Genomic DNA, 55,823 nt, shown 5'->3' on the forward strand with positions numbered 1-55,823 from the left:
AACTGGTCTTCGCGCAGCGCCAATGCGCCTTCGCCGTCGCGAGCGCCGCGAATCGCCGCTTCGAGCGCGACTGCACGAGGCAGCACCTGGGTCGCGTAGCTGTGCGCGGTCGCGATCTTCGCGTCATAGAAAGCCGGATCTTCATCGCGTTTGTCGGCCGCGAGCACGAGCGAGCGTGCGACTTGCCAACCCGCGAGCACGATGCCCGCGAGCATCAGATAGGAGACACTGCCCGCGAACACCGCGTTCGGGTCGCTTTTGACGTGCTCGATGACGTAGCGCACCGCGCTGTTCAATGACTCGCGGCCGGCGGACAGATGCCGGTGCATCGCCTGAAAGGCGGCGCTCGAACGGTACGAGGCATGCGCTTGCAGCCCCGCCAATGTCATGTCGATCTGCCCGAGCAGCATCCCGGCCACCTCGCCGTTGTCGCGCATGGTCTTGCGGCCGACCAGGTCGTTCGCCTGGATCGCCGTCGTGCCTTCGTAGATCGGCAGAATGCGCGCGTCGCGGTAGTACTGCGCGGCGCCGGTTTCCTCGATGAAGCCCATGCCGCCGTGCACCTGCACACCCAGGCTCGTCACCTCCAGCGACATCTCCGTGCTCCAGCCCTTCACGATCGGCACCAGGTATTCGTAGATCGCCTGATGCTTCGCCCGCGTCGCGTCGTCCGGATGACGATGCGCGAGATCGCAATGCGACGCCGCCACGTAGGCCAGCGCGCGTGCGCCTTCGGTCAGCGCGCGCATGGTCGCGAGCATGCGCCGCACGTCGGGATGCTGGATGATCGCGACCGGCTGCTTCGCCGATCCATCGACGGGACGGCTCTGCACGCGCTCCTTCGCATACGCGACGGCCTGCTGGTACGCGCGATCCGAGATGGCCACACCCTGTACCCCCACGGCAAAGCGCGCAGCATTCATCATGATGAACATGTACTCCAGACCGCGGTTCTCCTCACCGACGAGCTGCCCGATCGCGCCGCCGTGATCGCCGAACTGCAGCACCGCAGTCGGGCTCGCCTTGATACCGAGCTTGTGTTCGATCGATACGCAGTGCACGTCGTTGCGCTCGCCGAGCGAACCGTCTTCATTGACGAGGAACTTCGGCACGGTGAACAGCGAAATGCCTTTCACGCCTTCGGGCGCGTTGGATGTGCGCGCGAGCACCAGATGCACGATGTTCTCGGTCATGTCGTGCTCGCCCCAGGTAATGAAAATCTTCGTGCCGAAGATCCGGTACGAGCCGTCGGCTTGCGGCTCGGCGCGGGTGCGCACGAGCGCGAGATCGGAGCCGGCTTGCGGCTCGGTCAGATTCATCGTGCCGGTCCACTCGCCGGAGATCAGCTTCGGCACGTAGCGTTGCTTCTGCTCTTCGCTACCCGCCGTCAGCAGCGCTTCGATCGCGCCGTCGGTCAACAGCGGACACAGTCCCAGCGACAGGTTGGCGGCGTTGAGCATTTCGATGCAGGGCGTCGACAGCAGCTTGGGCAGGTCCTGACCGCCGTATTCAGACGGATGTTGCAAACCCTGCCAGCCGCCTTCGGTGAACTGGCGGAACGCGTCCTTGAAACCGGACGTGGCGCTCACCGCGCCGTCCTTCCAGGTGCTCGGGCTGCGGTCGCCGTCGAAGTTCAGCGGCGCAAGCACGCCCTCGTGCAGCCGCGCGGCCTCTTCGAGCACGGCCCGCGCGGTGTCGGCGGTCGCGTCCTCGCAGCCGGGCAAGCCCGACAGTTGGTCGATGCCGGCCAGTTCCGTAATTGCAAACAACATGTCCTTGAGAGGCGCGACGTAGCTCATTGCCATTCTTCCGATCAGATAGTACGTAGGGGATGTCACCCGTCTTGCGGCGCTGCGGCCGGGGTAACGTATGGCTGAATCGTAGCGCCGGACAGGCCCTACCCGGTTGTCCAAACCGGACGATCTATTGACATCCCTGGCCACGCCGGCGGGGGTGGGCGGCGCGTCGGAGCCGCGTCGGCACGTATCGCCGACGCATTGATGTGACGAGATCAGCCACCCCGGCGATAGGCCGCCGGCGTGCTGCCCGTCCAGTGACGGAACGCTCTGTGAAAGGCGGTCGGGTCGCCGAAGCCGATGTCGCCCGCAATGATGGCGATGGGCTCGCGCGTGCCTGTCAGGCGCAGGATCGCGATGTCGCGGCGCAGTTCGTCCTTGAGCACCTGAAACGCGGTGCCCTCGGCGGCGAGCCGACGGCACAGCGTTCTGACCGAACAGTGCAGGCCTTCGGCCGCCTCTTCGATGGTCGGGACGTCGGGTAGCCGGGACGCCAGATATTCCCGCACGCGATGACTGAAAAGCTGCTCGTTGAACGACACGAAGATCCAGTCTTCGGGCGCGCGAGCGAGAAATCTGCGCAGGTTCGCCTTGCGCTGGCGCACGGGCATGTCGAAATAGGCACTGCTGAACTGCATCGAGGTCTGAGGGCAGTCGAACTTCGCCGGTCCGGGAAACAGATACAGATACTCGAGCGCGTGAGGCGGACGGGGAAAGGCGAATTGCACCTGCAACAACGCGATCCGCTGGCCGATGAGCCACGACGCAATCCCATGGGCCAATTTCAGCATCAATTCCTGGCCCAGTACGCCGGGTTGCGCGCCCGTGCTTCCCGGATGCAGCGTCAGACTCGCGACGAGTTCGCCCCGGCGCGACTCGAAGCGGAAGTCGTCGAGCACGAGATGAAAGAACTGGCCGAACCGGTGCATCGCGGTTTCGAGATTGGGCGCGTCCAGCAGGCTCAGGCACAGAAACTTGAGCGCGCCGCTGCGCAGCGGCCGCGAGAAAACGCCGGGCATTTCATCGTCGAGTTCGATCGCGAGCGCGCGATAGAGCGTCGAGAACTGTTCCTCGGTGACGCGCGCCCCAGGCTGGTCCAGAAGCGCACGCGGGATGTTCGCGGCCGACAGATGCCGGTCGACGATATCCGGCCGAGTCCCGACGCTGCCGAGGAAACCATTGACGAGCGAGATCGGCACGGTTGCGCCAGGAGCGTGCATGAGGTGGTTCCGCGAGGCGAAGACGCATCAGCATAGCGCCTCCCGTCGCATTCTGGCGATGCTTCAGCGAGTCGTTACGCGAGTGCCGGCGATTGGGTCGCCGCGGTACCGGTAGCCTGGCGCCTACTGCGCCGACGCGTGCGAGCGAAGGTACGGCACGTATCCGTTCTGAGTCTTCAGGATCTTGTCGGCGCACTCGTCGTAGTCCGAGCCCTTCTCGCTGTCGGGCCCGTACATGCCGCGGCACTGCGCGAACAGCGACAGCGTCGCGCCGCCCGTGCTCTTGTCCGCGCGGGTCGCTGAGAAAGCGGCTTTGCCCGAATCGTCGGGCACGTCGGTATCGATCGCGATCGCATCCGCGCGGATCACGTGCGTGTCGGAATGCTGCTCGATATAGCGCTTCGTCGCCGCCCAGGCGGCATCGCAATTGGCCGGCGTGCAATCGATCACCGCGTTGCGTTGCGCGGCGGCGAGATTCGGTTCGCTGTGAAGGATGTCCTGTTGGACGCGCTGCGCCTGCTTTTCCGGGGACGAGCAGGCAGCAAGTGCACAGGCGACGAGTGCGAAGGCAGCGATCTTTTTCATGAGTAGACTTCCCTGGGCAGATTCGAGCGCGATTATAGCCGCGTGGGGGAAGCGATTGCGCATTCAAGACTCAGCCGCCGGATCACACACCGCACCAGCCCCTAAGGAAACGCTGATTTATTCGGCTCGGCGGTCATCGCCGGCGTAGCTGAGGACGTTATAGAAGACAGCTCACGGAACAGACTCACGATGATGAAGAGGCAAATTGGCTTCGCGGAAGCGGAAATTGCAGGCAAGAGGCGAGTGACGAGGCGCCAACGCTTCCTCGCCGAGATGGAGAAGGTTGTTCCGTGGCAGCGATTGCTGTCGGCAATCGAGCCGTACTATCCGAAGGGCACGCGAGGCCGCCCGCCGATTGGCCTGGAGCGAATGCTGCGGATCTACTTTCTGCAACAGTGGTACGGGCTGTCGGACGAGGGACTGGAAGACGCGCTGTATGACAGCATCGCGCTGCGAGCCTTCGCTGGCATCGATCTGGCAGTCGAGAACGTGCCTGATGCAACCACACTGTTGAAGTTCCGGCGCCTGCTGATCGAACACGAACTGACACGAAAGTTGTTCGACGAGATTGGCATCTCGCTGTGCGAGCGTGGGCTGATGATGAAGGAAGGTACGCTGGTTGACGCGACGATCATTGAAGCGCCGCCGTCGACCAAGAACGCCGGGAAGAGTCGTGACCCGGAAATGCACCAAACGAAGAAGGGAAATGAATGGCACTTTGGGATGAAAGCCCACATTGGCGTCGACGCCGATTCGGGCCTGATTCACAGTGTGGTTGGCACGGCGGCCAACGTGTCGGATGTATCACAAGCGCATGCCCTGTTGCACGGACATGAGGAGCAGGCGTTCGCCGATGCGGGCTACATTGGCGTAGACAAGCGCGAGGAAATGGCGGGTAAGACCGTGAAGTGGAACGTCGCTGCCAAGCGGGGAAAGGTCAGGGCGATGCAGGAGGGAGCGCTGAAGGAATTGATGATCGCGGTCGAGCGAACCAAAGCGCAGATCCGTTCGCGAGTTGAGCATCCGTTCCATATCGTCAAGAACCTCTTTCACCATCGCAAGACCCGATACAAGGGCTTGGCCAAGAACACCGCGCAACTGTTCAGCCTGTTCGCTCTGGCGAATCTGGTGATTGCGCGAAATCTGATGCGATCGGTCCATGGGAGCAATCCGTCAGGCGCATGAAAAATGCGAGCAGCGAGGCTCGTTTGCGCGTCCAATTCAGCGAATTGAGCGTCGAATCGCTTTGTCATCCGGAAAATTCGACGCCGTCTCGACTGCAATTTGGGCAGTTGGGCCATTGATCAGCGTTTCCCTAAGTGTTCGCCACCAGCAATTCCTCCGCATTGGCCGGCGGACGCAGGCCATCCGTGCGACCCGCGAAATAGCGCTGCGTCAGATCGGCCGCGGACACATGCCGCGCCTCGTCAAAGCCGACTTCGTGCGCCATTGCGATGATCTGCTGCGGCGTGAAGAAGCTGATGAACGGCGTCCCACTCGCACGCGCGCCCTTCTCCGCCATTTCGAGTCCGGGGCGCACGTCCGGGTCCGCCATCTCCAGCGGCAGCAGAAACGTCATCGCGAACGTCGAGCCACGCGCGAGCCCGGCCACTTCACGCAGCGTCGCCGCGTTCGCCTCCTTCGTCAGATACATGCTGACGCCGGTCGACACCACGACGGCTGGCCTGCTTTCGTCGAACCCTTCGGCGACGAGACGCTGCCGCCAGCTATCGCCCGCTTCGAAGTCGACCGGCACGAACCGCAGCCAGTCCGGCAACCCGAAACCAAGCTCGCTCAGCCGCTGACGCTTCCACGCTTGCGGTCCCGGCGGGTCGACCTCGAACACGGTGAGCCGCGACGCGATGTCGGGCCGGCGTTGCGCGAAGCTGTCGAGACCGGCGCCGAGAATCACGTATTGACCCACGCCGCGCCGGGCCTGCTCGACGACCAGATCCTCGATAAAGCGTGCGCGCGCGACGATCGACGCGCGAAACGGCCGCGTGAACCGCGGGTCCATGTCGCCGCGGCTGCGCCAGTCTTCGGCGGGTGCCAGCAACTGCAAGCCGACTTCGTCTTCGAGCACGTGCGGCGGCGCGTCGGCCTGCACGTGCAGCGCACGCCATAACGCGACGCGCGCGGCGGTGCTGTCGGGTGCGGGGTGTCGTTGATCGCTCATGACTGTGTCAATCCTGTCGGTTCATTGGCGCCCGGTTACTTCAGGAACTGGAAATCGCAGCCCTCATCGGCCTGCAGAATTTCCTGCTCATACAACTTCGCGTAGCCGCGCTTCGCCGGCGTCTGCGTTCGCGCCGGCAACGCGGCGCGGCGTCGCTCGAGCTCGTCATCCGGCACGAGCAATTCGAGCGAGCGATTCGCGACGCTCAAGCGAATGCGATCGCCGTTGCGCACGAGCCCTAGCGGGCCGCCCGACGCCGCATCGGGCGTGATGTGCAGCACGATTGTGCCGTACGCGGTACCGCTCATGCGCGCGTCCGACATCCGCACCATGTCCTTCACGCCGGCGCGCGCGAGCTTTGCCGGAATCGGCAGATAACCGGCTTCGGGCATCGCCGATGCACTGGTGGGACCGGCATTTTGCAGCACCAGAAAATCGTCGGCGCTGACGTCGAGCTCGTCGCTATCGACGCGGTTGGCCAAGTCTTCGAGCGATTCGAACACGACCGCGCGACCTTCCTTCTCGAACAGTTTCGGATCGGCCGCCGAACGCTTCAGGATCGCGCCGCGCGGCGCGAGGTTGCCGAACAGCGCGACGAGGCCGCCATTGTCGCGCACCGGCTGCGCGTATGGCCGCACCACCGTGTGATCGACCCAGCTCACATCGTGCAGCCGGTCGCCGAGGGTTTCACCGGTCACCGTGCGGCAGTCGAGATGCAGCAGATGCTTGATCTCCCGCAGGATCGCCGGCACGCCGCCCGCCGCGTACAGGTCTTCCATATAGTGATCGCCGGTCGGCTTCAGGTTGACGAGCACCGGTGTGGTGTCGCTCAGTTGGTTCAGCCGCTGCAGATCGACCTTCACGCCGACACGGCCCGCGATCGCCGTCAGATGAATCATCGCGTTCGTCGAGCCGCCGATCGCGAGCAGCACGCGCAGCGCATTCTCGACGGACTGCGCGGTGATGATCTCGCTCGGCAGGATCGGTTTCGCGATCAGATCGAACGCGACGCGCCCGGTTTGTTCCGCGATGCGCAGACGGTCCGCATCGACGGCGGGACACGCGGCGCTATTTGCGGGCATCATGCCGAGCGTTTCGGCGATGATCGTCATCGTGCTTGCGGTGCCCATTACCGCGCAGGTGCCCGCGGTAGACGCGAGCCGTCGTTCGACGATGCCGATTTCCTGCGCGTCGATTTCGGTCGCGCGGAATCCGGCCCAGAAACGCCGGCAATCGGTGCAGGCGCCGAGCCGCTCGCCGCGATGCCGGCTCGTCGACATCGGCCCGGCGACCAGTTGCACCGCGGGCAGATTCGCGGACGCCGCGCCCATTAGCTGCGCGGGCACGGTCTTGTCGCAACCGCCGAGCAGCACGACCGAATCCATCGGCTGCGCGCGCGTCATTTCCTCGACGTCCATCGACATCAGGTTGCGAAACTTCAGGCTCGTCGGCGTCAGGAACGTCTCGCCGAGCGAGATGGTCGGAAACTCGATCGGCAGACCACCGGCCGCGAGCACGCCGCGCTTGACCGCCTCGATCATCTCGGGAAAATGCCGGTGACAGTTGTTGAAGCCGCTCGCCGAATGTGCGATGCCGACGATCGGCCGGTCCAGCATCTCGCGGCTATAGCCCATCGAACTCGCGAACGTGCGGCGCAAATACACGCTGAACTCGCGGTCGCCGTAGTTGGTCAGGCCTTTGGCGAAGCCGACCGGCTTGTTGCTGGGTTGATCGCTCATGGTATGTGCTTGCTCGGGTTGATCCGCCAATGCCACCGCGCTCAATGAAAAAACGGCAGCGTGAGAAACAGCTTGATGATGATCGCGTTGACGATGTCCATGAAAAACGCGCCAGTCATCGGCACGATCAGGAACGCGATATGGGAATGGCCGAAGCGGTTCGTGATCGCCTGCATGTTCGCGATCGCGGTCGGCGTGGCGCCAAGGCCGAGCCCGCATTGTGCCGCGCACAATACGACCGCGTCGTAGTTGCGGCCCATCACCGGAAACGTGATGAACACCGCGTAGAGCGCCATCAGCACGGTCTGCGCGATGAGGATTGCGACGATCGGCACGGCGAGCGCGGCAAGCTCCCAAAGATTGAGACGCATCAGCGCCATGGCGAGAAAGAGCGCGAGCGCCACGTTGCCGATGAGCGCGACTGCGTGCTGGTCGATGCGCACACGCGCCAGCGCGAGCGCGTTGTTCAGGATCACGCCGGTAAACAACACGCAAACGAAGGTCGGCAACTCGAACACGGTGCCCGCGATCCGGTCGGCCAACACTTCGCCGCCCGCGAGGCAGATCGAGATCAGCGCGAGCGTCGTGATGATTGCGGCGGGCGTGGTGGCCTGCTGAGCTTTCGGCTCCTCGAAGACCAGCGTTTCTTCATCGCGCTGCCCGACGCTCAGCAGTTCGTCGGCGCTGATTCGCCGCATCAGCAGCCGCGCGAGCGGACCGCCGAGCACGCCACCTATCACGAGCCCGAACGTCGCGCAGCCGATCGCGATCTCGGTCGCCGACTCCAGTCCGTGACGCTCGGTGAAGACCTGGCTCCATGCGGCACCGGTGCCGTGGCCGCCCGACAGCGTGACCGAGCCGCCGAGAATGCCGAGCAGCGGATCGACGCCGAGCGCGAACGCGAGCAGCAGGCCGACCACGTTCTGCAGGATCAGCAGCCCGCTGACCAGCGCGAGAAAGCGGATCAACACCGGTCCGCCCGCCTTCAGGCTCGACAGATGCGCATTCAGACCGATCGTCGAGAAAAACGCGAGCATCAACGGCACCTGCATCGTCGAATCGAACTTGATCTCGACGTGCGTGGTGATGCGCGTAATCAGCACGCAGATCGCGACGATGAGCCCGCCTGCCACTGGCGCCGGAATCGAATAGGCCCGTAGCACGCCGATCCATTGCACGAGCTTTTCGCCGAGGAGCAGCACGAGCGACGTCGCGACCAGCGTCGCATACACGCCGATAGTCATGAATGGCCTCCGAGTGGGAGCGTGACCACGTTTTCTGTTTTGCCGGCGCGACCCCGCGAATCAAGCTTCGGAAGCGCGCGCAACCCAGCGACATCTTAGCCAATCCGGCATACGCGTAGACCGACGCTACGAAATTCTTGACCAACGGACCCCTGACCCGCTTCCTGCTTTTGGAACGGGTGCCGGAGATCGTTGACTCCGGGAGTCCTGGCCGATCTTCGATATCAACAGCACCTGCGACTATGCTGCAAGTTCGACGTATCCCATTCCAAACGCGACATTTTTCCCGAGCCGATCAGTGTCGATTTTCTCATCACGGAGACGGGCAACGAAGGGTACCGATCCTGAGATCGCCCACACCTTTGCCAGGCTTTTCATGGACCATGATCAGAACAACCTCGTTCTCAACGAATTGGTCGAATTCGCACGCGAAAATCTACGGGTTCGCCCAGACACCGCGCTCGACCTCTTCCGTATTGCGCGTGGTCACGTCTCATTCCCATCTCACTGACAGGACGGATCGCAAAAAAACCGTCGTGTGATTTTGCGCGCCGTCAATAATGCCTGACTTTCAACCCAGCCCGACCTCGAAACTACGCCCCGGAATGGCTTTGTGCGTGACCCAGGAACGGACACACCCACTTTCTGCGCCTGACTCATGTGTTCGACGAGTGTGTTTACGCGATGTGGGTCGGAGAGCCCGACTGGGCCGGCCCCCGCGAAAACGATCCGACCGCACAGGCGCTCGGATACAAGATGGACGCGTCGAAGGTCGACAAGACGAAATTCCCTCGGTACCAGGCAGGGCAGACCTGTGCCAATTGCCAACTGTATCAAGGCAAACCCGGTTCCACGAATGGGCCGTGTCCGACCTACGGGGGCAAACTGGTCGACGCAAAAGGGTGGTGTAACGCCTACGTGAAAAAGGCGTAATTTACACGCCGTCGTTGTCATTGGCGTGGCAGCGATTTGCTGCGGCGACCAGCGCCAGTAGACCAGGTGATCGTGCACACGCCGATAAAGCGCGCTGCCTTCGGTCAATATGCGCGGTCGCGCGAGAGTTCGTATGCTGCCACCCTTCCGATGTTCGATCATGATCGCCGCGCGTTCTTCCGCACTCAGATGCTTGTAGTTCTTCTTCATCGCAACACCCTATCTCATTCAAGGTGTTGCACTTGGAACTAGAGACTAAGCAGTTCGGCCGGCATTCGGGCACGCCGATGCGCTTGCCCTTCAGGTCTTCAGGCTTGTCAATATCGCGATCCGCTCGCACATAGATCGAACCAAAACGAAACTCCCGCGACGGAAAGATCGTCACCGCGATGTGCAGCACCGGCCGCCGCTTGCCGTTGCGCGCCCCTTTCGCGCCGGTGTAGTCACCGAAAAAATTGCCCTCCGTTTCCTGTTTCGACGGATTCACCCCAGCATGCTTCCCGAGATCGATGACGACAACGTAGCCGTCCCCGCCGAAGCGCATCACACCACGCGCAGCCAGCGCCTCACAAATCAGATCCATCGGCGATGAATCTCGCCTATCTATATTAGGGATCGAATATCCCTGATCCTGCGGCACTTCCGACCATACGTACTTTCCCGGATGCCTCCAAAGGTTCTTGCCAATTTAACTAGATCTCTAATATAGTTGAGCAACACCTGTTGATGAAGGCGACCTGTCGCCGGGAGACATTCCATGCTGACCCACCAAGAAAATGAATTGCTGTGCCGCGTTGAAGGCGATGCCCCGATGGGCCAACTGATGCGCCGGCACTGGACGCCGGTTTGCCTCATCGAAGAAGTCAGCGAGCCGGATGGTGCGCCGGTCAAAGCGCGCGTATTTGGCGAAGACCTCGTCGTATTCCGGGACTCGGAAGGCAGCGTTGGTGTGCTGGACGAGTACTGCCCGCACCGTCGCGCATCGCTCGTCTACGGCCGCAATGAAGACTCCGGCCTGCGCTGCCTGTATCACGGCTGGAAGTTCGACGTCTCGGGCAACGTGCTTGAAATGGTGTCCGAGCCGGCCGCGAGCTGCATGACCGACAAGGTCAAGCACAAGGCCTACCCGGTGCAGGAATGGGGCGGCATGGTGTGGGCGTATATGGGCCCGCAAGACGTCATCCCCGAATTCGTGCCGCCGGCCTGGGCGCCGACTGCCGACACCCGCGCGAGCATCGCCAAGGCGCTGCTGCCGTGCAATTGGGCGCAAATCCTCGAAGGCGCGATCGACTCCGCGCACAGCTCCAGCCTGCATTCGTCCGACTTCGTGCCGGCACGCGTCGGCGGCGCCGAAGCGACCGGGAAGAACTGGTTGCGCCCGTCCACCGACAAGGCCCCGCGCCTGCAGGTCGAGCGCACCGACTACGGCTTCCGTTACGCTGCGCTGCGCCGCCCGATCTTCAACGCCAACACGCACGACTACGTGCGCTCCACGGTGTTCGTGGCGCCGGGAACGGTGCTGATTCCGCCGAACAATCTCTACAACGTTGCGAACATCAACGTGCCGATGGACGACACGAACACGGCGTTCTACTTCATCGCCTGGGGCGATCCGGAGACGACGCCGGAAAACGAAACGTGGCGCAAGTTCCTGCGTCAGCAGGTCGGTGTTGATCTGGACCAGTACTATCGTCCGCTGCGCAATCACGACAACCGCTTCTGGCAGGACCGCCAGGCGATGAAAGCTGGCAATTTCACGGGTATTTCGGGCTTCCCGAACCAGGACATCGCGATGTGGGTCACGATGGGCCCGATTGCGAACCGCTCGGACGAGCGCCTCGGCGCGAGCGATCTCGCCATCGTCGAATTCCGTCGCCGCATGATCGATGCGATCGCCGAATTCGAGAATGATGGCGAAGCAATTGGCACCGGTGCAAAGGCGATTTCCCGGGAAGTGTGTTCGTACCAGGCTGTCGTGCCGAAGGAAATCGACTGGCGCACGTATGCCGCGCGCTACGTCAGCAAAAAGAATCCGGAACCGGCCGACCAGCCGTCCGCGCTTGCAACGGACTATCAGGTCAAGCAATAACAGGAGGCACACGGCCATGGAGCAGCGCCGTTTGCGCATCGGGGTCGCAGGACTGGGACGGGCATTCTCGCTGATGCTGCCGACCTTCCTGCGCGACCCCAGAGTCCAACTCGTCGCTGCGTGCGATCCGCGTGACGAAGCGCGGCGGCAGTTCGCCGCCGACTTCGCTGCGCCCACCTATGCGGACGTGGCGGAGTTGGCGGATGACCCCAACGTCGAGATCATCTACGTTGCGAGTCCGCACCAGTTCCACGCGCAGCACACTGAAATTGCCGCGGCAAAAGGCAAACACGTGCTGGTCGAAAAGCCGATGGCGCTCGCCGCTGCGGACTGCGATCGCATGATCGCTGCATGCCGCGCAGCGCACGTGCATCTGATCGTCGGCCATTGCCACAGTTTCGACACGCCGTACCTGTGTACGCGCGAATTGATCAGTCGCGGCGATTTCGGCGCGGTGAAAATGATCCAGGCCGTGAACTACACCGACTACCTGTACCGCCCGCGCCGGCCCGAGGAGCTGGCCACGGCTGAAGGTGGCGGCGCCGTCTTCAGCCAGGCGGCTCACCAGGTCGATATCGTGCGAATGCTCGCCGGCTCGCGCGCGACGCGGCTGCGCGCGAGTGTGGGACGGTGGGATCCGTCACGCCCGACCGAAGGCGCCTATTCGGCGCTGATCTGGTTCGAGAGCGGTGCCTATGCCTCGCTCTCGTACAACGGCTACGGCTACTTCAACACCGAAGAGTGGAGCGGCTGGATCGGCGAAATGGGCGATCGTACAAGCCCCGACACGTACGGCAGCGCCCGCCGCCGTCTGGAGACGCTCGCGTCCTCGGGCGACGAAGCCAGACTCAAGGCGGCCGGCACCTACGGCGGATCGGCATACAAGCCGCCGACGGCCGCCGCGGACGAGCCGCCGCGCTTTCATCAGCATTTCGGTCCGATCATCGTCTCGTGCGAACGCGCGGACCTGCGCCCGCTGCCCGATTCAATCGTCGTCTACGGCGACGAGCAGCGCCAAACGCTGCCACTGCCTGCACCCGTCGTGCCGCGCGCCGAAGTCATCGACGAGTTGTATGGCGCGGTCGTCGACGGACACTCGCCCCTTCACGATGGCGAATGGGCAAAGGGCACGCTGGAAATCTGTATCGCGATTCTGAAGTCGAGCGAAACGGGCGCAGATATAACGCTTTGATAGTTCGAGGTAAGCGCAAAAGCCCTCACTGCCCTCGTTTGAACTGAGCCTGGTACAGTTAAAACGAGGGATTTTTTTGCCAGTGCTTCCTTCTACGGGGCGCACACATGCGCCCCGATCTCGTTACCCCTCGAACGCCGCGAAGCGCAGCGAAAAATCAATCGCCCTGACGTTCTTCGTCAGCTTACCTAACGAAATACGGTCCACGCCGGTCTCGGCAATGGTTCGCAGCGTCTGCTCGGTCACACCGCCCGAGACTTCCAGCTCGGCGCGCCCTGCGGTGACACGCACAGCCTCGCGCATCGTCTCGATCGAGAAATTGTCGAGCAGAATCGCCGTGGCGCCCCCAGCCAACGCTTCCTTTAACTCATCGAGCGTCTCCACCTCGACCTGCACGGGCACACCCGCACCCAATGCTCGAGTGGCGCGAAGCGTCGACGCAATGCCGCCGCCCGCCGCGATGTGGTTTTCCTTGATCAGAATGCCGTCGTACAGCCCCCGACGATGGTTTTCGCCGCCGCCAACACGAACTGCATATTTTTGCGCGAGGCGCAATCCCGGAAGCGTTTTTCGCGTGTCGAGAATTCGCGCAGACGTGCCTTCGACAATCCGCGTCATCACGCTTGTCTCGGTGGCCACGCCAGAAAGCAACTGAATAAAGTTGAGCGCGGTGCGCTCGGCGGTGAGCATACCGCGCGCCGGGCCAGCGATCCGGCAGACGGCCTGCCCTTCGTGCATCCGTTCGCCTTCGCCGACAAACCATTCAATCGTGATGCGCGGGTCGACCTGTTGGAGTGTTTCATCGAACCACGGTCTGCCGCACAACAGGGCGGGTTCGCGTACGGTCAAGACGGCGTCGGCTGAAGCGTCGGGGTCGATCAGTAGCGACGTCCAGTCGGCCTCGCCGACATCTTCCGCGAGCGCATCGCGGACATTGCGCGTCATCGCCGCGCGGGTCATTCCATCCATTCCAGATCCGTATTTTTTGAGCGAGAGAACAGCATGCCGTGTGCTGCCGTCGTGCCTGTCGTGGACATGGCACGCCCGTCCATATTATTAGATCTATAATGAATATGCTACTCGGGAAGGACCTGAAGCGCCGAGCTGCGCCTCAATCCTGATCGATTTCTTCGCCGCGTGCCGCGATCAGATTGCCCACTTCCCGCGTCGACGGAATACGCAGCGCCGGGTTGTCCGACTCGGATTCGTCGCGTGCCATGTTCTCGATGATCGTCAGCAGAACCTTCCGCGCGACGTTGATCTCGGTGGTTTTCAGGCCCTTGACGCTAATTTCGTTGACTTCTTCCGCGAGCGGGACGAGCTTGTTTTTCAGGCTCCGGCCGCGCGGCGTGAGATAGACGTGCGTGTTCTTGCGATTGCCGGGCTCATAGCGGCGTTCGACATACCCGAGCTTTTCCATTGCCGACACCGCACTGAACGTGGTGGGCGTGGTGGTGCCGGTCTCGTCGCTGAGCTCCTTCTGCGTAAGCCCGTCGGTGACCCATAGCACACGCAGATAAGCCCAGTGGCCGAACGAGACTTCATGCTGCGCCAGGCGCATTTGCAGACCGCGAATCATGGCGCGGCCTGCATCTTTCACCAGGTGAGCAAGACGATCATCCGGAACCGCCTCGCGCCAGTGCCGCAGGATGGGGTCCTCGCTCGCGACCCCGCCCTTGCCCTTGCCCGAAGTACGTGCTGCTGCCATACCTTCCTCGCTGTTATTGAGACCAGACCGGTGACAATCATAGCGCTTTAGCCCGCGCGCGAGGCACTGGAGCGGATCCCCTGGGACGCTCAGAACGTGTGGCGAATGCCCACGGTCATGCCCGCCTGGTCCATGCCTGGCGCAATGTCCACGCCTGTGCCACGAATACCGACATTGGAGAATGAACGATTGGAGACATACGCGCCCTCCGCATACACGTCGGTGCGCTTGGACAGCGAGTAGTCGACGAGCAATACCCCCATCGTCGGGCCGCCGTGCGGGTTGCGAAACTGCGTGTGATAGACGCTGGCGGAAATGGAAAGCGGCGCATTCACCCTCCAGGTCACGCCGCCCCAATAGAGCAGCGAGCTCGGCGGCACATCCGTATTGCGCGTGTTCAGCCAGCGCAGGCCGGCCAGCGTCGTGACCGGCCCGAAGTCGTACGACACGCCGAGCAGCGCGCGCTGCTGCGCATTGCTCTGCGTCGCGATCGAGGTGCCCTGCAACTGGTCGTACGTCAAACCGATGCTGAACGGCCCGCGATCATACAGGACCGCCGCGCTCATTTCGCGGCCCACCTTCGTTGCGCCGGGCACGCTCCCGCCGTTCGGAATCGTCGCGTCGAACCCGGTGCTGTACAGTGCCGCGAACGTGACGCCGCCGAGGTGCACGCCATAGCGCACCGAATTGTCCGCGCGATTCACGAACTGGCTGTCCATGCTTTGCGCGGAATAGCTGGGGTTGAACGTCAGCGCGTCGTACTTGTACATCAGCTCGTAGAGCAGGTTCTGGTGACGTCCGAGCGTGAGCGTGCCGTACGGCGTTGACACGCCAACGAATGCCTTGCGGCCGAACAGCCGTCCGTTCTGACCTGGCGCGCCGGTGTTCACGTTGAACCCGCCTTCCAGCGTAAACACGGCCTTGTAGCCGCCGCCAAGGTCCTCTGATCCCTTGAGCCCCCAGCGCGATCCGGCGAGATTGCCCGACTGTTCCCGGATCACCGAGCCCGTCTGACTGCCTTGGGGCACCCGATTGACGTACTCGACGCCCGCATCAACGATGCCGTAGAGCGTGACCGAACTCTGCGCATGGGCCGCCGTGCAGGCGAGCGTCAGCAACCCGCCGCAGGCGAGCGGGAATGTGTGTCTCTTCATGTTCATCTGTATTCTGGATTACTGAGTATATTGGATGTATTGTCCCCTTCCGCGCATCCGTCGCGCACCCAGCGCCCGCCGGATGCGCGACGGCTCCAACAACCGCCGCGAGAGGTCAGATCTTGAATCGCTCCAGGCTGGCCGGGTGGAACAGTTCGGCAGGCTGCAGGCGACGGCTCGACAATCCCTCGGCGTGGTGCTGCGCGAGGAAGCGGTCGATCACGTGCTTGTTGTTCGCGAATCCGTACGACCAGAAGTCGTGCCCCATCAGACGCCGTGCATTGCGCAACTGGTCCTCGACGAACGGCAGCGTCACCTTGGTCGCCGAGGTGTCGCTCAAACGCGCCAGCGCCAGTTCCTTCGATTGCTCGAACGCCTTCGCGATCGCGCCGGGCAGCCACGGGTGCTGATCCGCGAGCGTCTTGCGAATGCCCAGCGTGTGCATGATCGGGAAGAGCTGCCTGTGCTCGTACCATTCGGCGGCGCTTTTCTGCGGATCATCGAAAAGGTACTTGACCTTCGAATGCCCACGGTCGAAGCACGACGGCGCGCGCGGTCCAATCACGCCGTCAATCTCGCCGTCGGCCAGCAGGTTCGAGATCGTCTGCCCTTCGGGTGCGCTTTCCAGCACGACGCCTTCAGGCAGCTTGAGTGCAATCTTCTCCACGCGCGTCGGATCCTCGTAGCCGCCCCGCACCCAGCGGATATCCGACGCCTTCACGCCATATTCCTCTTCGAGAAAGAGCCGCACCCATACGTTGGCCGTAAGCTGGTATTCCGGCACGCCGATGCGTTTGCCTTTCAGGTCCTCGGGCCGGTCGATCCCACGGTCGGAACGCACGTAGATCGAGCTGTGTCGGAACGCGCGCGACGGAAAGACCGGCACCGCGATATAGGGCGAGGTGCCCGCGGCCGTCTTCACCGAATAGCTGCTGAGCGAAAGCTCGCAAATGTCGTAATCGGCGTGCCGGAACGCACGAAAGAAGATTTCCTCCGGGTCCTGCAGCATAAACACGGGATCGACACCGTCGATCTGGACGTCGCCGTCGATCATCGGCCGCATCCGGTCGTAGTTGCCCACCGCGATGGAAAGTTGAAGCTTGCTCATTCCTGCTCCTGTCTGACTGTCAAAATGCTGACCGTCGCGTGCATCGTCACGCGCCGGATTGCTGTGCCTGCCGCTCGCGCGGCACGCCGATGAAGACGGCGATGCCGCCGATGAAAACGAGCGCCGCCACCAGCAGGATGCCGGCCGAAAAGCTGCCGGTCACGCTCTTCACCCAGCCGAGGACGATTGGTGCGAAGAAAGCGCCCACCTGACCGAGACTACTGATCACGCCGATGCCGCCGGCGGCCGCCGCGCCCTTCAGGTAGTTCGGCGGAATGGTCCAGATAATGGCTGCGGCCGCGAAATAGCTCACCGAAACGAGACTCAGGCACGCGATGGCGGCAACCGAGTTGTGCGTCAGAACCGTCAGGAGCACCGCGCCCGTGGCGCCCGCTGTCGTCGACAGCACGAAGTGCCAGCGGCGCTCGAGCCGCAGGTCGGAGCTGCGTGCGATCAGCAGCATGGCAACCGCGCCGACGATATAAGGCAGCGCCGACAGGAAGCCGATCTGCAACAGGTTGGAAACGCCCGCCTGTTTGATGATCGTGGGCGTCCAGTAGTTGAGGATGGTTCCGCAAATGGGCACCGTGGCCCAGCCCGCGGCAATCACGTACACGCGCGGGTCACGCAGCGCCGCGAGGAGCGTGCTCGGCGAGTTATGCGGCTTGCTGCGACCTTCCTCGTTGAGCGCGCCGATGACAATTCGTTTTTGATCCTCGGTCAGCCACCTCGCATCTTGCGGCCGGTCGATCAGGTAAAAGTAAGCAACGACACCGGCAATCACGGCGGGCACGCCTTCAAGGAAGAACAGCCACTGCCAGTTACGAAAGCCCCAGACGTCCATGAAGTTTTGCAGGATGAATCCAGAAAGCGGGCCGCCGACAATCCCCGCAACCGCGATCGCCAGCAGGAACCGCGACGTGATACGAGCGCGGCGCTTCGACGGGTACCAGTACGAGAGGTAGAGGATGATGCCGGGCCAAAAGCCCGCTTCGGCCGCGCCGAGGAGCGTCCGGGCGAGATAGAACTGCCATGGAGCGGTCATGAACGCCATGGCAGTCGAGATGGCGCCCCACAGCAGCATGATCCTCGTGACGGTCTTGCGGGCGCCAATGCGCCGCAGCAACAGCGTGCTCGGCACTTCGAGCAGGATGTAGCCGATAAAGAACAGACTCACGCCCAGCCCGTACGCCGCGTCGCTCAACCCGAGATCGTGCTTCAGCTGCAGCTGCGCGAAGCTGACGTTGACGCGATCGAGATAGTTGAGGACCCAGCACAGGAAAAGAAAGCTCATTAGCCTTAACGTGATCTTGCGGTATGTCGCCTCCTCCGCCGCCGAGTCGGCTATGGCAGACAGGGATAGGTCCCCTGAGTGCAACGTTGAATGTGCCATGACTGAATCTCTCCGAATTTCACTCTGGATACCGGCGGGAACAGCGTCCCTCTCACCGTTTAATTAGAGCTCTAATATTCAGGTTACGGCGGCTTTATGTCGCTGGCAAGAACGGGTTTATACCGAGAGCAAGATCGCGAAAAATCGTGCGTCTTGACTTGCATCATTAGAGATCTAACCATAAGATGCAATCCATGTTGATGCAACGCAAGACTGGACTGGTCAGAAGGAGACAGACATGACGCCCCCACTGGAAGACGGTTTTCTTCGTCTGAAGATTGCTGGCAAGGAGAAGATCGCCCGTGACATCTGGCGCTTTGAACTGACCGACCCGCAAGGCGCGCCGTTGCCGCCGTTCGAGGCGGGCGCGAACTTGACCGTCGTGGTGCCCAACGGTTCGCGACGCAGTTATTCGCTTTGCAATGACTCGCAGGAGCGCAATCGCTACGTCATCGCGGTCAAGCGTGACGGCAACGGACGCGGCGGTTCGATGAGCTTCATCGACGATACGGCCGAGGACGACGCCGTGGACGTCTCTTTGCCCCGCAACGAGTTTCCCCTCGATGAGCGCGCAAAGTCATTCGTTCTCGTCGCGGGCGGCATCGGTATCACGCCGATGCTGTCGATGGCGCGGCAGTTGCGAGCGGAAGGCCTGCGCTCGTTCAAGCTGTACTACCTCGCCCGCGATCCGGAAGGCACGGCGTTCTTCGAAGAACTGACCAGCGACGAATGGCGTTCGGACGTGAAGATTCATCACGATCACGGCGACCTGTCGAAAGCATTCGACTTCTGGCCTGTGTTCGAGAGGTCGAAGTCGGCGCAACACGTGTACTGCTGCGGCCCGCAGGCGCTGATGGACACCGTGCGGGACATGACCGGCCACTGGCCGCCGGGCACGGTGCACTTCGAGAGCTTCGGTGCAAGCAATGCGGATGCGCGCGAAAGCACGCCGTTCACCGTGCGGCTTTCGCGCAGCGGCACGTCGTTCGACATTCCCGCCAATCGCTCGATCCTCGAGGTGCTGCGCGACGCCAACGTGCGCGTGCCGAGTTCGTGCGAAAGCGGCACCTGCGGCTCGTGCAAGACAGCATTGTGCTCAGGGGAGGCGGATCACCGGGACCTCGTGCTGCGCGACGACGAGAAAGAAACGCAGATCATGGTTTGCGTGTCGCGTGCGAAATCCGCGGAGCTGGTTCTCGATCTTTGAGTATCGCCGGCGGGGTATGACCGCCTCCGTAAATGCAGTTCTGCACGCTGTTTCTGAGTCAGGAAGTCCTGACGGCTGAAACCAGCGCTTCCTGAGACGACATTCCGCCAGCGCTGATTGAACGCATGCACCGATCTCCATAGCATCGATTCATCGTATATCGAAGGGAAAATCATGGCGGGCAACAGATCACTGCGTTCTGAGGTCGAAAAACTCGTTGGCCCGACGCGGGGCCGCGGGGCGTGCGTGCGTCTGCTGGACCGCTTCCGCTCGGCTGGAACATGCTGCGTGTGCATTCAAATCGATCGGCCGACCGGGACGTTTTCACTCTTCTTCTTTCGCCATGACGACGGCACATGGCACGTGTTTCCGCCGGGCCAGCGCCGTCCGGAAATGGGGATAGGCCGCCTGGCTGCCTGACCGTTCGGCAAGCTGCGCGCTTGGCTCAGCGACTGGTACGACCATGCCTTCGCCGTGGGCTACATCCACCCGATCGATTCAGCCCTTCATGAAACAATTGGCGCTCTGCAGTTCCGGGCGGCGGAGACCATTGCTCGAAAAACGGTGAAGTCAATCAATGAAACATCACATTGTCGGGCGTTATCGCGGATATGTTATCGAAGCGCACATGGAGCCGCGCACGGTCCATTTGTCCGATGGAATCGCGCTGACATATCGCGTCACGTGGTCGTTACGTAGAAGAACACGAAAACAACACGTCGCCGGTGACTTCGCCGATCCCGTTACATACGAGTCGGAGAGCGTTGCTCTCACGTGCATCGACCGCGAGGCTCGCGCTCTTATCGATGCCATGCTGGCGAATTACGCCGAGCACACGCCAGGCGATCTTCTGCAAACTTGAATGCAGAGAAATTCAACGCATACTGGCGCGACGACGGTTGCCTGCTGCCCATCGCAAGGGCGATGCATGTTGCGCGCGTTTCGCTGCCAGAACCCGTGCCTTGATGGGACTACCGGCTATCACGCGTTCTGCAGATCCGCGATCGTCGCCGCCAGGAAGCGCGCCGCTTCGCCGCCTGTCACGACGCGGTGATCGAACGTCAGGCTGAGCGGCAAGATCCGGTGCACGGCAGGCACGCCGTCTGCCGCGACCACCTGTTCGTGGATGCGCCCCGCGCCGAGGATCGCGACGGTCGGCGGCACGACGATGGGCGCTGCGTACTTCCCCGAAATCATCCCGAAGTTCGACAGCGTGATCGTGTTGCCGCGCATTTCTTCCGGCGGAATCTTGCGCGCGCGGATATCGGCGCGCATCCGGTCGAGACCACCGCGCAGATCCGCCGCATCGCGATGCGCGACGTCGCGCAGCACCGGCACGAAAAGCCCATCGGGCAGATCGACGGCAATACCGAGATCGATCTTCTCCAGTACGTGGCGTCGCCCCGTATGGCCGTCGAACCATGCGTTCAGTGCCGGCTCAGCGCGGCAGCCCGCGACCAGCGCCCGGATCAGACGGATCGTCACGTCGGTGTGCGGCGGCCACGCGTGAATGTCGGCATCGTCGATCACGGTCGCGGCGGCCACTTCGCTTTGCGCGCGCGCCATGTTCTGCGCCATCGCACGCCGCACGCCGCGCAGCACTTCGGGCGGGCCGACTTCGCCAGCTATCTTCGCGACGCGCTGCACGTCAGCCGCCGTGATGACGCCTTCCGGGCCGGACGGCGTCACCATCGAGAGATCGACATCCAGCTTGCGCGCAAGCGCGCGCGCCGCTGGAATCGCCTTGATCACACCGCCGCCCGCGCCGACGCCACCACTCGTGCCAAGCGACGCAGGCGCGTCCTGCACGACATGCTGGCCAACTTCCATATGGCCGACGACAGTGCCCGCGTCTGCATCGTCGCCCTCGCCTTCGAACGCGACAAGCGGCGCGCCCAGATGCACGATATCGCCCGTCCGTCCGAACAGCTTCGTGATGCGGCCGGATTGCGGCGACGGAATATCGACGATCGCCTTCGCCGTTTCGACCGACAGCAACGGTTGATCCGCGCGCACTTCATCGCCATCGTTCACATGCCATTCGACGATCTCCGCTTCCTGCAAGCCTTCGCCCAGGTCGGGCAGTTTGAAGATTTTCATGGCTTTATGACGCCTCCATAGCTTGCCTCACCGCGGCGGCGATGCGCGAGACACCTGGCATGTATTGGTTCTCGAGCCGGTACAGGGGCACCACGACGTCGTAGCCGGTTACGCGCTGCACAGGCGCGAGCAGCGAATAAAGTCCGCGCTCGGCGATATTGGCGGCGATCTCCGCGCCGATGCCGCCCGTGCGCGAGCCCTCGTGCACGATCACGCAGCGGCCCGTCTTCGCCACCGAGGCCAGGATCGTGTTCATGTCGATCGGCTTAAGCGTCGCGACGTCGATCACTTCGACCATCACGCCTTCCTGCGCCAGCAGATCGGCGGCGCCTTGTGCGTCTTGCACGGCACCGCCCCAACACACCAGCGTCACATCCGAGCCGTCGCGCAGCGTAAAGCAGGTGTCGAGCGGCAGCCCTTCGCCGTTGTCTTCCACTGTCTGCCGGAACAGCCGATAGAGGCGCGTCGGCTCGAAGAAGATCACCGGGTCGGGATCGCGAATCGCGGCCAGCAACAACCCGTACGCGCGCGCCGGCGACGAAGGCGTGACAACGCGCAAGCCGGGAATGTGCGCGAACAGGGCTTCGGGGTTTTCGGAGTGATGCTCGGGTGCATGGATGCCTGCACCGCACGGCGCGCGGATCACGAGCGGGCAGGTTAGGCGTCCGCGCGTCCGATGCCGCAAACGCGACGCATGATTGAGCACGTGATCGATCGTCGGATACAGAAACCCGCTGAACTGGATCTCGGCGACGGGCTTCAATCCCATCGCCGCCATGCCGATTGCGGTGCCCGCGATCGCTGTTTCGGCGAGCGGCGTATCGAGCACGCGTTGTGCGCCGAAGCGTGCCTGCAGGCCGACCGTTGCGCGAAACACGCCGCCATTCACGCCGATGTCCTCGCCGAGCAGCACGACGGCGGGATCGTGTTCGAGTTCGTACGCGAGCGCCAGATTGAGCGCGTCGATCATGTTCAGATCAGCCATGGTCGTTGCCTCCGTTCCGACCATGCCGACCATTGCCCGCTATCGGCGCGAATCGCTGCGCGCTTTCCAGTTGCTCACGCATGGCATGCGGCAGCGTCGCGTACAAGTGGTCGAACATCGCGGATGTATCGGGGGGCGGCACGGCGAGATACGCTTCGACGGCTGCTTCGACCTGCGCGTGACACGCGCGGCCGAGTTGCTCGTCCTGCGCCTTGTCCCAGACGTTCATCCGCATCAGATACTTGCGCAAACGCAGCAGCGGCTCGTAGCCCCATTGCTTCTGAATCTCATCCGAGTCGCGATAGCGCGTTGCATCGTCGGCGGTGGTGTGATCGCCGAGTCGATAGCTGAGCGCTTCGATCAGCGTCGGGCCGTCGCCTCGCCGCGCTTTCGCGAGTGCCGCGTGCATCACCTGATGCACGGCAATGACATCGTTGCCGTCGACCTGCAAGCCGTCGATGCCCGCCGCGATTGCCTTCTGCGCGAGCGTCTGCGCCGCGCTCTGCATGCTGCGCGGCACCGAGATCGCCCACTGGTTGTTGTTGACGACGAGCACGAGCGGCGCCTGCCAGACGCCCGCCATGTTCATCGCTTCGTAGAAGTCGCCCCTCGACGTGCCGCCATCGCCGAAGATCGTCACGGCGACGCGCGGCTCGCCGCGCAGCTTGAACGCGTAGGCCGCACCGGCGGCATGGCACACCTGCGTGCCAATGGGGACGCAATTCGGAAAGTCGAGTCGCGGCACGCTGAAGTCGCTGCCGCGTTCGTCACCGCCCCAATACAGCAGGCTTTCCGTCATCGTGACGCCGCGCAGCAATTGCGCCGCATGATCGCGATACGAAGGGAACAGCACGTCATCGGCTTGCATCGCGCTCGCGACGCCCACACCGATCGCCTCCTGCCCCACCGACGATGCGAACGTGCCGAGTTTGCCAGTGCGCTGCAGCGCAACTGCTTTGGTATCGAATGCGCGGGTCAGCACCATCGCGCGATAGAGGGAAATCAGCGCCTCAGGTTCCTGCGCAAAGGCCGGCAATGGCTGCACGGGCTCGCTTTCGGGACCGAGATATCGCGTATACCCGATGTGAAAACTGGCAGTCGTGGTCATGACCGCCCTCCTTGTTCTTCAGATGTCGAGTGCGTGCAGGAGATCACGTGCACAACCCGTGCCGGTTGGCGCGGACGTGCCCGGCGCCCTGAACGGCGGTTCGGGCGGCCTTATCTTTTGACAGGGAAAGCGGGTATAAGGTGCGAAATTTTCCTGCTGTGTAATGCGTGCCAATGCAGGCGGAGAAGCGCACGCATTGGCATTGCTCAATCGGGCGCTTGCCGATGTTGTCGCCACGCAATAACGTCACTGACCATCCGCGGTTCTGTCGCAATAAGAGCGTCGGAGCGAGGACGGTGCAGAGATATAGGATGATTTACATAGCCAGCGAATGGAGTCGCGAGGCAGGTGTCGGGTTCTTACGATCGCCGCCCAATCTTCGTCACATCTTGCGCCGGGGGCTCCCATAACTGATTTTTTTAATCACTGAAGTTTGTGCTCCTTTGCTCCACGGCCCTGAGAAAGGACGAAAAAGTCCGTAACTTCAGGTAATTGATGAACTCTGCTACGCTGCGCCCTTCACAACCCTTGCATTGAAACGATGGAAACCCCTTTCAACGATCGCGGCGTGTCGGTCACGCGCAACGCTCTCTCGTCCGCGGGCCAGGTCTTCCCGCTGCGCGATATCGTCGACGTGCAAGTCGTCACCGTGCAGAAGAACAAGGTCGTGCCGCTCGTGATCTCGGTGGCCGGGTTGATCGGCGCGATCGTCGGCGGCGTGCTGCACTCGGCGGTGGGCATCGTATGCGGGCTGATGCTGATCGTGGTCGGTTGGCTCACGTGGGTGACCCAGGACGTCACACATCGGCTGATGGTCAAGACGGCCGACGGCGAGCGCGAGGCGCTGATGAGCACGGATCGCGAGTTCGTCGAACGCGTCGGCGAGGCCGTGCATCGGGCGAAGGCGGCGAAGGCGGCGGCGGCGCCGAAGGCATGACGCGGTGCGACGAGCAAACATGACAACGCCGTGCGCGCCCGATCGGAACCAGCCCCGCACGACCACGTTGGCGTCATCGCGCACTCAGTCGAGACTGAGCGGACTGACGCGCCAGATATTGCGCGCATACTCGCCGATCGTGCGATCCGACGAGAACTGCCCCATGCCCGCGACGTTCTCGATCGCGCTTTCGGCCCACGCGTGCCGGTCGACGAAACGCGCATCCACCTGGTTCTGCGCCTTCGCGAACGCGTCGAAATCGGCGAGCACCATGTAGTGATCGCCCCAGTCGACCAGCGTGTGAAAGATATCCGAAAAGCGCAGTGGATCGTCCGGCGAAAAGAAGCCCGAGCGAATCTGATCGAGCGCGGTGCGCAATGCTTCGTTCTCCTCGTAAATACGCCGCGGCCGGTAGCCGCTTGCGCGCAGGTCGTCCACCTCGTCGGCAGCGTGGCCGAAGATGAAGATGTTGTCGGGCCCCACCGCGTCGCGGATTTCGATGTTCGCGCCGTCCATCGTGCCGATCGTCAAAGCGCCATTGAGCGCGAGCTTCATGTTGCCGGTGCCCGACGCCTCGGTGCCGGCCATCGAGATCTGCTCCGACAGATCGGCCGCCGGAATGATCAGCTCGGCCACGCTTACGCCGTAGTTCGGCACGAACACGACTTTCAGCCGATCGCCGATCAGCGGATCGTAATTGACCTTCTCGCTGACGTCGCCTATCAGCTTGATGATCGTCTTGGCCATCCGGTACGCGGACGCGGCCTTGCCCGCGAACATCACCACGCGCGGCACCCAGTCGCGCTCCGGATTCGCGCGAATCTCGTTATAGCGCACGATCACGTGCAGCACGTTGAGCAGTTGCCGCTTGTATTCGTGAATGCGCTTGACCTGCAGATCGAACAGCGCATCCGGATCGAAGCGCAGCTTCGTGTGATGCGCGAGCCGGTGCACGAGCCGCAGCTTGCTCTGTCGTTTGGCCTCGCGGAACGCTTCGACGAACTCGTCGTCCTTGCGCAGATTGCGCAGTTGCTCCAGCTCGAACAGATTGCTGCGCCAATGCTTGCCGATGCGAGAATCGATCAGCGACGACAGCGACGGACTCGCCTGCGCGAGCCAGCGGCGTGGCGTGATGCCGTTGGTCACGTTGGTGAAGCGCTCGGGATAGATGCGCGCGAAGTCGGCGAAAATGTCGCGGGTCATCAGCTGCGAATGCAGCTTTGACACGCCGTTCACCTTGTGACTCGCGACGATCGCCAGATACGCCATGCGCACGCGCCGCTGCCCATATTCATCGACGAGCGAAATGCGGCGGATCATCTCGGCGTCGTGGCCCGCGTGCTCGCTGACGTGCTTCAGAAACTGCGCGTTGATTTCGAAGATGATCTCGAGATGCCGCGGCAGCAGGCGTGACAACATTTCGACATCCCAGGTTTCGAGCGCCTCCGGCATCAGCGTGTGATTCGTGTACGAGAAGATCTGCGTCACGTGTTTCCACGCCTTGTCCCACGGCACATGATGCTCGTCGACGAGCAGGCGCATCAGCTCGGGAATCGCGAGCACCGGATGCGTGTCATTCAGATGCACCGCGACCTTCTCCGAGAAGCGTCCGAACGTGCTGTGCGTGCGCTGATAGCGGCGGATCAGATCCTGCATCGTCGCCGACACGAAGAAATATTCCTGGCGCAGTCGCAACTCGCGGCCGGCCGGCGTCGAATCGTCCGGATAGAGCAGCCGCGACACGTTCTCCGACATATTCTTGGTGTCGACCGCGTTGCGGTAGTCGCCACGATTGAATGCGCCGAGGTCGAGTTCCTCGGTCGCGCGCGCGGACCACAGGCGCAGCGTGTTGGTCGCGTCGGTCGCGTAGCCGGGGATCACGGTGTCGTACGCGGTCGCGTTCACATGCTCGGTGTCGATCCATTCGGTCTTGTCGCCGCGCTGCACGGTGCGGCCGCCGAAGTGCACCATGTACTTGATTTCTGGCCGCGGAAATTCCCAGGGATTGCCGGCGCGCAGCCAGTAATCGGGCGCCTCGACCTGCTCGCCGTTGACGATTTCCTGACGGAACATGCCGTACTGGTAACGGATGCCGTAGCCGAAGCCCGGAATGCCGAGCGTCGCCATCGAGTCGAGAAAGCACGCGGCGAGCCGGCCGAGGCCGCCATTGCCGAGCGCTGCGTCGGGTTCGATATCGATCAGCGCGTCCATGTCGACGCCGAGGCTCGCGAGCGCCTCCTTCATCTGATCGTGGATGCCGAGCGCGAGCAGCGCGTTGGCAAATGTTCTGCCAATCAGAAACTCCATCGACAGGTAGTAGACCCGCTTCACGTCCTGCTCGTATTGCAGGCGCGTGGTCTTCATCCAGCGCGCGACGAGCCGGTCGCGCACGGCCAGCGCGGCCGCGTGCAGCCAGTCGTGCGGGTGTGCGGTGACGGCGTCCTTGCCGACGCCGTACATCATGCGATTCGAAATTGAGCGCCGTAGCGCGTCGACGGTACTGTTGAGCTGGTCGAATTCCAGATCGACGGCTGTCATCGAAGCCTCCGGGAAGTTCGACATGGCAGACGCGAACCGCACTGGGGACGGACGGGAAGGCGCGTGCCTGTCGGAGCGGTTAAAGAAACAGAGTAGGACATTTTAGGGCTCGCGCACACCAGCGCGCGAGCGGACGATCATGCACGTGCCGTGCCCGGTGTGCTGGTCGGATGCCGGCGGATGCCGCCGCGGCGCGCGCCCGGATGTGGTGCAAAGCCGCGTGGTTGCGGCGCTCGCGGGGTGCATCGGCGGGCGTGAATCGATTTGACGCACATCGATTATTTTTTCGATGCATGACCGGCTGATGAAGCCCCGAATGCATGATGGATTTGGTGGCGGGCGCGCGCCGATCTGGAGAGGCCGGGCGGGATTGACGGTTAGTTGCGCGGGCCGCCCCGCTTACGATCGATGCGTCGCGATCAACGTGCCGCGAAATACCCTTTCACCGCGGCAATGAACGTATCGATATCGTCGCGCGACACGTCCTTGTGCGTGACGAAGCGCGACGCATACAGCATTTGCGTCAGGATGCCGCGCTCGTTGAGCCACGCTTCGAGCGGAGCGCAATGCTGCTGCGGAAACTGCGCGAACACCATGTTCGTCGCGACCGACTGCACCTTCACCTGTTCGATCGCCTCCAGGCCCACCGCCAGATGCGCAGCGTTCGCGTGGTCGTCGGCGAGACGCTCGACGTTGTGATCGAGCGCGTACAGGCACGCCGCCGCGAGCACACCCGCCTGGCGCATGCCGCCGCCGAGCACCTTGCGCCAGCGATGCGCGACGTCGATCAGCGCGCGGCTGCCGACCAGCACCGAGCCAACCGGCGCGCCCAGTCCCTTCGAAAAGCAGATCGACACCGAATCGAACGGCCCGGCGAGCGCCGCGACCGGCTTGCCCGATGCGACCGCCGCGTTGAACACGCGCGCGCCGTCGAGGTGGGTCGCGAGGCCGCGCTCACGCGCGAGCTGCGTCGCCTCGGCGACGTACTGCGCGGGCAGCACCTTTCCGCCGATCGTGTTTTCCAGCGCGAGCAGCCGCGAGCGCGCGAAGTGATCGTCGATGGGCTTGATCGCGGCGGCGATCCTGTCGAGCGGGATCGAGCCGTCAGCGGCGTTTTCGAGCGGCTGTGGCTGAATGCTGCCGAGCACCGCCGCGCCGCCGCCCTCATATTTATAGGTGTGCGCGAGCTGGCCGACGATGTATTCGTCGCCGCGCGCGCAGTGCGCCATCAACGCGGCGAGGTTGCTTTGCGTGCCGCTCGGGAAGAATAGCCCCGCTTCCTTGCCGGTGCGCTCGGCCAGCGTTGCCTGCAGACGCAGGACGGTGGGGTCGTCGCCCCAGACGTCGTCGCCGACTTCGGCCGCCGACATCGCCGCGAGCATCGGCGGAGTCGGACGGGTAACGGTATCGCTGCGCAAATCGATCATTGTGTGTCCCTGTGCGTCCATGGATGACAGCCTACGGCAACCGGCCGCGCGCACTCCGCAAGGAGCGCTCACGCGCCGGCAAACGAGCGTTACAGTGTATTCAATTCAGACGCCGCTGAAAATTGGCGCATCGCCGGGAGGCGCGCCGATCCGGCTGCGATGAGTCAACCGACGCTAGCGGGACGCTCAGCCGCCGGGCTTCGGCAGCCACTGGAGCGGATCGACCGGCTGGCCGTTCTGGCGCACTTCGAACTGAATCGACGCGACGCCGCGGCTATCGACACCGACCTCGCCGATCGTCTGCCCTTGCGCGACCGCGTCGCCTTCCTTGACGAGCAACTGGCTGTTCTGGCCGTACGCGGTGATCAGCGAATCGTTGTGCTTGATGATGATGAGTGGGCCATAGGCTTCGATGCCGGTGCCCGCGTAAACCACGCGGCCGGTCGCCGCGGCCTTGACCGGATCGCCGGGTTGCCCGCCGATCACGATGCCGTTGGATTTGCCCGGCGAAAACGCGCGCAGGATCGGCCCGCGCAACGGCCACTGGAGCACGACGCCCGGCTGCGGCGCGGCCGCGACGGCCGGCGCACCAGGCACGGCGCCCGGCGGCAGGTTCGCCGTCGAGCCCGGGGCGACCGCGGCCGGCGGCGTGATCACGCTGCCCGAGATCATCGGCGGCGACACGCGCAGCACCTGACCGGGCGCGACCGCCGCGTTGACCGGCAAGCCGTTCCACGCGGCTATTTCCTGCGCGCTGCGCCCATACGCCGAAGCGATGCCGGACAGTGTATCGCCCGGATTCACGCGATAGTAGCCGGCGGGCACCGGGACGGTCGCGAGGCTGGTCGTGCCCGACGGCGCGTTGCTGTAGAACGGCGTGCTTTCCCACGGCATCGTCGTCGTGCAGCCCGCAATCATCACGCCGAGCGCCGCCGCAATCAGCAGGCGCATCCCCGTCGGTTGCCATTGTTGTGTCATCTGATTTTCCTCGACGTGTGTGTCGATCTGATTCAATCGACGCAGTAGCAATTGCCGTGCCGTCACGCTTGCATAAAGTCGCGGCCGTCTCCGGCCGCTTGAATATTATGCGCGACCGCCGCACGGGCGCCGCGCCGGCGCGCGCCGTCAAACTGCGGTGTTCTTCAGACGCTGCCCTGCGTTTCGACGACGAGCACGCGCGCCGCGCCGAGCGGATGCGCGACGTGCTCGGTACCGACCGACGCGTAGAACACGTCACCCGTTTCGAGCACCGTCGAGCGTTCGATGCCGTCTTCGCGATAGCGCATCTCGACGCGCCCGTCGAGCACGGCAAATACCTCCTCGCCGTCGTTCACGTGCCACTTGTACGGCTGGTCGGTCCAATGCAGACGCGTGGTGATGCCGTTCATGTTGGCGATGTCGAGCGCGCCCCAGGCACGCGACGTGGTAAAGCTTCTGCTGCGGATGATCTTCATGGTCGATGAGCAATTGGCAAGCGCGCGAACCACGCGGCCAGCGCCGTCTGCCCACGGGCGACGGCGCTGGCGCGGCTGGCCCTATTATAGGTCGCGCGGCCCGCGTGACCTCGCAAGCAAGCCGCCGTGGCCGATTGGTCAGGTGATGGCAGGCGATCGGCCATCGCCTATACTCAGTCAAGTCGCGCGGGGCAGCTCAAGACAACGTCGGGATTCTGGGAGGAATCGAAGATGAATAAAGCCACCTTTCTGGCCGTGCAACTCAACGTCGACGATGTGGCGGCGTCTGCGGGCCTCGTCGAACTGCTGAACACGCATCTGGTTTTCGCCGCCGATGTCGCCGAGGCCGCTGATGCGCTCGTGCAACTGGCGAGCATCGCGGGGTTGTCGAGCGGCGTCGAGGCGAGCGTCGAACTGCCCGCGGTGGCGATCGAGCGGCTGCGCGAAGCGCTCGACAACCTGAGCGGCTATGACGAATCGTGGCTGCTCGCGCTGGAGCCTAGCCGTGCGCTGTTCGATGACATCGGCCGGCGGCAGCGAACGCTGCATTGACGCGAACTTGCCGCACAGTGGGACGCACACGACAAAACGCCATCCGATCGAACTGGATGGCGTTTTTTCTTGCCCGCCGCATTCGCGCTATTGCACGACGCGGCGTCCACTGCAGACTACGACTACCCAAGCACCTGCACACTTCTACTGCGATTAGTTGCCGAAGTACACCGAGTTGCGGTCGGCCTTCGCCGGAAGGACAGCGTGGCCCCCTTGCGACGTGCCGACAGCCGGAGCGCCGTAGCCGCTGGTGTTTGCCGCGTTGGCCGTGCCGTGTTGCGCATCGACGCGAGCTTGCGCTGCCTGGATGTTCGCCGGGTAGTTCGCGTAGTCGCTGGTTGGGTTGTAGCCGGCCTTTTCGAGTTGAACCAGTTCAGCGCGAACCTGGGCGCGCGTCACCGGCTGGCTGGCTTGAGCGAACGAAGCGACCGGAACAACGAGGGCGGCGGCGATGGCAACTGCGGAAATCAGAGTCTTCATGATTAACCTCCAAAGGTCTTGTTGTGTGGTGCGCTTTGGGGTATCTGCTTTCCCTCAGCGATTAAAAACAAGTTTAGAGGTGTCACGACCCTAGGGTAAACCCTTAATTCGATGAAACTCTATTGCTCTTGCCGCAATAAACGGCCCGGCGCGCCTACCACCATGGCACGCCGGGCCGTTTGATCAAACGCTCAACTCCACTGTGCGTGGAAGCTGCCCGGCTTGTCGATGCGTTCGAACGTATGCGCGCCGAAGAAGTCGCGCTGCGCCTGCACGAGGTTCGCCGGCAGACGCTCGGAGCGGTAGGCGTCGAAATATGCGATCGCCGACGCGAACGCCGGCACCGGCACACCCGCGTCGACCGCGGCCACCACGACCTCGCGCAGCGCCGCCTGGTAGTTCTTCGCGATGTCGCGGAAGTACGGATCGAGCAGCAGGTTTGCTAGCGCCTTGTCCTTCGAGTAGGCGTCGGTGATTTTCTGCAGGAAGCGCGCGCGGATGATACAGCCCGCGCGGAAGATCTTCGCGATCGTGCCGTAGTCGAGATCCCACTTGTACTCTTCCGATGCCGCGCGCAGTTGCGCGAAGCCCTGCGCGTACGAGATCACCTTGCTGAAGTACAGCGCGCGGCGCACCGATTCGATGAACGCCTCCTTCGCGCCTTCGAGCGGCTTACCCTGCGGTCCTTCGAGCACCTTGCTCGCGGCCACGCGCTGCGTCTTCAGCGACGACAGCACACGCGCGAACACCGCCTCGGTGATCAGCGGCAGCGGCGCGCCGAGGTCGAGCGCGTTCTGGCTGGTCCACTTGCCCGTGCCCTTCTGCGCGGCACGGTCGAGGATCACGTCGACGAGATCCTTGCCGGTTTCGTCGTCCTTCTTGCCGAAGATCCTGGACGTGATTTCGATCAGGTAGCTGTCGAGTTCGCCCTGGTTCCATTCGGTGTACACCTTGCCGAGTTCCTCGTTCGACAAGCCGACGACCTGCTTCAACACCGCGTAGCTTTCGGCGATCAGCTGCATGTCGCCGTACTCGATGCCGTTGTGCACCATCTTCACGAAGTGGCCCGCGCCGTCCGGTCCCATGTACGCGACGCAGGGCTCGCCGTCCGGCGCCTTCGCGGCGATCTCGGTGAGGATCGGCGCGACGAGGTCGTACGCGTCGCGCGGGCCGCCCGGCATGATCGACGGGCCTTTCAGCGCGCCTTCCTCGCCGCCCGACACGCCGGTGCCGATGAAATGCAGACCCGCCTTCGCGAGTTCCTGGTTGCGGCGGATCGTGTCGGTGAAAGGCGTGTTGCCGCCGTCGATCAGGATGTCGCCTTGATCGAGCAGCGGCTTGAGCGAGGCAATGGTCGCGTCGGTCGGCTCGCCGGCCTTGACCATCATCAGAATGCGGCGCGGCTTTTCGAGCGAGTCGACGAATTCTTCCAGCGTGAAAGCCGGCACCAGTTTGCGGTCCGGAAATTCGGCGATGAGTTCGTCGGTTTTCGCACGGCTACGGTTGTATACCGACACCGCGTGGCCGCGGCTCTCGATGTTGAGCGCCAGATTGCGGCCCATGACCGCCAGCCCCACCACGCCGATTGCCTGTTTGCTCATTTGAATTCTCCAGAGTCCAAAAAATGTCGTGCCGCCGCTGCAAAAACACTGGCGCGGCGGCGAGGGTGAAAGGATAAAAGAAATGCGCGCTTGCCGCTCGGTGGCGGGCAAGGACGCCAGCTGCTCGTGCCGTACTCCGGTTGGCGCGCGACGACCGATATTGTGCGCGCGTCGGCGCGCGCGCGGCGGGTTCGCTCCTGGAGCGGGCTGAGGTTTGGCGGAAGGCATGGACGAATGCGCGTCCCGTCGATCTACCCGCTACCCTGCCCGCTTCGTGAATACCAGACTGAAATTGTTCGCGGGCATCGAGACTACCCGTTCGCACGTGAGTCCCGCCGCGTCGCCGAGCGCGACCACCGCTTCCATGTCGCGCACGCCCCATTCCGGATCGCGACTCTTCAACCACTGATCGAACGCTTCGTTGCTCGGCGCCGTATGCGCGCCGCCGCGCCGGTAAGGACCGTACAGATACAGCACGCCGCCGTCGACGAGCCGCCGCCCGGCGCCGTCGAACAATGCCTGCGCCGCGCTCCACGGCGAAATGTGGATCATGTTGATGCAGACCACTGCGTCGAGCGCATCGACGCCCCAGTCGGGCTGATGCACATCGAGCGCGAGCGGCGCGCGCACGTTCGCGAGCCCCGCGTGCGCGGTCCACGCGGCAATCGAGGCGCGCGCCTCCAGATCCGCATCGCTCGGCTGCCAGTCGAGGCCGGGCAGCGCGCCAGCGAAGCAGATCGCGTGCTCACCGGTGCCGCTCGCGATTTCGAGCACGCGGCCGCTCGCCGGCAGCGCAGCGCGCAGCACGGCGAGGATCGGTTCGCGATTGCGTTCGGCGGATGGCGAATGTTGGCGGGCGTCGGTCATGGTCGGCCTTGCGCTTTCCTGTTGCGTTTCACGTTGGCTTCGAGCTGTTCGATCGTCGTCAGCATGGACGTTCCTGAAATTTCGATGGTGATTCGCGCGGAGTAGTCATTTTCAATCGCCAGCCAGCAGACCGGCGAGCGCGCTCAACGTATCGCCGCACGGCGCGGCCACCTTCAGCGACAGCAGCGGATCGGCGCGCGTGCGGCCTAGGTTGATCGCCGCGATCGGCTTGCCCTGGCGCTGCGCCCACACGCAGAAGCGGTAGCCGGAATACACCATCAGCGACGAGCCGGCCACGAGCACCGCGTCGGCTGCATCGAGCGCAAGCGACGCCGCTTCGACGCGCGGCTTCGGCACGTTCTCGCCGAAAAACACCACCGACGGCTTCAGCAGGCCGCCGCAGTTCGAGCATGCCGGCACGCGAAAGCCGCCGAGATCGTGCCACTCCAGATGCGCGTCGCCATCGGCGGCGGCTTCGGCCGTGACGTCGAGCAGCGCGGGGTTATCGGCCTCGAGCGTCTGCTGGATCGTCGCGCGCGACTGCTGCATGCCGCAGTCGAGACAGCTCACGCCGTCGATACCGCCATGCAGCTCGATGACGTCGCGGCTGCCCGCGCGCTGATGCAGGCCGTCGACGTTCTGCGTGACCAGCGTCGGCACGTGACCGGCCGCTTCGAGCCGCGCGAGCGCGACATGCGCGGCATTGGGCTGCGCGCGCGCGACGAGCGGCCAGCCGACCATGCTGCGCGCCCAGTAGCGCTGACGCATCGCGAGCGCGCCGAGGAATTCCTGCAGCGTGATCGGCGACGAGCGCTTCCATGCGCCGTTGTCGTCGCGATAGCCGGGAATGCCGGAGTCGGTGCTGATGCCCGCGCCGGTCAGCACGAACAGGCGCGGATGACGCTGTACGAAGCGATGCAGATCGTCGAGCGTGTGCGGGTCGTCCAGGGGTTCGGTCGGCGTGAGCTGAAGGTCGGTCATGACGGGGACGGTGGAAGGTCCGGCGCGAATCAGTGGCGGGGACGCGGGTTGCCGCGCGATGGTGCCGCGTGGGACGCATCGGCCTGCGGCTTCGACTTCGCGCCCTGCGTGTCCGGTCGCCGCGCTTTCCGCGCCTGCCGCTTGTGCCACGCAGCCAGCGCGAGCTCGTAGCGCTCGAGCGCTTCGTCGTAGAGATCGAATACACACTGCGTGCAGCCGCTATGACAGCAGTCGTCGAGATCGGGCCGCGCGGGCGGCTGCGGCGTCGGATCGTCGCTGGGTGTGGCTCGGGGCACGGCGGGTGGCTTCTGCGTGGAAAGACAGCGGAGCGCCCAGTATAAGTTGAACCCGCGCACCCCGCTCCCGCCGCTCGCCGCGTGGTGCGGCGCTTCGCTCAACCGCGCCCGACGAACGGCATTTTGCTCGCCATGATCGTCATGAACTGGACATTCGCCGACAGCGGCAGGTTCGCCATGTGCAGCACCGCGTCGGCGACGTGCTGCACGTCCATCAGCGGCTCGACCGCGATTTCGCCGTTCGCCTGGGGCACACCGCGCGCCATTCGCGCAGCCATCTCGGTCGCCGCGTTGCCGATGTCGATCTGCCCGCACACGATGTCGTATTTGCGCCCATCGAGCGACACCGCTTTCGTGAGTCCGGTAATCGCGTGTTTGGTCGCCGTGTACGCGGCGCTGTTCGGGCGCGGCGCGTGCGCGGAAATCGAGCCGTTGTTGATGATGCGTCCACCGCGCGGGTTCTGCGTCTTCATCAAGCCGAAGGCCGCGCGCGTGCACAGGAATACGCCGTTCAGATTGGTATCGACGATCGAGCGCCATTCGTCGATGCTCACTTCGTCCAGATCGACGGGCGAGCCGTTGCGTCCCGCGTTGTTGAACAGCACGTCGAGCCGCCCGAAGCGCGCGCGGATCGTGTCGAACAACGCGGCGACGCTGTCCGCGTCGATCACGTCGCACGATACCGCAAGCGCGTCGCCGCGCAGCGCCTGGGCTTCCTGCGCGAGTGCATCGAGCGGGGCCTGCCGGCGTCCGGCGAGCACCACGCTATAGCCGTGCTCCGCGAGCGTCAGTGCGCACGCGCGGCCGATGCCGCTGCCTGCGCCCGTTACCAGTGCCACTTTTCCGTTTGCTGTTTCCGACATCACGCATCTCCTGTTGTGCCCCGCACCATACAACAGCGAATCAGCGATCGCAAACCGCGCGACGTCTTTCAGCGCGCTTTCAGCGCGCTTTCAGCGAGTACGTCAGCGCCGAACCCGACACGTCGACGACCGCAACGGTGGTATCGTTCGCGCTGGCGCATCGCGCAAGATTCACAGCCTTCCCGGGACGGAAGAAGGCGTACCGGAAGCACGTTTGATGAATGAATGCCCGAACCCGCTGCGCCGCTGGCCGCGTAGCCGCAACTCCGCACTGCTGAACGGCACGATCGGCTGGCACGTGATCGCGCTGATCGGCCTGGCTGTCGCGCCGGCCGCGTGGCCGTGGTGGCTTGCCGCGATCGTCGCGAATCACGCGCTCTTTACGATCACCGGGCTGTTGCCGCGCACGACGCTGCTCGGACCCAACTGGACCCGCCTGCCCGCGAGCCCGCGCAACGCGGATGCGATCGCGCTAACCATCGACGACGGCCCCGATCCCGTCGTCACGCCGCAAGTGCTCGATCTGCTCGACGCGTTCGACGTGCGCGCGACGTTCTTCTGCATCGGCTCGAGAGTCGAGCGCTATCCGCAGCTCGCGCGCGAGATCGTCGCTCGTGGGCATGCGCTCGAAAACCATTCGCAACGGCACGTGCATACGTTTTCGATCACGTTTGCGCGCGCGTTGACGCGCGAGATCGGCGCCGCCCAGCGCACGCTCGAAACAGTCAGCGGCACGCGGCCGATGTTCTTCCGTGCGCCCGCGGGCCTGCGCAACCTGTTTCTGGAGCCGGTGCTGCGCAAGCTCGATCTGCGTCTCGCGGCCTGGACGCGACGCGGCTACGATACGCGCGAGCGCAACCCTCACGTGGTCGCGCGGCGCTTGCTCGATGGCCTCGCCGCGCGCGACATCCTGTTGCTGCACGATGGCAACGCCGCGCTGACCATCTCAGGCCAGCCGCTGATTCTCGCGGTGCTGCCGAGCGTGATCGAAGCGGCGCGCGAGCGGCATCTGCGTTTCGTCACGCTGCGCGAAGCGCGCGTCGACGCGTGACCGCGCACGTGCGGTCACACGGCGCGCACCGGCGCTACACGCGAAAATCCGCCGGCATGTCCTCGTCGGTGCGCGCTTCGAGCTGGCCGCCGCGGCACGCTTTGATGAACACGTCGTAGTCGCGCTCGACCTGATCCGCGTAGGCGCTCGCGTAGCCGTTCAGGGCTTCGGCGAACTGATCGCCGCGGCCGATGTACGAGCTGATCTCGATCGCCTGACCGCTCGCCTTCGCATGCGCGCGTGCCATCATCCAGCCGCATAGACGCGCATAGCCGTCGAGCAGATCGCTGTCGAACAGCTCGACATTCGCCGACAGCTTCATGTCGCGCAGCTGGCGGAAATAGAAATGCCGCCCGAGCGGCCCGGTCCCCCAACCGAGGAAGATATCGCTCGCGGCCTGCAGCATGCGCTGTCCTTGCACGACGCGCTCGCCCTGATGCTTGACCGCCGGCGACTTGTAGAACTGCGCGATGACCGAGGGCCGCGCCTCCTTCAGCTGCAGGAACAGCGGCTTGCCCATGTGATCGACGAGCAGCACGACGAGACAACGCGTGCCGACACTGCCGACGCCGACCACCCTGAACACGACGTCGTGCCTCGTGAAGTGATCGAGCAGCTCGCGCCGGTCGTGCGACATCGTCTTGCGGTACTCGTCCCACACATGCTCGACCATTCTTTCGACATTGCCGGTCCGGTAGGTTTCGGTTTCCTCGGCCGTCAACAGCGTGTTCGCACCGAGCACGTGAAACAGCGCGGGCGGCACGTCGTGGATCGTCCAGCGATTGCCGTCGAACGAGGCCATTTTTTCCAGCAGGCTTTCATGCGTGCGGCTCGCGGCCTTTTCCATGCCGCGCCGCACCGCGCGCCGGCGCTCGGGCGTCAGTGCGACCTCGGTCATGCGGTCGAACGTGATGCGGTCGTACCACAGGTCGAGCGCGCCGAGCTGCGCGTATTGCGCGACGCGATCGCGATACGAGCCGACCACGGTCATCACGAGGCTTTCGGCGGTGCCACGGCTCAGGCGCATCTGACGCGCGGCCACGACGAAGCTCGCGCACAGGCGTTTGAGGTCCCATTCGAACGGACCGATCGAGACTTCGTCGAAGTTGTTCAGGTCGAAGACCAGTTGCCGCTCGGGCGTCGCGAAGCCGCCGAAATTCATTAGATGGCCGTCCCCGCAGATCGGCATGCTGAGGCCTGTGTCATGCACCTTGCTCAGATCGTGCGCCTGCAGAATCGCGCTGCCGCGAAAGAACGCGAACGGCGAGGCCGCCATGCGGCCATAGCGCAGCGGCACCAGATTTTCGACGCGCCCCGCGCTGCTTTGTTTCAGCAGCTCGATCGGGTTGCGGTGCAACTCGCCGAGCGCCCGATGGCTCGAGCGTTTCGAATGCTCGCGCGCGGCGCGGCCGCGCGCTTCCCGTTCGGCAATGGTGCTGGCTTTCATGCTTCTTCTCCGTTTTGCGGTTCTTCAAGCGGCGATGACAGAGACTGCTTCGCGCGCATAGCGTCGTAGGAAATCGGGCGCGCAGTCGCGATCATAGCGGGTCGGTGGCCACGAACGCACGGTCGCCGCGCGGCCCGAGCGTCGTGCAGGGCGACATGCACGGCGAAAAGCCGCCGCAGGCAGACTGCTATCTAGCCCGCTTTCGGCTCCCGTAGTACACCGTAGTATTTTCGCCACCCCGGCTCGCCTGGGCGCGAAAGGCGTGCAGCCGCGCGTAGAATCGAGCGCATGCGCCCTACGCTCGTTCCGCAGCGCGAGCCCGAACTGCCGCTGCATACCCCCAGTCTGTCGTCGCTGACGTTGGCGGCGCTGATTGCGCTGATCGCATGGATGGCGATCCTCGGGCAAGCCGACCTGACGATCGATCGCACGCTCGCGCGCGGGCTCACCGTATTCGACGCGCTTGCGCGCATGAGCAGCTACCTGACCAATCTGACGGTGCTCGCCAGCGCGCTCTGCTTCACCTGCATCGCACTGCGGAAGCACCGCTCGCCGCTCGTGCGCTTTCTCCGGCAGCCGACCGTCGTGACCGCGGTGGTCGCGTACATGGTGTTCGTCGGCATTGCGTACAACGTGCTGTTGCGCGGACTGTGGCCGCTGTCGCCCTACCGGCGCCTGCTCAACGAGTCGCTGCACAGTGTGCTGCCCATGCTCGCCGCGCTGTACTGGGTGCTGTTCGTGCCGCGCTTTCATTTGCGGTTGCGCCACGGTCTGCTGTGGCTCGTCTATCCACTCGCCTATCTCGGCATCACGTTCTGGCGCGGCAGCCTGTCGGACTTTTATCCGTATCCGTTCATCGATGTCGACACGCTCGGGCTGCGCCAGGTGCTCGTCAATTCCGCGCTGCTGTTCGGCGGGTTTCTGATGCTGCTGGCCGTGTTCGTCGGCATCAATTTCAGGCGCCGGCGATGATATTCCAGCGCCTTCCGGTCAAGCGGATGCATTGCGCCCCGTCGCCGGGCGCACTTCTTGCACCCCTTTCGTCACTGACGCAGGCCGACGCCGCACCGGCGCGGCTTGCGCAGCGCCCTTGTGCGGGCGCGTTGCAATTGCAGCACGCGCGCACGTAAATATGACAACAGGAGCGAGGCATATGGATACGAATTCAGCGGCAGGCACGGTAAAGGAGGTCGCAGGCAAGGTGCAAAGCGCGGTCGGCGACGCATTGGGCGACACCAGTGAGCAGGTGGCGGGCAAGGCGCGCGAATTGAGCGGCAAAGCACAACAGTTATGCGCGAATGCGACGAGCCTCGTGCGCGACGCGACGGCCGAAAACCCGTTCACGACGCTGGCCGTCGTCGCACTCGCCGGGTTCGTGATGGGCGCGCTGTGGTCGCGCGGCGGTCGCGACTACGACTGATGCAGGCACGGCGCCGGATCGAAGGCGCCGATTCGAAGCGCGAAGCGATCGCGCGAGCAGTCGCATGAGCGGGCGATCGGCCGCAAGCGGATCGCCCGCTGCTTCGCTAGCCACTCTTCCTCTTGCGGTCCGCGCCCATCTGCAGGTCGATCCACGTCGGCGCATGGTCGCTCGCATGCGGTTCGCCACGCACCCAGCGGTCGACGCCCGCATCGCGCAGGCGCGGCGCGAGATCGGCGCTCAGCAGTAGATGATCGATGCGCAGCCCCGAATTCGTGTCCCAATGACGGCGGAAATAATCCCAGAACGTGTACACGCGCTCGTCGCCGAAATGCGTGCGCAGCGCATCGGTCCAGCCTTGCGCGAGTAGCTTGCGGTAACGCTCGCGGCTCTCCGGCTGCAGCAGCGCGTCCTTCAACCACGAGCGCGGGTTGTAGATGTCTTCGTCGGTCGGCACGACGTTGAAGTCGCCCGCGATCACGACCGGGTGGCCGCTCTGGTAGAGCTGCGCCGCGTGCGCGATCAGGTGATCGAACCACGCTAGCTTGTAGTCGAACTTGGGGCCGGGCTGCGGATTGCCGTTCGGCAAGTACAGACACACGATCAACAGGCCGCCGACCGCGGCCTCGATGTACCGGCTATGCGTGTCGTCTTCGAAACCGGGCAGACATCGCCGCCGCTCCAGCGGCGCATCGCCTTTGGCGAGAATCGCCACGCCGTTCCATGCGCTCTGGCCTTGCCACACGGCGCCATAACCGGCCTCGCGCAATGCGTCGACTGGAAACGCGCTATCGACCGCCTTCAGTTCCTGCAGGCAGACGACGTCCGGCGCCTCGCGCTCGAGCCATTGCAACAGCGCCGCGAGGCGCGAGCGGATACCGTTGATGTTGAACGTCGCAATGCGCAGTTTCGCCATGATCCCGTCTCCCTGGCGGCCCGGTTCGGTTCGGTTCGGGTTCGCGCTTATTGCGCCGCGACGTCGCACCACTCGATGGCCCACGAGCGCGCGCAGCAGATCGCATCGGCTTCGTTCGCGAAGCCGTCGATATCACCCGAATCGTGCGACACGAAAGCCTCGAAAGCCTCGTTACGCCGCGGCACGCGCGTGATCTTCGCGCGCGCGTAATAGACGCCGTCTTGCGCGTGACGCGCGCGGCAATCGATATGGAAATGCCTGTAGTCGAATTGCATCGGCTCTCCGGTCAAAATGCAACGGTTGGCCATGTTGGCGGCGTTCCAGCCAGCTCCGGGCGCCGCAGCAAACGACGCTAGCAGCGCCCATACCCGCCCCGCTCCGTTCCGGCTTTCATTGCGAATATTAGCGTGCCGTTATTGCACAGATCGGCTTTGCGCTTGCAGCGAGTTTTTCATACCGTTGTAGCTGCAACGGCATCGAAATTGCTGCGCAGTTGTTCTGTTTCAACGCGATGCGTTGGGCATCGACGCATCGCCAGCCTGCATTGACCTTTCAATGGAGTCAACAGATCGTCATGACCATGCCCACAGACTGTCAGCATTGCGGGGACGCCCCCGCTTCAGAGTCCAACCCTGAGCCCACTCTCAAGCCTTCACAACCTTCACGGCGCCGCTTCCTGCAATCGGCGGCGGCTGCCGCGACGATCGGTGCGGCGCCGCATCTGCGCGCGCAAACGCAAGCGCCGGCCGCCTCCTCCGCGCCGCAAAGCAATCCGGTGGTGCCGCCGCGCCCCGTCACATTGACCGTCAACGGCCGCGCGTACACGCTGCAGCTCGAACCGCGCGTGACGCTGCTCGACGCATTGCGCGAATACGCCGGACTGATGGGCACGAAGAAAGGCTGCGACCGCGGTCAATGCGGTGCCTGCACGGTGCTCGTCGACGGCCGCCGCATCAACTCATGTCTGACGCTCGCGGTCATGCATGAGGGCGAGAACATCACGACCGTCGAGGGACTCGCGAGTAACGGCGCATTGAGTCCGATCCAGCGCGCGTTCATCGAACACGATGCGTTCCAGTGCGGCTACTGTACGCCCGGGCAGTTGTGCTCGGCGACCGCCGTGCTCAGCGAATTCCGCGACGGCGCCGCGAGCACCGTGAGCGCCGACGTGCGCGCGCGTCCCGCCGCGCTGACCGACGACGAAATCCGCGAACGCATGAGCGGCAACATCTGCCGCTGCGGCGCGTACGCGAACATCGTCGCCGCAGTGCGCGCCGCGCACGACAACGCCTGACGGAGACCGACATGGATGCGATCTCCTACGAACGCGCTGGCGACGTCGCCGGAGCGGTACGCGCCGCGCAACAGCCGGGCGCGGTGTTCATCGGCGGCGGCACGAATCTGCTCGATCTGATGAAGGGCGGCGTCGCGCGGCCGGTGCGACTCATCGATATCACGCACATCGGCGGCCTCGATTCAATGGTGTCGCTGCCCGGCGGCGGCATCCGCATCGGCGCGCTGGTGCGCAACAGCGACGCGGCCAATCACGCGCTGGTGCGCGAGCAGTACCCGCTGCTGTCGCAGGCGCTGCTCGCGGGCGCGTCCGCGCAGTTGCGCAATATGGCGACGGTCGGCGGCAATCTGTTGCAACGCACCCGCTGCGGCTATTTCTACGACACCGCGTTCACGCAGTGCAACAAGCGCATGCCCGGCAGCGGCTGCGCGGCGCTCGACGGCCACAACCGCATGCACGCGATCCTCGGCGCGAGCCCGCAATGCATCGCGGTCAATCCATCGGACATGAGCGTCGCGCTGGCCGCGCTCGATGCGCTGGTGCGCGTAAGCGGCCCCAGCGGCGAGCGCACGATCGCGTTCGCCGATTTCCACCGCCTTCCCGGCGACCGGCCCGACGTCGATACCACCTTGGAGCCCGGCGAGCTGATCACGGCCGTCGATCTGCCGCCGCCGCTTTTCAGCGCGCATTCGCACTATCTGAAGGTGCGCGACCGCGCCAGCTATGCGTTCGCGCTGGTATCGGTCGCGGCGGCATTGCAGATGGACGGCGAGCGCGTGCAGAGCGCGCGCATCGCGCTCGGCGGCGTCGCGCACAAACCGTGGCGCGCGAACGCGGCCGAGCAGATGCTGAGCGGCCAGCCGCTCAGCCAGGCCACGCTGAAGAACGCCGCCGCGGCCGCGTTGAGCGGCGCGCAGCCGCGCCACGACAACGCCTTCAAGGTGCGGCTCGCGCAACACGCGATCGTGCGTGCGGTCAACCAGGCCGCCGGTTACGCGGGAGGTGTCGCATGAATCTGATCGGACAACCGCTCGATCGCGTCGACGGTATGCTGAAAGTGACCGGCGACGCGCGTTATGCAGCCGAATTCCCCAAGGCGCGACTCGCGCATGGGGTGCTCGTGACCAGCACGATCGCGGCCGGCACGATTGCGTCGATCGATGCGAGCCGCGCCGAGGCCGTGCCTGGCGTGCTGCTCGTGATGACGTACCAGAACGCGCCGCGCCTGCCGAATGGCGGCCGGCCCGCGCTCGCGCCGCCGGCCGGCCGGCGTCTGTCGCTTCTGCAGGACAACGAAGTGCACTACAGCAACGAGCCGGTCGCGGTGGTCGTCGCCGATACGCTCGAACATGCGGCCGATGCCGCGCGCCAACTGCGCATTGTCTATCGGCCGGGCGCCGCGGCGCTCGACTTCGCGCAGGCCAAGGCGCACGCGCACGCGCCGGACAAGCCGCAGGGCCGCCAGACCGACACGCAGCGCGGCAGCTTCGAAGACGGCATGCAAAGCGGCGACGTGCATATCGACGCCATCTACACGACGCCGTTCGAGCATCACAACCCGATGGAGCCGCACGCGACGATGGCGCATTGGGATGGCCCGCAACTGACGCTCTACGATTCGACCCAGGGCGTGAGCGGCACCGCGCAGGTGCTCGCGAAGACGTTCGCCATCCCTGTGTCCGACGTGCGCGTGATCTCGCCGCTGATCGGCGGCGGCTTCGGCTGCAAGGGCTCGTCGTGGTCGCACGTGTCGCTGTGCGCGATGGCCGCGCGGCAAACCGGGCGGCCCGTGCGGCTCGCGCTCGAACGGCCGCAGATGTTCGGGCCGGTCGGCGCGCGGCCGCGCACCGAGCAGCACTTCGTGATCGCCGCCCGCCATGACGGCACGCTGACCGCGATGCGCCACGACAGCATCTCGACCACGTCGACGATCGAAGACTGGACCGAGACCTGCTGCATGGTCACGCGCATGCTGTACGCGGTGCCCAACCAGGCGACGACGCATCGGCTCGCGCAGCTCAATGTCGGCACGCCGACCTTCATGCGCGCGCCGGGCGAGACCACCGGCTCGTTCGCGCTCGAATCGGCGATGGACGAACTCGCCGTCGCGCTGAAGATGGACCCGCTCGCGCTGCGCCTGAAGAACTACGCGGACAGCGACCCGCAGGAGCACAAGCCGTGGTCGGGCAAGTCGCTGCGCGAGTGCTATCAGATCGGCGCCGAGAAGTTCGGCTGGTCGCGCCGCCCGCACGCGCCACGTTCGATGCGCGAGGGCAACACGCTGATCGGCATGGGGATGGCGACCGCGACCTATCCGGCCAACCGAAGCGAGGCGTCCGCGCTTGCGCAGATTCTGCCGGACGGCACCGCGGTAGTCGCATCGGGCACGCAGGACATCGGCACCGGCACCTATACGGTGATGACCCAGGTCGCCGCCGATGCGCTCGGCTTCACGCCCGAGCAGATCCACTTCGCGCTCGGCGATTCGTCGCTGCCGCGCGCGCCGGTCTCGGGCGGCTCGCAGTCGGCGGCGAGCGTGTCGCCCGCGGTGCGCGACGCGGCGAGCCAGGCGCGCAGCCAGCTGATCGCGCTGGCGCTCGCCGACGCGGCGTCACCCGTGCATGGCCTGCCGCTCGACGACGTCACCGTCGAAAGCGGCTGGGTCGTGAGCCGCTCGCAACCCAACAAACGCGATCCGGCCGCGGCGATCATCGCGCGCTCGGGCGGCAAGCCGATCGAGGCGACCGCGACCGTGAAGCCCGGCGACGAGAAACAGAAGTACTCGTTCCACTCGTTCGGCGCGGTGTTCGTCGAGGTTCATGTGGATGCGGAGCTCGGCACGATCCGCGTGCCGCGCGTGGTCGCGGTGTACGACGTCGGCCGCGTGCTGAACCTGAAGACCGCGCGCAGCCAGATGATGGGCGGCATCGTGTGGGGCATCGGCGCGGCGCTGCAGGAGGAAAGCACGCTCGATGCGCGCTACGGACGCTTCACGAACGCGAACCTCGCCGAGTATCACGTGCCGGTGAACGCCGATATCGGCATGTTCGACATCACGTTCATCGACCGGCCCGATCCGTATATCAACTCGCTCGGCGTGCGCGGTATCGGCGAGATCGGCATCACGGCCGTCGTAGCCGCGATCGCGAACGCGGTGTATCACGCGACCGGCGTGCGGGTGCGCGATCTGCCGATCACGCTGGACAAGGTGGCGCGGACGTGAACGGGCCGGGAGACGGCTCGATTGTCGCTTGCCTCCCGCCCCGTTGCATCGCACAATCGGAGGCATTCCCGTCTACCGGTTTCCGCCGATGGCCTACGCCTCGCTCGCCACCGGCGTGTTGCTCGCCGCCGGTGTCGGCTCGCGCTTCGATTCGCACGGGCTGCACAATAAACTGCTCGCGCGACTGCCCGACGGCAAGCCGGTTGCGCATGAAGCCGCGCATCGGCTGCTGCGGGTCGTGACGCGGGTGATCGCCGTGGTGCGGCCGGGTTCCGACGCGCTCGCCCGCGTGCTGAACGATGCCGGCTGCGACGTCGTGTTTGCGGCAAGCGCCGAGCGCGGCATGGGCTCGAGCCTCGCCGCGGGCATCGAAGCGAGCGACGACGCCGAGGGCTGGATCGTCGCGCTCGCCGACATGCCGCGCATCGCGCTGCCGACCATCGAAGCGGTAGCCCGCGCGCTCGACAACGGCGCGCCGCTCGTCGCCCCGTTCTACGACGGCCAGCGCGGTCATCCGGTCGGCTTCGGCAGCGAGCATCGCGACGCGCTGCTCGCGCTGGACGGCGACACCGGTGCGAAAGCGCTGCTGGGCTCCCAGCCGCTGACGCGCATCGACGTCGACGATCCCGGCATTTTGCGCGACGTGGATACGCCGGACGATTTGCGCACGCTCTAGGGCCTGTTTGCAAGTTTCGCGCGCAAGCCTGGCCGATTGCGCCTAAGCTGAGGTGACGCCATGTTTTATTTCGCGCGCGGCGCCTTGACGACCGGTAGCTTCGACGCTTCATGCGCCCGCCTCGAACTCCACACGCAAGCCCATGAGCGAAACCGACCCACGCCTTTTCATCGTCTCGCCCCATTTCGACGACGCCGTCTTCAGCTGCGGCGCCTTGCTCGCCGCCCATCCCGACGCCGCCGTCTGCACGGTGTTCGCCGCCCCACCCGAACACGACATGCACACGGAGTGGGACGAAAAAGCGGGCTTCGCGAACGCCCATGAAGCGGTCCGCGAACGCACGGTCGAAGACAACCGCGCGCTCGAAGTGCTCGACGCGATCCCGCTGCGGATGCCGTTTCGCGACAGCCAGTACGCCGATTCGCCGTCGATCGGCCAGATGGCGGCGGCGCTGGAGGAAACGATTTACCGCACGACCGCGAACACGCTGCTGATGCCGCTCGGCCTGTATCACGACGATCACGCGCGCGTGTTCGAAGCGTGCTGCGAGATCCTGCCGCGGCTCACGCATCTGAACTGGTTCGGTTACGAGGAAGCGATTCACCGGCTCACGCCGGGCGCGGTGCAGGCGCGGCTCGCCGATCTCGCGCAACGCGGCATCGTCGCGACGCCGGCAACGCCGAGCGCGGGCCACACGATCGACGTGCAGCGCCGTGCGCATCTGAAACGCGAAGCGGTCAACGCGTACGCGAGCCAGTTGCGCGCGTTCGGCGCCGGCAATTACGACGACGTGTTCGCGACCGAGCGCTACTGGCAGCTCAGCGTGGGCCGCAAACGCGCGAGAAAATAGCAATAAGCAGCGAGCAGGAAGCGCGCCGAACGCCTACGCTTGAAGACGGACAACCGACGCGGCGGCGCGCATCGGCGGTAAAAGCCGCCCACGCCGAACTCGCGCATTTCAACCGCAAGAGTGACGCAATGAGCTACGACATGCACACCAGCCCGATTCCCGACCCGAACGCCGATCCGAACCGCGACCCGGAAGCCGACCCGCTCGTGCCGCCGTCGCCGGGGCATCATGTCGAGGAGCCGCAGCGGCCCGAGGGGCCGCCGGACAAGGATCCGGTGTAAGGAGCCGCGGGGCGGTGCGACGTCGGCGCCGCGCGGCCGAATCAACGCATCAGGTCGCTAAAGCCCCGCAGCAGGGCTGATTGGCGTTCTTCTATGCCCGGCTGGCAACTGAAAAAGCGCGACTATAGCGGAATTTTTTATAACAAGGCGCATGAGCGCCGCTAAAAACACGCAATAAATCCGCTCATTGATCAGATGGATAGCGATGCCAGACAGCGGGTTTCCCCTGCCTCGATCAACGCCATTTCGCGCCGTAAACACAGCGAGCGGCACCCGCTCGCAATCCACTGGACCCTACTGGCCAAAAGCCTATTCCCATCGCTATGACTCTGAACCGAAAACTGGCGTCGATGATCGCCGTTCTGTGGGTCGGCCTGATCCTGATCGGCGCGTTCGGCGCGTGGCAGAACCGCGCATCGATGATCTCGGACCGGCGCGAACAATTGCGCTCGCTGATCGAAGAAGCAAACCACGTCGCCGGACACTATTACACGCTTGCCCAGCAACATGCGCTGTCCGAGGACGACGCCAAAAAACAGGCGCTCGCGACGCTTGGGGCGCTTCGCTACGGCAAGGACGGCTATCTGTCGATCAACGACTCGCAGCCGGTCATGCTGATGCACCCGATCAAGCCCGAACTCATCGGCAAGAACCTCGCGAAGTTCACCGATCCGGCCGGCAATCATCTGTTCGTCGACATCGTCAACGCGGGCAATCACGACGGCGGCGGCTTCGTCGATTATCTGTGGTCCAAGCCCGGCAGCGAGCGGCCCGTCGCGAAGACCAGCTACTCGATGCACTTCGCGCCGTGGGACTGGTACCTGGTGACCGGCATGTATATGGACGACGTACAAAGCGCGTTCTACCGCAACCTGCTGCGCTGGCTCGCGATCACGGTGACGCTCGGTGCGCTCTCTACGGTCGTGATGCTGGTCGTGCTGCGCAGCATCCGCCGCTCGCTCGGCGGCGAACTCGAAGTGGCCGTCGAGCACGCGCGGCTCATGGCGCAAGGCAACCTCGCGACGCCGGTGCCGGTCGAGCCGCACGACGACCGCAGCCTGCTGCATGCGCTGCGCACGATGCAGGCGGGACTCGTCGACACGGTCTCGCGGGTGCGTCAGGGCACCGAGAACATCAACGTCGGCGCGAGCGAAATCGCGGCGGGCAACACCGACCTGTCGCAGCGCACCGAGGAGCAGGCGGCGGCGCTCGTCCAAACCGCGTCGAGCATGGATCAGATGACGGTCAACGTGAAACAGAACGCGGACAGCGCAACCCAGGCCGCGCAACTCGCGAGCGACGCCGCCAACGTCGCGACGCGCGGCAGCCGCGTGGTCGACGACGTGGTGCGCACGATGGGCGAGATCACCGCGAGCTCGCGGCAGATCGGCGACATCATCGGTGTGATCGACGGCATCGCATTCCAGACCAACATCCTCGCGCTGAACGCAGCCGTCGAGGCGGCCCGCGCCGGCGAGCAGGGCCGTGGCTTCGCGGTGGTCGCGGCCGAAGTGCGCAGCCTCGCGCAGCGCTCGGCGACGGCCGCCAAGGAGATCAAGGCGCTGATCGAAACCTCGACCGATACCGTCGAGACCGGCGCGTCGCTGGTCGCCAACGCGGGCGCGACGATGGGCGAGATCGTGCAGTCGGTGCGGCGCGTCAACGAGATTCTCGAAGAAATCAGCCATGCGTCGCGCGAGCAGAGCGCGGGTATCGAGCAGGTCAATCGCGCGGTCGGCGAGATGGATCAGGTCACGCAGCAGAATGCGGCACTGGTCGAGGAGGCCGCCGCCGCCGCGCATTCGCTGAAGGACCAGGTCGGCGTGTTGCGCGACGCGATTGCGAGTTTCGCGTTGCCGGCTTGAGCTTGACGCACCGCGCCCGCAACGGGCGCGCAAAAAAAAGAAGGCGCTCCACAGGCAGGGAGCGCCTCTTCAACACGCCGCGTCGGAGTCGACGCATCAATCGAACGAATCAGCCGCGCGGATTTTGCAAGTCCGCGCGGCCTTTCGCTTTCAGCTTCGCTTCGGCTCGACTTTGCTCCAACTCGAACGCGACGCCTTTCACAATCCTCGCATTTAAATTACGCGTTGTTTACAATCAGCCCGGCGATAGTCGGAGCCGCCAGGCCTCGTCGTTCTGGCGGCCTCGTTCAATCGAAGGTCTATCGTCCGCACCGCTCGCTGCCCGCCGCCCATGATCCGCCAGAAGAAACCGCCGTCGCAAGATCCGTACGCTGTTGCCGCGAAGAACCCGCTGCTCGACGCGCGACTGCCCGCGTGGCGCTCGAAGCTCGTCGTGCTGCTCGTGTTCGTCGCGTTCGCGACGCTCGCGCTCCGCGCGTTCTGGGTGCAGGTCGTGAATCAGGACTTCTACGTCGACCAGGGGCAGAAGCGCTATCAGCGCGTGCTCGAACTCGACGCGACGCGCGGCCGGATCGTCGATCGCAATGGTTCGCTGCTCGCGGTCAGCCTCGCGACCTACGAAATCTGGGCCTCGCCGAAGCTCGTCGACGAAAGCGCGTTTGCGCCGCTCGCGAAGCTGCTCGATCTGCCGCTCGCGGAACTGCGCCGGCGTCTGAGCGGTGAGCGCAGCTTCGTGCTGCTCAAGCGCCAGCTCGATGCCGACTCCGCCGCGCATCTGTCGCGCCTCGGACTCGCCGGCATCACGCAGATCGCCGACACCAAACGCTTTTATCCCGAGGGCGAGTCGGCCGCGCACGTGGTCGGCTTCACCGACATCGAGGACCACGGCCAGGAGGGTGTCGAACTGGCCGCCAACGCGCAACTGCAAGGCACGCCCGGCCAGCGCGAGGTGATCCGCGACCGGCTCGGTCGCGTGATCTCGGAGACCCGGCCCCTCGTGCCCGCGCGCAACGGCGCGACGATTCAGCTGACGATCGACCGGCGCATCCAGCAACTCGCGTACACGCAACTCAAAGCCGCGATCGCGCAGCACCGCGCCGAAGCGGGCAGCGTGGTCGTGCTCGATGCGCGCAACGGCGAGATCCTCGCGCTCGCCAACTACCCGAGCTTCGATCCGAACGACCGCACGCGCCTGTCCGGCCGGCAACTGCGCAATCGCGCGGTGATCGACACGTTCGAACCGGGCTCGACGATCAAGCCGCTGGTCGTCGCATTGTCGATCGACGAAGGCAAGGTGCGGCCGCAAAGCATCATCGATACCGCGCCAGGCTCGTATCGGATCGGCCCGGCCGTGATTCACGACACGTCGAATCACGGTGCGATGACGGTCGCCGAGGCGGTGCAGAAGTCGAGCAATATCGCGCTCGCGAAGCTAGCGCTGAACCTGCCGGCCGAGACGATCTGGACCAAGTATCGACAATACGGGCTCGGTACGAAGCCCGAGCTGCCCTTCCCGGGCGTGGCCGCCGGTAAGCTGCGGCCGTATAAGCGTTGGCGCCCGATCGAGCAGGCGACGATGGCGTACGGCTACGGGCTGTCGGTCTCGTTGCTGCAGATCGCGCAGGTCTATACCGCCTACGCGGGCGACGGCGCGCTGCAACGAGTGAGCCTGCTGCGCGAACCGCTGGATGCGGACGACCCGGCGTCGTTCGTCGATCGCAGCTTGCCGGTCACGACGCCCGGCACCGCGCGCGCGATCCGCCACATGCTGGAAATGGCCACGGGCATTGGCGGCACCGGACGCGCGGCGACGGTGGCGGGCTATCGCGTCGGCGGCAAGACCGGCACCGCGCGCAAGCAGATCGGCGCGGGCTACGCGAAGAATCGCTATCGCGCGTTGTTCGTCGGCATGGCGCCGATGAGCGATCCGCGCCTGATCGTCGCCGTGATGATCGACGACCCGGCCGGCAAGGCGTTCTATGGCGGTACGGTCGCGGGGCCGGTGTTCAGCGGCGTGATGGGTGGCGCGTTGCAACTGCTTGGCGTGCCGCCGGATGCGGCGCAAATGTGACGCGTAGTGCCCGTTGCGAGCGATCAGTCCCGCTCATCGCCCGCATCGACCTGCGCTTCGATACGATTGCGGCCGTTGCGCTTGGCCTGATACATCGCGCGATCGGCCTCGTCCAGCAGCGCCCGACCGAGCGACATCGCCTCGGCGGGGGTGCCGGCGACCACGCGCGCGGCCACGCCGATCGACACGGTCAATGCAATGCGCTCGCCCTGCTCGTCGCGCACGTCGAGATTCTGAACCGCAAGCCGCACGCGTTCGGCGACGGTCAACGCATCGCTGCGATCGCCTTGCAGCAGCGCGGCAAATTCCTCGCCGCCATAGCGCGCGACGGTGTCGCCAAGCCGCACCTGCTGTCGCACGCAGGCCGCCACCGCCGCGAGCGCGCGGTCGCCGGTCTGATGGCCGTGGCTATCGTTGATGCGCTTGAAACCGTCGATATCGATGAAAAGGCACGCGACCGGCGCGCGATAACGGACCGCGCGCATCAACTCCTCGCGCACGCGCTCGTCGAAATAGCGGCGATTCGCGAGGCCGGTCAGCGAATCGGTCATGCCGAGCTGCTTGAGTCGCTCGCGATGTGCGACATTGTCGAGACTCGCGGTGACGATACTCGCGAAGCGCTCGAGAATGTCGGTGGCCATGCCCGCGCCAAAGCGCGCGGAGTCGTCGCTGCCGAGGCATAGATAGCCGCTGACGCTCGTGTCCGAGGCGAGCGGCAACAGGAGCGCGCTGGCCGGCACATCGGTTGGCGCGGCGCCGAAGAACGCGCGCCGCGCGGCGTCGTCGAGTTCGCCGGGGCGGCCGAGCCACGGCCGATTGTCCTCGCACAATGATTGTGCGACGAGACCGCCTTCGCGCGATGTCTTTAGCTGCGCGTAATCGAGCACGTGCAGGTTACCCGGCTCGAGCAGTTCGAGCAGGATCGGCGCGCGGTCGTCGAGCCACAGCACCACATTGGCGAGAGCGAACTGCTGGGGTAGATGGCTGAACAACGTATCGAGAAACGACGCGAAATCCTGCGCGCCGATCAAGCGCAACTCGACGTTCTGGAAGCGACGCAACGTGCGCTCATTGTGCTGCACGGTGTCGACGAGCGAGCGAAGGCGCTCGGAAAGCGGCGTTGGGGCGAGATTCGTCACGGTATCAGTCAGGCGGGCCCTGCAGGCGAAGCGGGGTCGACGCCCCAACTCTACTGATAACGGCCGATCCACCGAGGTCTTGAGGACGGGTTCGCGACGTGTTGACCGCGACGCGAGCGTTCGCGCGCACTTTGGTCGGCTCGCGCTTGCATTCACTTGCACTTGCTTACAGGCAGTGAGATCCGTTTGCGTAATGATTGCGGTTCTTAAGTTTCGCTTAATTGTTCCCTGCAACCATTGGCGCTCATCCCCTGTTGAGCCGCCGGAACATCGGCGGCGCTTTTTCTTAAGGGGTGCCAAAAACGCGGCCAGAAACGGGCAGGCGCACGAGAAGAATGAGGTCAATCATGGTTGAAGAGATGGTAGTCGAACACCTGCGTGCGATGCCCGGCCATGAATGGACTCGCCAGATTCATTCCTGCAAGGTCTCCGATCCGCTGCAACCGCCCTGGGGCCGTTCATACCGGCTCGTCGAATGGACGATGAAGCACGCGCCCGAATCGAGCCGTCGCGTCGTTCCCGCCGAAAGTACTCCGCTCGAAATCGCCCAGGCCGTGGCCTCTCATGTGCCGGGCCGGCGCTTCTGTCATCAAGCTGATTGAGCGCTCGATTTGACGTTCAATGACGTTCAATGGCGCGCCGCGATCGCGTCGCAGTAGTCCAGCGCGTCCTCCAGCCTGTCATTACCCCAGAACATCTCAGCGCCGACAAAAAACGTCGGCGCACCGAAGATCCCCTTATTGATGGCCAATTCGGTCTGCTCGCGCAAGCGGAGCTTATTCGCGTCGCTTTGCGCGGCGTCGATCACGCTCTGCACAGGTAAGCCGACAGAGTCGAGCGCGTCGCTGACGACATCGATTGCACCGATGTCGCGATCGTCGACGAAATTCAGCTGCATGATCTTGCGGCACCAGGCACCGATCCACGGCTCGTTCGCCCCCAGCAGCGCGACGCGCATCGCGACAAGCGCCGCGCGCGGAAACGTGCTGGGACGCGTAAGCGCAATGCCGTATTTGCGGCATTGGCGCTCCATGTCTTTCCACACGTACGCGCCTTTCTCTTTTTCCAGTACGAAGGGCGAGTTCTCGAAACCGAGCTGACGAAATACCGGGCCGAGCAGAAACGGCCGCCACACGATCGTCACGTTGCGCGCCGCTGCCAACGCTTCGATACGCATCATGCTCAGATAGCTGTAGTTGCTGCCGAAGTCGAACCAGAACTCGATGGCGCGCGCCGTCGAATTGGTGTCTTCACGCATCGCTGGCTCCCGGAACTCAGCGTGTCTGCACCGCCACGCGCAGGCCGAGCGATATGAACAGCACGCCGATGATCTTGTTCTGCCAGCGCGTCAACCACGTCAAACGCTTCACGAGTCTGCCCAACGGCCGCATCGTCAGGACGATCAGCGTCGTATAGAGCGCGCTCATGGCGACGAAAATCAGCCCGAGCGTCGCGAACTGCGCAAACGTCGAACCATATTCGGGGCGCACGAATTGCGGCAGAAACGCAAGGAAAAACAGCGCGGTCTTCGGGTTCAGCACTTCGGCGGGAATCGCCTGCAAGAACGCCTTCGAACCCGACACCGGCGCGACGACCGGCAGATGCGCACTCGCCTGCTTTTCGCGCAATGCGCGAATGCCCAGATAGACGAGATACGCGGCACCGACGATTTTCACCGCATTGAAGGCCAGCGCGGACGTCATCAGCAGCGCGGAGAGGCCAACCGCGGCGCCCAGTGTATGCACGAAATCGCCGGCTGCGATACCGAGACCGGTCAGAATGCCGGCTTTGCGTCCGCCGTGCATGGTGCGCGTCAAAACCAGCAGCACGGCCGGACCGGGAATCAGGAACAGCCCGAGCACGACGGCAACGAACGTCCCCAGCGTGGATAGATCAAGCATGTCGTCTCCTTGCGCCGCGCGGCATCGAAATCGTGGACGCGCATTCAGCGGACCATTGTAGACGAACCCGCGAAGCTTCTGCGCGCCTGGCTGGCACGGACGATCCGTTACCATGACGGACATCGCGCCGCGTACCGCGTGCTTCTTTTCATCCACCGACGTTCCCGCCTTGCCCACCTATACCCTGCCCGCGCCATTGAGCGCGGAACTCGAGATTCGCAAGAGCCGCTTCATCGCGTATGCGATCCCGGTCGCCGATCGCGATGCCGCGATGGCCGAATTACAGCGTCTGCGCGACGAACATTCCGCTGCGACGCATGTGTGCTGGGCGCTACTCGCGGGCGGCCAATCCGGCATGTCCGACGACGGCGAGCCGTCCGGTACCGCGGGCCGGCCCATTCTCGAAGTGCTGCGGCATCACGATCTGGATGGCGTGCTCGCGGCCGTCGTGCGCTACTACGGCGGTTTGAAGCTCGGCGCGGGCGGACTGGTGCGCGCGTACACCGATGCGATCGCGTCCGCGCTGCTCGACGCGCCGCGCGTCGAGAGGATTGCTCAGGTTTCGCTGGGCGTCGAAGTGAGTTATGCCGACGAAGCCAAAGTACGCCGATGGATGGACGCCGAAGGCTATGCGCTCGTGCACAGCGCCTACGGCATGCTGGTGAAGATGACGATGCGCGTGCCGGCCAATGCACTCGACAATGCCAGGCGAACGCTGACCGATATCACGCAGGGAAAAGCCGGCTTTTTCTGAGCGGCTGAGCGCGCTTCCGGGGTAGCCCCGAGGTCCATCGCTACGGCGGCCCGTTATGATGGGGGCCCAGCCAGCCATGATGCGAGGCTCGCTGGCCGGATCGGCAAGGTACGCCCGGAGCACGTCTGAAGGTCGAGGGTCCGGTTCACTGCTACCATGCTGTTCTCCCACCGGGATGACTCCACTTAAAAGGCAACTCCTCTGACTTCGACCGCCACTTTCTCACGCATGACTGCTGCGCGTTCGCCGTTGAGAGCCGTCGTGCTCAAGGGCTGCGGCGCTGTACTGCTGCCCATGCTGCTGTCCGGGTGCTCGTGGTCATGGTTCGGCCTCAACAGCAACGCCAGCGCGACGCACGCGAAGATGTACGGCACCGGATCGCTCACCGTCGCCCCCGCGCGCGACTTCGCGTATCTGCCCGCGCGCGACGGTCATATCTCGCCGAACCGCATCGAAAATACCGCGATGACCGGGCTCGTGCTGAAGGACGACATCAGCCTCGTCGTGCGCAATGGCGTCGCGCATAGCCTGCGAGCGGCCGGTTTTCGCATCGACGACAACAAACGCGTGCTCAAGGGCAGTATCGAAACTTTCACGGTGGACGACACGCGCTCGCCGGCGCTGTGGACGCTGCAGATGCACTACGTGGTTATCGATGCGGCGACCCAGAAAGTCATGTACACGACCACGCGCACTGTGAAGCAGAAATCACCGAAATTCACCAGCAATACGATTGCGATCGAAGATACGGTCAAGCTCAGCGTCGATGCATTGATCGGGGAACCCGGCTTTATCAAGGCGGTGAACTGAACACGAGGCCAGCCGACGCGCGGCGCGGTTTCGCTACAATCCGGGTAACGCATCGCGCGCACCCTCCGCGCGATGCATCGTGATCCTCCGCCCGGAATCCAAGCCGTCATGTCCGTCACCGCCTGGCTATTCTTTTTGCCCGCCTGCTTTGCGATCAATCTCGCACCCGGGCCCAATAACCTGCTTTCGATCAACGTGGCCGCGCGTCACGGCTTCACGAAGGCATTCGTCGGCGGCACCGGCCGGCTGCTCGCCTTCGCGATGATGCTCACGCTCGCCGCGACCGGTCTGGCCGTCGTGCTGCATGCGTCCGAGTGGATCTTTCTCGCGATCAAACTCGCGGGCGCCGCTTATCTGATCTGGCTCGCCATCCAGTTGTGGCGCAGCGACGC

At 64.4% G+C, this 55,823-nt stretch carries 54 protein-coding genes and 2 pseudogenes (2 of these 56 cut by a window edge); 24 read left to right on the forward strand and 32 right to left on the reverse strand.

What is annotated here, in order from left to right:
• The 3 genes from OKW43_RS02430 to OKW43_RS02440 all read right to left on the reverse strand — a co-directional run.
• Positions 1 to 1,799, reverse strand: partial view of an acyl-CoA dehydrogenase gene (locus tag OKW43_RS02430; protein ID WP_429444989.1) — the 5' portion only. 4 nt of this gene lie to the left of the window's left edge; 1,799 of the gene's 1,803 nt are visible here — the first part of the coding sequence; its start codon is at positions 1,797 to 1,799; its stop codon lies beyond the left edge, outside the window.
• 212 nt (positions 1,800 to 2,011) lie between these two features.
• On the reverse strand, positions 2,012 to 3,016 hold the full coding sequence (locus OKW43_RS02435; protein ID WP_187637077.1) for an AraC family transcriptional regulator: 1,005 nt from the start codon (positions 3,014 to 3,016) through the stop codon (positions 2,012 to 2,014).
• Between the two features lie 123 nt (positions 3,017 to 3,139).
• Positions 3,140 to 3,601 (reverse strand): hypothetical protein, encoded by a 462-nt coding sequence (locus OKW43_RS02440; protein ID WP_187637076.1) that lies wholly within the window; start codon positions 3,599 to 3,601, stop codon positions 3,140 to 3,142.
• A gap of 192 nt (positions 3,602 to 3,793) precedes the next feature.
• On the opposite strand from OKW43_RS02440, the gene OKW43_RS02445 reads away from it, so the two are divergent.
• Positions 3,794 to 4,786 carry an IS5 family transposase gene (locus tag OKW43_RS02445; RefSeq protein ID WP_187639754.1) on the forward strand — a complete coding sequence of 331 codons (993 nt, stop codon included), beginning with the start codon at positions 3,794 to 3,796 and terminating at the stop codon, positions 4,784 to 4,786.
• A 130-nt stretch (positions 4,787 to 4,916) separates the two neighbouring features.
• On the opposite strand, the gene OKW43_RS02450 is transcribed toward OKW43_RS02445, so the two are convergent.
• The 3 genes from OKW43_RS02450 to gltS are packed head-to-tail and all read right to left on the reverse strand — an operon-like array spanning position 4,917 to position 8,760.
• A complete protein-coding gene (locus OKW43_RS02450; RefSeq protein WP_429444992.1) occupies positions 4,917 to 5,777 on the reverse strand; it encodes a class I SAM-dependent methyltransferase in 861 nt (286 codons plus the stop codon).
• Positions 5,778 to 5,812: 35 nt separating this feature from the next.
• On the reverse strand, positions 5,813 to 7,516 hold the full coding sequence (locus tag OKW43_RS02455; RefSeq protein ID WP_429444994.1) for a dihydroxy-acid dehydratase: 1,704 nt from the start codon (positions 7,514 to 7,516) through the stop codon (positions 5,813 to 5,815).
• 41 nt (positions 7,517 to 7,557) lie between these two features.
• A complete protein-coding gene (gltS, locus tag OKW43_RS02460; protein WP_429444996.1) occupies positions 7,558 to 8,760 on the reverse strand; it encodes a sodium/glutamate symporter in 1,203 nt (400 codons plus the stop codon).
• Positions 8,761 to 9,444: 684 nt separating this feature from the next.
• Between gltS and OKW43_RS02465 the strand changes: the two genes are divergently transcribed.
• Positions 9,445 to 9,693 (forward strand): high-potential iron-sulfur protein, encoded by a 249-nt coding sequence (locus OKW43_RS02465; protein WP_429444998.1) that lies wholly within the window; start codon positions 9,445 to 9,447, stop codon positions 9,691 to 9,693.
• Positions 9,694 to 9,720: 27 nt separating this feature from the next.
• On the opposite strand, the pseudogene OKW43_RS02470 reads toward OKW43_RS02465, so the two are convergent.
• Positions 9,721 to 9,903 (reverse strand): annotated as a pseudogene (locus OKW43_RS02470) (IS30 family transposase); the annotation flags it as partial.
• A 64-nt stretch (positions 9,904 to 9,967) separates the two neighbouring features.
• Positions 9,968 to 10,087, reverse strand: a pseudogene (locus OKW43_RS02475) (ABC transporter substrate-binding protein); the annotation flags it as partial.
• A gap of 363 nt (positions 10,088 to 10,450) precedes the next feature.
• Here OKW43_RS02475 and OKW43_RS02480 point away from each other — a divergent pair.
• Both OKW43_RS02480 and OKW43_RS02485 read left to right on the forward strand, forming a co-directional pair.
• Positions 10,451 to 11,782: a Rieske 2Fe-2S domain-containing protein gene (locus OKW43_RS02480; RefSeq protein WP_429444999.1), complete on the forward strand. Its 1,332-nt coding sequence runs from the start codon at positions 10,451 to 10,453 to the stop codon at positions 11,780 to 11,782.
• 16 nt (positions 11,783 to 11,798) lie between these two features.
• Positions 11,799 to 12,974 carry a Gfo/Idh/MocA family protein gene (locus OKW43_RS02485; RefSeq protein WP_429445001.1) on the forward strand — a complete coding sequence of 392 codons (1,176 nt, stop codon included), beginning with the start codon at positions 11,799 to 11,801 and terminating at the stop codon, positions 12,972 to 12,974.
• Positions 12,975 to 13,097: 123 nt separating this feature from the next.
• Here OKW43_RS02485 and nadC read toward each other — a convergent pair whose 3' ends face one another.
• From nadC to OKW43_RS02510, 5 genes are all read right to left on the reverse strand, one after another.
• Positions 13,098 to 13,943: a carboxylating nicotinate-nucleotide diphosphorylase gene (nadC, locus tag OKW43_RS02490; protein WP_429445003.1), complete on the reverse strand. Its 846-nt coding sequence runs from the start codon at positions 13,941 to 13,943 to the stop codon at positions 13,098 to 13,100.
• 142 nt (positions 13,944 to 14,085) lie between these two features.
• Positions 14,086 to 14,682 (reverse strand): MarR family winged helix-turn-helix transcriptional regulator, encoded by a 597-nt coding sequence (locus tag OKW43_RS02495; RefSeq protein WP_429445005.1) that lies wholly within the window; start codon positions 14,680 to 14,682, stop codon positions 14,086 to 14,088.
• An 89-nt stretch (positions 14,683 to 14,771) separates the two neighbouring features.
• Positions 14,772 to 15,842 (reverse strand): porin, encoded by a 1,071-nt coding sequence (locus tag OKW43_RS02500; protein WP_429445007.1) that lies wholly within the window; start codon positions 15,840 to 15,842, stop codon positions 14,772 to 14,774.
• A gap of 109 nt (positions 15,843 to 15,951) precedes the next feature.
• Positions 15,952 to 16,944, reverse strand: a complete 993-nt coding sequence (locus OKW43_RS02505; RefSeq protein WP_429445009.1) for an ABC transporter substrate-binding protein — start codon at positions 16,942 to 16,944, stop codon at positions 15,952 to 15,954.
• Positions 16,945 to 16,990: 46 nt separating this feature from the next.
• On the reverse strand, positions 16,991 to 18,337 hold the full coding sequence (locus OKW43_RS02510; protein WP_429445011.1) for an MFS transporter: 1,347 nt from the start codon (positions 18,335 to 18,337) through the stop codon (positions 16,991 to 16,993).
• Positions 18,338 to 18,575: 238 nt separating this feature from the next.
• Here OKW43_RS02510 and OKW43_RS02515 point away from each other — a divergent pair, with 238 nt between their 5' ends.
• From OKW43_RS02515 to OKW43_RS02525, 3 genes are all read left to right on the forward strand, one after another.
• Entirely contained in the window at positions 18,576 to 19,544 is a 969-nt protein-coding gene (locus tag OKW43_RS02515) for a PDR/VanB family oxidoreductase (protein ID WP_187637065.1), read from the forward strand.
• A 174-nt stretch (positions 19,545 to 19,718) separates the two neighbouring features.
• Positions 19,719 to 19,964 carry a hypothetical protein gene (locus tag OKW43_RS02520; RefSeq protein ID WP_246530223.1) on the forward strand — a complete coding sequence of 82 codons (246 nt, stop codon included), beginning with the start codon at positions 19,719 to 19,721 and terminating at the stop codon, positions 19,962 to 19,964.
• 157 nt (positions 19,965 to 20,121) lie between these two features.
• Positions 20,122 to 20,406 carry a hypothetical protein gene (locus OKW43_RS02525; protein ID WP_246530222.1) on the forward strand — a complete coding sequence of 95 codons (285 nt, stop codon included), beginning with the start codon at positions 20,122 to 20,124 and terminating at the stop codon, positions 20,404 to 20,406.
• 119 nt (positions 20,407 to 20,525) lie between these two features.
• Here the strand turns inward: OKW43_RS02525 and OKW43_RS02530 are convergent, their stop codons facing one another.
• The 3 genes from OKW43_RS02530 to pdhA are packed head-to-tail and all read right to left on the reverse strand — an operon-like array spanning position 20,526 to position 23,737.
• Positions 20,526 to 21,644: a dihydrolipoamide acetyltransferase family protein gene (locus tag OKW43_RS02530; protein WP_187637064.1), complete on the reverse strand. Its 1,119-nt coding sequence runs from the start codon at positions 21,642 to 21,644 to the stop codon at positions 20,526 to 20,528.
• Positions 21,645 to 21,648: 4 nt separating this feature from the next.
• Entirely contained in the window at positions 21,649 to 22,629 is a 981-nt protein-coding gene (locus tag OKW43_RS02535; protein ID WP_187637063.1) for an alpha-ketoacid dehydrogenase subunit beta, read from the reverse strand.
• Positions 22,622 to 23,737, reverse strand: a complete 1,116-nt coding sequence (gene pdhA, locus OKW43_RS02540) for a pyruvate dehydrogenase (acetyl-transferring) E1 component subunit alpha (RefSeq protein ID WP_429445016.1) — start codon at positions 23,735 to 23,737, stop codon at positions 22,622 to 22,624. The genes OKW43_RS02535 and pdhA overlap by 8 nt, the downstream gene beginning before the upstream one ends.
• Positions 23,738 to 24,278: 541 nt before the next feature.
• On the opposite strand from pdhA, the gene OKW43_RS02545 reads away from it, so the two are divergent.
• Positions 24,279 to 24,674: a DUF6232 family protein gene (locus tag OKW43_RS02545; RefSeq protein WP_429445018.1), complete on the forward strand. Its 396-nt coding sequence runs from the start codon at positions 24,279 to 24,281 to the stop codon at positions 24,672 to 24,674.
• An 84-nt stretch (positions 24,675 to 24,758) separates the two neighbouring features.
• Here the strand turns inward: OKW43_RS02545 and OKW43_RS02550 are convergent, their stop codons facing one another.
• From OKW43_RS02550 to OKW43_RS02565, 4 genes are all read right to left on the reverse strand, one after another.
• Positions 24,759 to 27,212, reverse strand: a complete 2,454-nt coding sequence (locus OKW43_RS02550) for a glycogen/starch/alpha-glucan phosphorylase (RefSeq protein WP_429445020.1) — start codon at positions 27,210 to 27,212, stop codon at positions 24,759 to 24,761.
• 419 nt (positions 27,213 to 27,631) lie between these two features.
• Positions 27,632 to 28,639 (reverse strand): low-specificity L-threonine aldolase, encoded by a 1,008-nt coding sequence (gene ltaE, locus OKW43_RS02555; RefSeq protein ID WP_429445022.1) that lies wholly within the window; start codon positions 28,637 to 28,639, stop codon positions 27,632 to 27,634.
• A 186-nt stretch (positions 28,640 to 28,825) separates the two neighbouring features.
• A complete protein-coding gene (locus OKW43_RS02560) occupies positions 28,826 to 29,617 on the reverse strand; it encodes a peptidoglycan DD-metalloendopeptidase family protein (RefSeq protein WP_429445024.1) in 792 nt (263 codons plus the stop codon).
• A gap of 164 nt (positions 29,618 to 29,781) precedes the next feature.
• Positions 29,782 to 30,093 carry a cupin domain-containing protein gene (locus OKW43_RS02565; RefSeq protein WP_429445026.1) on the reverse strand — a complete coding sequence of 104 codons (312 nt, stop codon included), beginning with the start codon at positions 30,091 to 30,093 and terminating at the stop codon, positions 29,782 to 29,784.
• 231 nt (positions 30,094 to 30,324) lie between these two features.
• On the opposite strand from OKW43_RS02565, the gene OKW43_RS02570 reads away from it, so the two are divergent.
• Positions 30,325 to 30,645 (forward strand): hypothetical protein, encoded by a 321-nt coding sequence (locus OKW43_RS02570; RefSeq protein WP_187637055.1) that lies wholly within the window; start codon positions 30,325 to 30,327, stop codon positions 30,643 to 30,645.
• Between the two features lie 153 nt (positions 30,646 to 30,798).
• Here the strand turns inward: OKW43_RS02570 and OKW43_RS02575 are convergent, their stop codons facing one another.
• The 6 genes from OKW43_RS02575 to OKW43_RS02600 all read right to left on the reverse strand — a co-directional run bounded on the left by OKW43_RS02575 (position 30,799) and on the right by OKW43_RS02600 (position 35,733).
• Positions 30,799 to 31,125, reverse strand: coding sequence for a DUF4148 domain-containing protein (locus OKW43_RS02575; RefSeq protein ID WP_429445028.1), 327 nt, complete (start codon positions 31,123 to 31,125; stop codon positions 30,799 to 30,801).
• Positions 31,126 to 31,316: 191 nt separating this feature from the next.
• Positions 31,317 to 32,726 (reverse strand): NADP-dependent phosphogluconate dehydrogenase, encoded by a 1,410-nt coding sequence (gene gndA, locus OKW43_RS02580; RefSeq protein ID WP_429445030.1) that lies wholly within the window; start codon positions 32,724 to 32,726, stop codon positions 31,317 to 31,319.
• Between the two features lie 258 nt (positions 32,727 to 32,984).
• Positions 32,985 to 33,593, reverse strand: coding sequence for a DUF938 domain-containing protein (locus tag OKW43_RS02585; protein WP_429445032.1), 609 nt, complete (start codon positions 33,591 to 33,593; stop codon positions 32,985 to 32,987).
• 111 nt (positions 33,594 to 33,704) lie between these two features.
• Positions 33,705 to 34,574, reverse strand: a complete 870-nt coding sequence (locus OKW43_RS02590; RefSeq protein ID WP_429445034.1) for an NAD-dependent protein deacetylase — start codon at positions 34,572 to 34,574, stop codon at positions 33,705 to 33,707.
• A gap of 29 nt (positions 34,575 to 34,603) precedes the next feature.
• Positions 34,604 to 34,870 carry an oxidoreductase-like domain-containing protein gene (locus tag OKW43_RS02595; RefSeq protein WP_429445036.1) on the reverse strand — a complete coding sequence of 89 codons (267 nt, stop codon included), beginning with the start codon at positions 34,868 to 34,870 and terminating at the stop codon, positions 34,604 to 34,606.
• Between the two features lie 98 nt (positions 34,871 to 34,968).
• Positions 34,969 to 35,733 carry an SDR family oxidoreductase gene (locus OKW43_RS02600; protein WP_429445038.1) on the reverse strand — a complete coding sequence of 255 codons (765 nt, stop codon included), beginning with the start codon at positions 35,731 to 35,733 and terminating at the stop codon, positions 34,969 to 34,971.
• 217 nt (positions 35,734 to 35,950) lie between these two features.
• Between OKW43_RS02600 and OKW43_RS02605 the strand changes: the two genes are divergently transcribed.
• Entirely contained in the window at positions 35,951 to 36,784 is an 834-nt protein-coding gene (locus OKW43_RS02605) for a polysaccharide deacetylase family protein (protein ID WP_429445040.1), read from the forward strand.
• Between the two features lie 34 nt (positions 36,785 to 36,818).
• On the opposite strand, the gene OKW43_RS02610 is transcribed toward OKW43_RS02605, so the two are convergent.
• Positions 36,819 to 38,231: a DUF2252 domain-containing protein gene (locus OKW43_RS02610; protein WP_429445042.1), complete on the reverse strand. Its 1,413-nt coding sequence runs from the start codon at positions 38,229 to 38,231 to the stop codon at positions 36,819 to 36,821.
• Positions 38,232 to 38,519: 288 nt separating this feature from the next.
• On the opposite strand from OKW43_RS02610, the gene OKW43_RS02615 reads away from it, so the two are divergent.
• Together OKW43_RS02615 and OKW43_RS02620 are read left to right on the forward strand one after the other, a co-directional pair.
• Positions 38,520 to 39,203: a Pr6Pr family membrane protein gene (locus tag OKW43_RS02615; RefSeq protein ID WP_187637046.1), complete on the forward strand. Its 684-nt coding sequence runs from the start codon at positions 38,520 to 38,522 to the stop codon at positions 39,201 to 39,203.
• Between the two features lie 181 nt (positions 39,204 to 39,384).
• Complete coding sequence (locus tag OKW43_RS02620; protein WP_187637045.1) at positions 39,385 to 39,651, forward strand: CsbD family protein; 267 nt, start codon at positions 39,385 to 39,387, stop codon at positions 39,649 to 39,651.
• Positions 39,652 to 39,757: 106 nt separating this feature from the next.
• On the opposite strand, the gene OKW43_RS02625 is transcribed toward OKW43_RS02620, so the two are convergent.
• Both OKW43_RS02625 and OKW43_RS02630 read right to left on the reverse strand, forming a co-directional pair.
• Positions 39,758 to 40,567: an exodeoxyribonuclease III gene (locus tag OKW43_RS02625; RefSeq protein ID WP_187637044.1), complete on the reverse strand. Its 810-nt coding sequence runs from the start codon at positions 40,565 to 40,567 to the stop codon at positions 39,758 to 39,760.
• A 47-nt stretch (positions 40,568 to 40,614) separates the two neighbouring features.
• Entirely contained in the window at positions 40,615 to 40,842 is a 228-nt protein-coding gene (locus OKW43_RS02630) for a hypothetical protein (RefSeq protein WP_429445045.1), read from the reverse strand.
• Positions 40,843 to 41,141: 299 nt separating this feature from the next.
• Between OKW43_RS02630 and OKW43_RS02635 the strand changes: the two genes are divergently transcribed.
• From OKW43_RS02635 to OKW43_RS02670, 8 genes are all read left to right on the forward strand, one after another.
• Positions 41,142 to 41,861: a 2Fe-2S iron-sulfur cluster-binding protein gene (locus tag OKW43_RS02635; RefSeq protein ID WP_429445048.1), complete on the forward strand. Its 720-nt coding sequence runs from the start codon at positions 41,142 to 41,144 to the stop codon at positions 41,859 to 41,861.
• Positions 41,862 to 41,872: 11 nt separating this feature from the next.
• Complete coding sequence (locus OKW43_RS02640; RefSeq protein WP_429445050.1) at positions 41,873 to 42,874, forward strand: FAD binding domain-containing protein; 1,002 nt, start codon at positions 41,873 to 41,875, stop codon at positions 42,872 to 42,874.
• Positions 42,871 to 45,084, forward strand: coding sequence for a xanthine dehydrogenase family protein molybdopterin-binding subunit (locus OKW43_RS02645; protein WP_429445052.1), 2,214 nt, complete (start codon positions 42,871 to 42,873; stop codon positions 45,082 to 45,084). Before OKW43_RS02640 ends, OKW43_RS02645 begins: the two co-directional genes overlap by 4 nt.
• An 88-nt stretch (positions 45,085 to 45,172) precedes the next feature.
• Entirely contained in the window at positions 45,173 to 45,760 is a 588-nt protein-coding gene (locus OKW43_RS02650; RefSeq protein ID WP_187637039.1) for a nucleotidyltransferase family protein, read from the forward strand.
• Positions 45,761 to 45,902: 142 nt separating this feature from the next.
• Positions 45,903 to 46,610, forward strand: a complete 708-nt coding sequence (locus OKW43_RS02655; RefSeq protein ID WP_187637038.1) for a PIG-L deacetylase family protein — start codon at positions 45,903 to 45,905, stop codon at positions 46,608 to 46,610.
• Positions 46,611 to 46,738: 128 nt separating this feature from the next.
• Positions 46,739 to 46,891, forward strand: coding sequence for a hypothetical protein (locus OKW43_RS02660; RefSeq protein ID WP_187637037.1), 153 nt, complete (start codon positions 46,739 to 46,741; stop codon positions 46,889 to 46,891).
• 323 nt (positions 46,892 to 47,214) lie between these two features.
• The gene (locus OKW43_RS02665) at positions 47,215 to 48,756 is read left to right on the forward strand and encodes a methyl-accepting chemotaxis protein (protein ID WP_429445055.1); all 1,542 of its coding nucleotides are present in this window, start codon (positions 47,215 to 47,217) and stop codon (positions 48,754 to 48,756) included.
• A gap of 331 nt (positions 48,757 to 49,087) precedes the next feature.
• Positions 49,088 to 50,827: a peptidoglycan D,D-transpeptidase FtsI family protein gene (locus OKW43_RS02670; protein ID WP_429445057.1), complete on the forward strand. Its 1,740-nt coding sequence runs from the start codon at positions 49,088 to 49,090 to the stop codon at positions 50,825 to 50,827.
• 23 nt (positions 50,828 to 50,850) lie between these two features.
• On the opposite strand, the gene OKW43_RS02675 is transcribed toward OKW43_RS02670, so the two are convergent.
• Positions 50,851 to 51,966, reverse strand: coding sequence for a diguanylate cyclase (locus OKW43_RS02675; RefSeq protein ID WP_429445059.1), 1,116 nt, complete (start codon positions 51,964 to 51,966; stop codon positions 50,851 to 50,853).
• A gap of 347 nt (positions 51,967 to 52,313) precedes the next feature.
• Between OKW43_RS02675 and OKW43_RS02680 the strand changes: the two genes are divergently transcribed.
• Positions 52,314 to 52,568, forward strand: coding sequence for a DUF2866 domain-containing protein (locus OKW43_RS02680; protein WP_429445061.1), 255 nt, complete (start codon positions 52,314 to 52,316; stop codon positions 52,566 to 52,568).
• A gap of 26 nt (positions 52,569 to 52,594) precedes the next feature.
• On the opposite strand, the gene OKW43_RS02685 is transcribed toward OKW43_RS02680, so the two are convergent.
• On the reverse strand, positions 52,595 to 53,224 hold the full coding sequence (locus OKW43_RS02685) for a 2-hydroxychromene-2-carboxylate isomerase (RefSeq protein ID WP_429445063.1): 630 nt from the start codon (positions 53,222 to 53,224) through the stop codon (positions 52,595 to 52,597).
• Positions 53,225 to 53,240: 16 nt separating this feature from the next.
• Positions 53,241 to 53,867 carry a LysE family translocator gene (locus OKW43_RS02690; RefSeq protein WP_429445065.1) on the reverse strand — a complete coding sequence of 209 codons (627 nt, stop codon included), beginning with the start codon at positions 53,865 to 53,867 and terminating at the stop codon, positions 53,241 to 53,243.
• A 112-nt stretch (positions 53,868 to 53,979) separates the two neighbouring features.
• Between OKW43_RS02690 and OKW43_RS02695 the strand changes: the two genes are divergently transcribed.
• The 3 genes from OKW43_RS02695 to OKW43_RS02705 form a co-directional block, all read left to right on the forward strand.
• Positions 53,980 to 54,621, forward strand: a complete 642-nt coding sequence (locus tag OKW43_RS02695; protein ID WP_429445067.1) for an IMPACT family protein — start codon at positions 53,980 to 53,982, stop codon at positions 54,619 to 54,621.
• Between the two features lie 228 nt (positions 54,622 to 54,849).
• The gene (locus OKW43_RS02700) at positions 54,850 to 55,431 is read left to right on the forward strand and encodes a hypothetical protein (RefSeq protein WP_187637029.1); all 582 of its coding nucleotides are present in this window, start codon (positions 54,850 to 54,852) and stop codon (positions 55,429 to 55,431) included.
• A gap of 108 nt (positions 55,432 to 55,539) precedes the next feature.
• Positions 55,540 to 55,823, forward strand: the start of a protein-coding gene (locus tag OKW43_RS02705) for a LysE family translocator (RefSeq protein WP_429445069.1). 337 nt of this gene lie beyond the right edge of the window; only the first 284 of its 621 coding nucleotides appear in the window; it begins with the start codon at positions 55,540 to 55,542; its stop codon lies beyond the right edge, outside the window.

Origin of the sequence: Paraburkholderia sp. WC7.3g (genome assembly GCF_050436345.1) — a bacterium.
In the GTDB taxonomy this organism is placed as follows: Bacteria; Pseudomonadota; Gammaproteobacteria; order Burkholderiales; family Burkholderiaceae; genus Paraburkholderia; species Paraburkholderia podalyriae.

Coding starts and splice junctions, on each gene's coding strand:
- OKW43_RS02550 (WP_429445020.1), bottom strand. CDS start 27,212: ATGACAGCCGTCGATCTGGAATTCGACCAGCTCAACAGTACCGTCGAC.
- OKW43_RS02655 (WP_187637038.1), top strand. CDS start 45,903: ATGAGCGAAACCGACCCACGCCTTTTCATCGTCTCGCCCCATTTCGAC.
- OKW43_RS02640 (WP_429445050.1), top strand. CDS start 41,873: ATGGATGCGATCTCCTACGAACGCGCTGGCGACGTCGCCGGAGCGGTA.
- OKW43_RS02690 (WP_429445065.1), bottom strand. CDS start 53,867: ATGCTTGATCTATCCACGCTGGGGACGTTCGTTGCCGTCGTGCTCGGG.
- ltaE (WP_429445022.1), bottom strand. CDS start 28,639: ATGATCGATTTGCGCAGCGATACCGTTACCCGTCCGACTCCGCCGATG.
- OKW43_RS02610 (WP_429445042.1), bottom strand. CDS start 38,231: ATGAAAGCCAGCACCATTGCCGAACGGGAAGCGCGCGGCCGCGCCGCG.
- OKW43_RS02590 (WP_429445034.1), bottom strand. CDS start 34,574: ATGACCGACCTTCAGCTCACGCCGACCGAACCCCTGGACGACCCGCAC.
- OKW43_RS02440 (WP_187637076.1), bottom strand. CDS start 3,601: ATGAAAAAGATCGCTGCCTTCGCACTCGTCGCCTGTGCACTTGCTGCC.
- OKW43_RS02635 (WP_429445048.1), top strand. CDS start 41,142: ATGACCATGCCCACAGACTGTCAGCATTGCGGGGACGCCCCCGCTTCA.
- OKW43_RS02575 (WP_429445028.1), bottom strand. CDS start 31,125: ATGAAGACTCTGATTTCCGCAGTTGCCATCGCCGCCGCCCTCGTTGTT.
- OKW43_RS02565 (WP_429445026.1), bottom strand. CDS start 30,093: ATGAAGATCATCCGCAGCAGAAGCTTTACCACGTCGCGTGCCTGGGGC.
- gltS (WP_429444996.1), bottom strand. CDS start 8,760: ATGACTATCGGCGTGTATGCGACGCTGGTCGCGACGTCGCTCGTGCTG.
- OKW43_RS02485 (WP_429445001.1), top strand. CDS start 11,799: ATGGAGCAGCGCCGTTTGCGCATCGGGGTCGCAGGACTGGGACGGGCA.
- OKW43_RS02685 (WP_429445063.1), bottom strand. CDS start 53,224: ATGCGTGAAGACACCAATTCGACGGCGCGCGCCATCGAGTTCTGGTTC.
- OKW43_RS02570 (WP_187637055.1), top strand. CDS start 30,325: ATGAATAAAGCCACCTTTCTGGCCGTGCAACTCAACGTCGACGATGTG.
- OKW43_RS02535 (WP_187637063.1), bottom strand. CDS start 22,629: ATGGCTGATCTGAACATGATCGACGCGCTCAATCTGGCGCTCGCGTAC.
- OKW43_RS02670 (WP_429445057.1), top strand. CDS start 49,088: ATGATCCGCCAGAAGAAACCGCCGTCGCAAGATCCGTACGCTGTTGCC.
- OKW43_RS02585 (WP_429445032.1), bottom strand. CDS start 33,593: ATGACCGACGCCCGCCAACATTCGCCATCCGCCGAACGCAATCGCGAA.
- OKW43_RS02500 (WP_429445007.1), bottom strand. CDS start 15,842: ATGAACATGAAGAGACACACATTCCCGCTCGCCTGCGGCGGGTTGCTG.
- OKW43_RS02660 (WP_187637037.1), top strand. CDS start 46,739: ATGAGCTACGACATGCACACCAGCCCGATTCCCGACCCGAACGCCGAT.
- OKW43_RS02495 (WP_429445005.1), bottom strand. CDS start 14,682: ATGGCAGCAGCACGTACTTCGGGCAAGGGCAAGGGCGGGGTCGCGAGC.
- OKW43_RS02445 (WP_187639754.1), top strand. CDS start 3,794: ATGAAGAGGCAAATTGGCTTCGCGGAAGCGGAAATTGCAGGCAAGAGG.
- OKW43_RS02700 (WP_187637029.1), top strand. CDS start 54,850: ATGACTGCTGCGCGTTCGCCGTTGAGAGCCGTCGTGCTCAAGGGCTGC.
- OKW43_RS02560 (WP_429445024.1), bottom strand. CDS start 29,617: ATGACACAACAATGGCAACCGACGGGGATGCGCCTGCTGATTGCGGCG.
- OKW43_RS02480 (WP_429444999.1), top strand. CDS start 10,451: ATGCTGACCCACCAAGAAAATGAATTGCTGTGCCGCGTTGAAGGCGAT.
- pdhA (WP_429445016.1), bottom strand. CDS start 23,737: ATGACCACGACTGCCAGTTTTCACATCGGGTATACGCGATATCTCGGT.
- OKW43_RS02435 (WP_187637077.1), bottom strand. CDS start 3,016: ATGCACGCTCCTGGCGCAACCGTGCCGATCTCGCTCGTCAATGGTTTC.
- OKW43_RS02465 (WP_429444998.1), top strand. CDS start 9,445: ATGTGGGTCGGAGAGCCCGACTGGGCCGGCCCCCGCGAAAACGATCCG.
- OKW43_RS02680 (WP_429445061.1), top strand. CDS start 52,314: ATGGTTGAAGAGATGGTAGTCGAACACCTGCGTGCGATGCCCGGCCAT.
- OKW43_RS02615 (WP_187637046.1), top strand. CDS start 38,520: ATGCGCCCTACGCTCGTTCCGCAGCGCGAGCCCGAACTGCCGCTGCAT.
- OKW43_RS02695 (WP_429445067.1), top strand. CDS start 53,980: ATGACGGACATCGCGCCGCGTACCGCGTGCTTCTTTTCATCCACCGAC.
- OKW43_RS02605 (WP_429445040.1), top strand. CDS start 35,951: ATGAATGAATGCCCGAACCCGCTGCGCCGCTGGCCGCGTAGCCGCAAC.
- OKW43_RS02505 (WP_429445009.1), bottom strand. CDS start 16,944: ATGAGCAAGCTTCAACTTTCCATCGCGGTGGGCAACTACGACCGGATG.
- OKW43_RS02600 (WP_429445038.1), bottom strand. CDS start 35,733: ATGTCGGAAACAGCAAACGGAAAAGTGGCACTGGTAACGGGCGCAGGC.
- OKW43_RS02630 (WP_429445045.1), bottom strand. CDS start 40,842: ATGCAATTCGACTACAGGCATTTCCATATCGATTGCCGCGCGCGTCAC.
- OKW43_RS02620 (WP_187637045.1), top strand. CDS start 39,385: ATGGATACGAATTCAGCGGCAGGCACGGTAAAGGAGGTCGCAGGCAAG.
- OKW43_RS02455 (WP_429444994.1), bottom strand. CDS start 7,516: ATGAGCGATCAACCCAGCAACAAGCCGGTCGGCTTCGCCAAAGGCCTG.
- OKW43_RS02645 (WP_429445052.1), top strand. CDS start 42,871: ATGAATCTGATCGGACAACCGCTCGATCGCGTCGACGGTATGCTGAAA.
- OKW43_RS02545 (WP_429445018.1), top strand. CDS start 24,279: ATGGAAACCCCTTTCAACGATCGCGGCGTGTCGGTCACGCGCAACGCT.
- OKW43_RS02625 (WP_187637044.1), bottom strand. CDS start 40,567: ATGGCGAAACTGCGCATTGCGACGTTCAACATCAACGGTATCCGCTCG.
- OKW43_RS02525 (WP_246530222.1), top strand. CDS start 20,122: ATGAAACATCACATTGTCGGGCGTTATCGCGGATATGTTATCGAAGCG.
- OKW43_RS02515 (WP_187637065.1), top strand. CDS start 18,576: ATGACGCCCCCACTGGAAGACGGTTTTCTTCGTCTGAAGATTGCTGGC.
- OKW43_RS02650 (WP_187637039.1), top strand. CDS start 45,173: ATGGCCTACGCCTCGCTCGCCACCGGCGTGTTGCTCGCCGCCGGTGTC.
- gndA (WP_429445030.1), bottom strand. CDS start 32,726: ATGAGCAAACAGGCAATCGGCGTGGTGGGGCTGGCGGTCATGGGCCGC.
- OKW43_RS02665 (WP_429445055.1), top strand. CDS start 47,215: ATGACTCTGAACCGAAAACTGGCGTCGATGATCGCCGTTCTGTGGGTC.
- OKW43_RS02520 (WP_246530223.1), top strand. CDS start 19,719: ATGGCGGGCAACAGATCACTGCGTTCTGAGGTCGAAAAACTCGTTGGC.
- nadC (WP_429445003.1), bottom strand. CDS start 13,943: ATGGATGGAATGACCCGCGCGGCGATGACGCGCAATGTCCGCGATGCG.
- OKW43_RS02530 (WP_187637064.1), bottom strand. CDS start 21,644: ATGAAAATCTTCAAACTGCCCGACCTGGGCGAAGGCTTGCAGGAAGCG.
- OKW43_RS02510 (WP_429445011.1), bottom strand. CDS start 18,337: ATGGCACATTCAACGTTGCACTCAGGGGACCTATCCCTGTCTGCCATA.
- OKW43_RS02450 (WP_429444992.1), bottom strand. CDS start 5,777: ATGAGCGATCAACGACACCCCGCACCCGACAGCACCGCCGCGCGCGTC.